Origin of the sequence: Odoribacter sp. AF15-53, from assembly GCF_003479425.1 — a bacterium.
Classification (GTDB): Bacteria; Bacteroidota; Bacteroidia; order Bacteroidales; family Marinifilaceae; genus Butyricimonas.
In genome coordinates, this window is the sequence record NZ_QUHC01000006.1 from 150,743 (window position 1) to 208,413 (window position 57,671).

Below are 57,671 nucleotides of genomic sequence, written 5' to 3' on the forward strand. Positions count from 1 at the left end.
AATTTTTATATTTGTGCAATAATTGAACGTTTTATGCGACAGGGAAATGAGGGTAAATTATAATTCCAGCTTCTCTTTTCAAATTTATAAGACGTTGATTATAAGACATCGAATAAAAAAGATGTACATTTACATACAAATATCAATAAACGTTCAATTATTGCACAAATATAAAAATTTTATTTATATAATTAGATATCTAATATTCAAATTACTATAACGCAAATTCAACTCACAAATGCTACTTTTTTATTCAAGTATACAAACATTTACCCCACTCTTACCCGAAGCATCTATCAATCACCTATCGGTCATCTCTTAATCACGAATCACGATATCACCTCATGATCAATAGGAGCTTCGGAGAACAGTAGGAAAACAATTCGGATTTTAATTTTCCGACTTGTGCTATTTTGTCAGCTAAAACTGCTAAATTTGCAGAAGAGTATTGAGGTTTGGATTCATACCTACATTTTAACTGGAAAATCGAGGAGCATGAACCATAAATCGTAAATCATCATGGAGGAGATCAGAACTATCAAACAACGTTTCGAGATTATCGGAAACGACGTGAAATTAAACCGAGCTATAGAAAAAGCAGTACAAGTTGCGCCCACGGATTTTACGGTACTTATTACCGGAGAGAGCGGTGTGGGAAAAGAAATATTTCCACGGATCATTCATAGCTTCAGCACCCGCAAACATGCACAATACATCGCTGTCAACTGCGGCGGTATCCCGGAAGGCACCATCGACTCCGAGTTATTCGGTCATGAAAAAGGATCATTCACGGGGGCATTATCCGACCGAAAAGGATATTTCGAGGTAAGTGATGGGGGAACTATTTTCCTGGATGAAGTCGGGGAATTACCCCTTTCCACGCAAGCCAAGTTGTTACGCGTACTCGAAGCCGGGGAATTTATCCGGGTAGGATCATCCAAAGTACAAAAAACAAATGTCCGGGTAATTGCCGCCACGAACGTGGACTTACCCACGGCGGTAAAGAACGGGAAATTCCGGGAAGATCTTTATTACCGGATCAACACGATCCCCATCTCCATTCCCCCGCTACGGGAGAGAAAAGATGATATATCGCTCCTGTTCCGCAAATTCGCTGCCGATTTTGCAGAAAAATACCGGATGCCTCCCATTCGATTAACCGAAGATGCCGTGCAGATGCTCGAAAACTATCGGTGGCCGGGAAACGTCCGGGAACTGAAAAACATCACGGAACAGATTTCCATTCTTGAACAGGAAAGAAATGTCGATGCTCTGACGCTAAAAGAATACCTTCCGGCTCAAACCAACAATCTTCCGGCGTTAACTTCGACTCCGGAAAGCGATCACAGTTTTGCCAACGAACGGGAAATCCTGTACAAAATACTTTTCGACATGAAAAAAGACATGAACGATCTGAAACACCTCGTTTATGACATCATGCAAAAAGAACACACGATAAAACCCGAACCGGAACCCTCTACATCTATCGTCCTGCGAAACCTGTATGAAACGCCCCAGTCGGAATACCTGTCACAACCCACGCAGAAAACGTTCTCCGCGAAGAAAGAAGAACCGATCGAGGACACGGAAGCCGTGGTAGAGGAATCGCTTTCCTTAGAAGAGAAGGAAAAAGAGATGATCGTGAAAGCCTTGGAAAAAAATCATGGGAAACGCAAACTGGCAGCCCAGGACTTGGGGATCTCGGAAAGAACATTATACAGGAAATTAAAAGAATACGACATCGAGATATAAATGATTTCGAGATCGACGATTAAATGATTCGGAGATTAATCTAAAATTTTTATACCTTTGTCTGGTATGAAAAGTTTGTGTACCTTCATGATTAAAAACAAATGATAAAAAGAATTATACCAATATTACTATTAGCGGTCACCTTCTCGGGTTGTAAACTGACAGGTGTCACGTATTCCTTCTCGGGCGTGTCATTACAGAACGGTGAAAAAACGTTCTCGGTGGATTACTTCTCGAACAAAACGGCTTTCGCACCAAACCTCGGGGCCGATTTCACGGAAGCCCTAAAAGCCTATTTACGTTCGCGTACGAGCCTGACGGAATTGACCGACAACGACGGGGACATCCGGTTTGAGGGACAAATTACCGGCTTCTCACAAAGTCCGATCGATATCCAACGGGACGAGATTGCCGCCAAGAACCGCCTAACGATCTCGATACGGGTGAAGTACACGAACACGAAAGACGAATCGGGCAAATCAGACTTCGACACCACCTTCTCGCACTATGAGGATTACGGGATTGACGAAAACTACGAGGCCATCGAACCCGATTTGATCAAGAAAATTACAGAAAAAATCATCGAGGATATCTACAATAAAGCCTTGACTAACTGGTAAACTTTGAAACTGGAAGAATTAATTGATATTATCCGTTCGGGAAGAAAAGAGGGCGACGACATCAGGAACATGGAACTTCTGATAGAGCAATTCCCTTATTTCTCGACTGCCCGTACCGTGTATTTGAAGATGTTACACGCTTCGGGACATTCGGCATATCCGGAAAAATTGAAACATAATACCATTTATATTCCCAATCACAAACAATTCTATCGTTTCCTGAACAATTTGTCCCAACCGGATGACGTACAAAATCAAATGTCCGGGAGGATTCCCGTGGTAATCGAGTTACTGGAGGACAAAGAAGAAGAAAAAAGAGTTGTTCCGGCAGTCACGTTTTACCAACTTGAGAAAGAGTTCCCGGAGGAAGAATTCTTACCGATTGATGCCATCGCAAACGAATGGCTGACACGCAAAAAACAGAAGGAAGAACGCGAAGACTCCCTCATCGACAAGTTTATCCAAACGGAGCCATCCATGCCCAAGATCACGGAAAATAACGTGCCATCATCGGATGTCACCACCACCGACACGAGCACGCAACCCGAATTTTTCTCAGAAACACTAGCAAAAATATACGTTCGCCAGCAACTATATGACAAGGCCATTGCAACTTATCTAAAATTAAGTTTGAAATATCCGGAAAAAAGTGTTTACTTTGCGGTTCAGATTGAAAAAATAAAAGAGAAAATTAATAATAATACGAACTAATTATGTACATAGCTGTTTCTATTTTGATCTTTATTGTTTGTGCCTTACTCATATTGATCGTACTGGTACAAAACTCAAAAGGCGGTGGTTTATCTTCTACCTTTGCTTCTTCAAACCAAATCATGGGTGTAAGAAAGACAACCGATTTCTTGGAAAAAGCGACATGGACATTAGCTGGGGCGATGCTTGTTTTATGTATTGTAGCCGCTATGGTTATCCCCAGAGGTGAACAAGCCGGGAAAAAATCCGCTATTCAAGAGCAAGTAAATACATTCACCCCGACACAACAGGCAATTCCTGATTTCGGAACGAATAACAACACGACAACTCCTGCAAGCGAAGACAACAACACGACTTCACAAGAACAAGAATAACGATTCCTTGAATCGAAGCAAAAAAATGTCAGTATGTCAGTCATACTGACATTTTTTTGTTTGGCACGGAATATGCACTTCACCACACGTATTTGAATTTAAAAAGAACAATTTAATTAATAATAAACTTTTAATTTAAGAATTATGGCACTTAAGACAGTTCTTAACAAAATTATCGTAGAGCCGGTAGAGGCAGAAACTAAAACCGCATCAGGAATCATCATCCCTGATTCAGCAAAGGAAAAACCACAAAAAGGTGTCGTGGTTGCAACCGGAAAAGGCAAACATGACGAACCGATGGAGATCAAAGTTGGAGACTCCGTTTTATTCGGTAAATACTCTGGTACAGAAATCAACATTGATGACAAGAAATACTTGGTAATGAACCAATCGGACATTCTGGTTGTACTGTAACAATTAAAAAACAATCCGATTCCGTGATTGATGATTGCGTGATCGAGAGATTAATCACTAAATCTAAAATCACCAAATCACTAAATTTAAAACGTTTATGGCAAAAGAGATAAAATTTAATGTTGAAGCCCGCGATTTATTAAAAAAGGGTGTTGACGAGTTGGCTAATGCGGTAAAAGTAACGCTTGGCCCCAAAGGACGCAACGTAGTAATCGAAAAAAAATTCGGTGCTCCTCATATTACTAAAGATGGTGTTTCCGTGGCAAAAGAGATCGAACTTTCCGATCCGTATGCTAACATCGGTGCACAAATGGTGAAAGAAGTTGCTTCAAAGACAGGTGACGATGCCGGAGACGGTACCACTACTGCCACGATCTTGGCCCAATCAATCATCAATGTGGGATTGAAGAACGTGACTGCCGGAGCAAACCCGATGGATTTGAAGAGAGGTATCGACAAAGCTGTTGCCGAAGTGGTTAAAAGCCTGGAAAGCCAAAAAGAAGCTGTCGGTGAAAACTACGATAAAATTCGTCAGGTAGCCCGTATCTCTGCCAACGGTGATGACAACATCGGAGCATTGATTGCCGAGGCCATGGAAAAAGTGACTAAAGAAGGCGTTATCACGGTAGAAGAAGCTAAAGGAACCGAAACAGAAGTAAAAGTTGTCGAGGGTATGCAATTCGACCGCGGATATATCTCTCCGTATTTCGTAACTGACACGGAGAAAATGAACGCTGAATTCGAGAAACCGTACATCTTGCTTTATGACAAGAAAGTTTCTACGATGAAAGAATTGTTGCCGCTCCTAGAGCCGGTAGCACAAGCAGGACGCTCTCTGGTAATCATCGCTGAAGACGTAGAAAGCGAAGCTTTGGCAACTTTAGTTGTAAACCGTTTGAGAGGTTCATTGAAGATCGCAGCCGTGAAAGCTCCCGGTTTCGGTGACCGCAGAAAAGAAATGTTGGAAGACCTTGCCATATTGACAGGTGGTGTTGTTATCTCTGAAGAGAAAGGTTTGAAATTAGAGACTGCAACCATCGACATGTTAGGATGTGCAGAAAAAGTAACAATTGACAAAGAAAACACGACCATCGTTAACGGTTGTGGTGCGAAAGAAGCTATCGCGGAAAGAGTAAACCAAATCAAGAAATTGATCGAACACTCTACTTCCGATTATGATAAAGAAAAATTACAGGAAAGATTGGCTAAATTAGCCGGAGGTGTTGCCGTACTTTACGTGGGTGCCGCTTCTGAAATCGAAATGAAAGAAAAGAAAGACCGCATTGATGACGCATTGAGCGCTACGCGTGCCGCAATCGAGGAAGGTATCGTTCCCGGAGGTGGTGTAGCTTATATCCGTGCTATTGCAAGTCTTGAAAAACTGAAAGGTGAAAATGAAGACGAAACCACGGGTATCGAAATCATCAAGCGCGCTATCGAAGAACCGCTTCGCCAAATCGCGGCTAACGCTGGAGTTGAAGGAGCCGTTGTGGTTAACAAAGTAAGAGAAGGCGAGAAAGATTTCGGTTACAACGCACGTACCGGAGTTTACGAACACTTGATGAAGACCGGAGTTATCGATCCGAAAAAAGTGGCCCGTGTAGCTTTGGAAAACGCCGCTTCTATCGCCGGAATGTTCTTAACCACCGAATGCGTGTTGGTAGAGGAAAAACAGGAAAATCCTGCACCTGCCATGCCGCCGATGGGTGGAGGAATGCCGGGAATGATGTAATCATCTAGGAATTTAGATAAAAAAAAGCCCCTTTTCGGGGCTTTTTTTATTTACTTTATATACCTTTACCACCGCAAATTCAATTTATTACAATGACTATTTTATGAATTACACGATTCTCGATTTCTTGCAATTGATCGGATCATTGGGTGTGTTCCTCTTCGGAATGAAGATGATGAGTGAAGCCTTGCAAAAAGTAGCAGGTAACAAGATGAGAACCATCCTCGCCGCAATGACATCCAATCGGGTGAAAGGTGTTATCACAGGTTTGTTAATCACCACGATCATCCAAAGTTCTTCAGCCACCACGGTAATGGTTGTCAGTTTCGTAAATGCCGGATTACTAGATCTCGTCGGTTCTATCGGGGTCATCATGGGAGCCAACGTGGGAACCACCTTCACGGCTTGGTTGATCTCTATTCTGGGATTCAAAATCAGCATGGTTAGCCTCTCTCTCCCGCTTATCGGTTTAAGTTTACCTTTACTTTTTTCCGCGAAACGGATGCGAAAGAGCTGGGGGGAATTAATCATAGGTTTCGGACTTTTATTCATCGGACTGAACTTCCTGCAAGAAAACATGCCGAACATCCACGAGAATCCTGAAATTCTGAATTTCTTACATAATTACACCGATCTAGGATACGGTTCCTACATACTATTCATGCTTATCGGAACGGCCCTCACGATCCTGATCCAATCTTCTTCGGCCACGATGGCATTAACGCTGGTCATGTGTGCCAACGGATGGATCGGATTTGATATTGCTGCCTCCATGGTCTTGGGAGAAAACATCGGGACCACGATTACGGCAAACTTGGCAGCCATGGTTGCTAACACGACAGCTAAAAGAGCCGCTTTTGCCCATTTCCTATTTAACTTATTCGGGGTAGCGTGGGTGCTTGCCATATTCCCAATATTCCTAAGATGGGTAGCACAGCTCAGTATCAACTTGGGAATCGGAAACCCGTTCACGGAAGTAGGTTCCGTCCCGGTAGCCTTATCCCTGTTCCACACGTGTTTCAATGTCGCTAACGTATTCTTATTAATATGGTTTACCAAAGTAATCGCCAGACTCGTGACCCGGATCATCAAGTCAAAAGAAACAGCAGACGATGCTTTCACGTTGAAACACATCAAAATCGGATTACTTTCAACCCCGGATGCTTCTCTATTCCAAGCGAAACAAGAAATCTCGCATTACGCGAAAAACACACTGGATATGTATCGTCAGGTAGTTGAATGTTTACATACCCCGAATAAAGATTTTGAAAAAGTATTCAACAAGATCGATAAACTGGAAGACGAGAGTGATGTCGTGGAAGTTGAAATTGCAGACTACCTGACAAAAGTTTCGGAATCAAAATTATCCACGGAAAACTCCCAACGGGTGAGAGCCATGTTCAAAATCGTATCGGAAATCGAGAGCATTGCCGACTCGTCTTTGAACGTTGCCAAAGCCATTGGCCGCCGGAACGAACAGAACGTGGAATTTCCCGAGTTTATTGACGAGAAACTACACCACATGATGGCTATCGTGGATGAAGCCCTTGTCGTCATGTGCGCCAACCTCTCGATTGAATACAAAGAGGTAAAAGCTAAAAAAGCTTACGAGGTAGAACAAACGATCAACGATTACCGGACGATTCTGCAACAGGAACACCTGACGGCGATCGAAGAGAAGAAATATAATTACGCCACGGGTATTATTTACAGCGACATCTTCTTCGAATGTGAAAAGATCGGGGATTATGCCATCAACGTGACGGAAGCAATTAAAGAGATCGGAACTGAAAATTAATTTACGATTTTAGATTTCAGATTTACGATTAAATCCATACACGCAAACTGAATCTAAAATTTAAAATCATAAATCTAAAATTAAAATGGCACAAGAAGACATTTTCAAAAAACTGGTGGCACACTGTAAAGAATACGGGTACGTGTTCCAGTCATCAGAAATATATGACGGCCTTGCAGCGGTATACGATTACGGGCAATATGGTGTTGAACTGAAAAATAATATCAAAAAATACTGGTGGGATTCCATGGTTTTATTACACGAAAATGTGGTAGGACTAGATTCCGCTATCTTCATGCACCCCTCTATTTGGAAGGCTTCCGGACACGTGGATGCTTTCAACGACCCCCTGATTGACAACAAAGATTCGAAAAAAAGATACCGGGCAGATGTCCTGATCGAAGATCACATCGCCAAGTACGAGGATAAAATAGAAAAAGATGTTGCCAAAGCCAAGAAGAAATTCGGGGAGAAATTTGACGAGACTTTATATCGTCAGACCAACCCGCAGGTGCTGGCTAATATCCAGAAGAAAGAAGAACTTACCGCCAGAATGGCAAAAGCGTTAAATGATAACGACCTAGAGGAACTCCGCCAAATCATCATTGACAACAAGATTGTTTGCCCGATTTCTGGCACGTGTAACTGGACGGAAGTACGTCAGTTCAACCTGATGTTCTCGACGGAAATGGGATCGACGGCCGAAGGGGCAAGTAAAATCTACCTGCGCCCGGAAACGGCACAGGGTATTTTCGTGAACTTCCTGAACGTTCAAAAAACAGGACGGATGAAAGTTCCTTTCGGAATCGCCCAAATCGGTAAAGCTTTCCGAAACGAGATCGTGGCCCGTCAATTCATTTTCCGCATGCGCGAATTCGAACAAATGGAAATGCAATTTTTCGTACGTCCCGGTAGTGAACTCGAATGGTTCAAGAAATGGAAAGAAACCCGTATGAGCTGGCACCAGGCCTTAGGCTTCGGAGCAGCCAACTATCGTTTCCACGATCACGAAAAATTAGCGCATTACGCGAATGCCGCCACGGATATCGAATTCCGTTTCCCGTTCGGGTTCAAAGAAGTGGAAGGTATTCACTCCCGCACGGATTTTGATTTAAAACGCCATCAGGAATTTTCCGGAAAGAAAATCCAATATTTCGATCCCGAGTTAAACGAATCATACGTTCCTTACGTGATCGAAACTTCTATCGGTGTAGACCGGATGTTCCTGCAGATCCTTTCTGCCGCCTATAAGGAAGAAGAAATCGTGAAAGAGGACGGTTCAAAAGACTCCCGGGTTGTACTACAATTACCTCCTGCCTTGGCCCCGATCAAGTTGGCCGTCATGCCACTCGTGAAAAAAGACGGACTACCCGAAAAAGCAGAAGAGATCATGAAGTTATTGCGTTTGGATTTCAGATGTCAATACGACGAGAAAGATTCTATTGGTAAACGTTATCGCCGTCAGGATGCCATCGGTACTCCTTTCTGTATCACGATTGATCACCAAACTTTGGAAGATAACGCCGTAACGATCCGTTACCGTGATACCATGGAACAGGAACGCGTGGCAATTGACCAGTTATATGATATATTGAAAAAGAAAACGGATTTACGGGAAATTCTGAAAGAAGTAAAAATATAATCGTTCGAAGATATTAAGATTTGAAGATGTAGAAATGATTTACATTTCTACATCTTTATTTTTCATCAATTCCCTTTCGAGTTCAATCTGCTGAAATTCCGCTTCCATCACGTCTATCTTTTAACTTTTATCTTTCAACTTTTATCTTTCCCCTCCCGTATATAGTGTTACTAAACTAAATTAACTAATTAATTTGTAACGCTATGAGAAAATTGACATTGTTATTGTTGATAGCTATCTCTTGTGGAATGTACACGGGGGCACGAGCGCAAGTCAACGTGGCTTCCGTATCGGCAAAAGATGATGCGGACAACTTTTACAAAATGATGAAAGAAGCCTTTCCGCTATCATTTAACGACCCGGCATCCCCGAGATTCGTCTTTTTCAACAAGAATAAGAACTTCGTTTTCGGTGTTGGAGGATTCGTGCAAGTACAGGGGATTTACGATTTTAACGGAGTTCCCAATGACAATTACTTCGTGACCAACTCGATTTCCCTCAAGGGAGAACAATCCGGGGGAAGGTACGGGATCACTATCGGGCAATCCCGTTTGTTCTTCAAACTAGTCGGGGACACCGATGTAGGCCGGTTGGTAACTTACATGGAAATGGAATTCGAGGGGAATCAGAACACCCCGATTCTAAGACAGGCTTTTATTAAATTCAAAGGCTTCACGATTGGTAAAACCTGGAGTACATTCTGTGATATTACCGCGGGACCTGCCACGGTAGACGAGGAAGGCCCTAGTAGCGAAGTAGCGTTACGTCAACCGCAAATCCGCTACACGCATGACTTCACCGATCACCTGGAGGCATCTCTAGCCCTGGAATACGTTGAACCCTCCTACACGGAAGGCGAATTTACCAAGTACATCAATCAACGTATCCCGGATATACCGATCAACGTGAGATATAGCTTCAAAAACGGGAGTCACCTGCAAGCGGGAGCCGTGTTGAGAAACATGTATTATAAAGACGAGATTAAAGATAAAGACCGGATCGTTACCGGCTGGGGAGCTTCTCTTAGCGGGATCTGGCAATTTGCCAAGAACACATCGCTCTGCTTTCAAGGAGTATACGGTAAAGGAGTTTCCAACTACATTCAAGATATTTCCGGGGCAGGCTTAGACCTGGTTCCGAGTACCACCGCAGAAGGTAAATTGAAAGCATTCTGTGCATGGGGCGGTTACCTCGGTTTCGCTCATAACTGGTGCGAAACGCTCTCCTCGAACATCATGTATAGTTACGCCCGGGTTCTTGATCAATACGGCATGCCCGCCACGTCATACAAATACGCTCAATACGCGGCAGCCAACCTATTCTGGAATTTTAGTGAATACGGTTCCTGTGCCATAGAGTACGTTTTCGGTCGCCGGAACGATTTCAACAAAGATTACGGCAACGCCAGTCGTATCAACACGATGATCCAGTACCGGTTCTAAAAATAGAAAGAAGAGAGTGGCTAAGATTAAACACTCTCTTCAATTCTTGAATTATCACGGAATAATCCTTCCTGTATTGCAGCTATTCCCTTCGACAATCATTGCCAAGCCTCTTCCAACACGATCTTTATTACCGTCTATTTACCCTCATTATTCAGTTATTTGTATTATTTTTGCCATCGACTATTCAAATTACTAGAAATGAAGGTTCACTACGAAGTTGAAAATATAGATATCAAATACCCGGTCGTCACGATTGGAAGTTTTGACGGCGTACACCTGGGGCATGCTTGTGTAATACAACATTTAAAAGAGAAAGCTGCCAGCATAGGCGGGGAGTCCGTTATCATCAGCTTCGAACCCCATCCCAGAGAAGTTCTCTATCCAAGAGAAAAAAAGATCGGGATTTTGACCACGCTTGAGGAAAAGATCGCTATTTTAGAGAAATACGGCGTCGATCATTTAATTATCTTGAAATTCACGCTCGAATTCGCACAGCAATCCTACTTTGATTTCGTGGAAAAAATTCTTGTCGATAAAATAAAGATTAAAGGTCTTGTCGTGGGATATGATCATAGATTCGGGAAAGACCGGGCCGGGAATTTCGAAAACCTGCAAGAGTTATCCCGTAAATACGGATTCTTCTTGGAAAAAGAAGTTGTGTTTGAAGAAGATGACGTGAATGTCAGTTCAACCAAAATACGTAATGCATTAGCCGTTGGTAATATTACCACGGTAAATCGCTTTTTAGGATATCCCTATTCCATTACAGGGAAAGTTGTTAACGGGCATCGTTTAGGCCACACGATTGGTTTTCCTACCGCTAACATTCAAATCTTTGATGATCGCAAACTACTTCCGGCCATAGGGGTTTACGCAGTAAAGGTGCTTATTGGAACCCAAATCTTTAACGGAATGCTCAACATCGGGATTCGTCCCACGGTCAGTGATGACGGGCGAGTTTCCTGTGAAGTTTATATTTTTGATTTCAATCGAAATATATACGGAGAAACCATTTCCATCCATTTCATTACCCGTATTCGGGGTGAAAGAAAATTTAATGATATTGAAGAACTTCGAACGCAATTACAAAAAGATCAAGAGAAAATTTTCAAAATACTGGAATAACAATTAAAGCCTGCTTAAATTTCATTTACCACGGAATTTGTGCGGCACGGTCTTGAAGACTCCCCCTGACTCGCCCTCCCCTACCGTTGCGCTTGAATATCGAGGGTTGCTCGACACGACAATAACGAAACAGGAACCCACGTCATTGTTCGTGTTACGAACTTGATACGCACCTAATACAAACTTGGTCTAGGGAAAGAATAGCCCAACCACAACCAGGATAAAGTGTATCGTGAAGCCTGTTTTGTTACTAAGACCATCGCTTTTTCAGCCTTGTTCCATCGCTTACATCTATTCGTTATCTCTTGGATAAATCTTTCTTATATCTTCGTTCTATAGAAGCCTGTTTTAACGATAGTATAACAAAGAGATAAGGGAAAGACGTAAGCGCAAGTATTATTTTAGTAGAGAGTGTAACCGGTACACTCTCTATTAATCCTAAAAAATTTACTTACGTTTCCTCACCTCTACTTTTCTCGCTTTTTCCGAGTAAATATCTTTCTTGTCTACCGATAAATCCTTTCCCTCCCCAAAAACATTCATTTGGGCAGCGGGGATCCCCTTGCCCACCAGGTAAGTCTTCAAGGCTTCCGCACGTTTCAACGAGAGAGGCAGGTTTACCCGGTCAGGACCCGTGTGATCCGTGTACCCCCGGATATCGACCTTCACATCAGGCATTGATTTTAAGACTTCCACCACGCGGGCAAGTTGTACAGCGTAACGTGCCGTATCTATTATTGAAGAATTACGCTTGAAATGTACCGTCGGCAACAAGGGGAATTCTTTAACTGTCGACTCCACTTTTACCACGTTTTCAACAGGTTGTGATTCCTCTTTCACTCGCATCTCAACGGATGGTTTTTCTTTTACCGCTGGCTTCGCCTCTTCTTGTTTCACCGGGAGAGACGTTGGCGTCACCCGGCGAGACGAGGCGTACATCAGGTTCTCCTTCTTCTTGTTGTTACCAATTTTCCACACCACCCCGACCGAAAGGTTTGCAAGCCAGTTATACTTGCTCGTGCAACAAGTGGCGACCCCGTCAAAGTGGTTGTTTGACACCCATGCCATTCCCGATTTCAATTGCAAGTCCACGTGCTTCCCGGCACGGTAACGCAAGGCAATATCCCCACCTAACCCCAGATTCAAATCGTTATCAAGGGTTGACGAGGTATCGAAACGCTTGTCTCCCGCCTTCGTGTATAATTTCGGGGAAAACTTCTGCAAATAAACTGCCGGACTCAACAAAACCGTCCAACGACGCATTTCCTTGCGTCCGAAGAAGTTGTTCACGTTAAGGTCCCCATGTAAGCCGACCGTGAAATACTTGATTTCACTATACAAGTCATTATAGTACGCGAAGCCCGCCTCCGGGTCTGTCCCGTAATAGGATTCACCGTTCGGGTAGATTTTATATTCTTTTTCCCATTCCTTGGCACTACCTTTCCCTCGTCCAAGGTCGGCTGTTAACGACAACCCGAACGTCGGTGTGAACTGGTAACCCAGTTGCAAACCACCCTGCACGCCGAGGTAGGTCTTGTCGGCCGAAAAAGAGATCATGTCCCCACGGAATGCAGAGATTCCCCCGTTTACCCCCAAGCTCCAGCGGGAAAAATCACGATATACCTCTTGCTTTTGCCCTTGCGCCAGCAAGAGCGAGGCAATCAACAGGAAATAAAAAGACAACACCAATCTCTTCATACTACTTATATTATTATATTAAAACCTCTTAGATCATTAAAACAGGGGGTGCCTGACATCAGACACCCCCCTTCTCCTGGTTGCAATCAATAATGAACTTTAAGTTGCATTATTTTATCGTAATCTTTCCACTATTTTACTGATACAGTTACAATAGTTTCAAGTTTTCTCCACGGGCAATCCATAGAAACTTTCACTTTCAAGTTTACAGCTCCTACTTCACCAGTAGCGTGGAAGGTGATAACACCGGTATTCTCATCGATAGAACACTTACCACCTCTCTTCAACATATCCTGAGCAAATGCTTTTGAAGCATCATCAGCCCAATCAAATTTCGGAGCAGAGATAGCGTAAACGGTACCAGCATTAGCCTTCGTGCCATCAGCATCTACAACAATCTGTTCGAATGCTTTATCTTTGTAAAGGGTTACATCTTTCTTATCCTTCACAACAACGGATTTCATGATATCCAAAGTCTGGTCGATCGTGGTGTTATTCTTATCCAAATTACCACCTGTTGCAACCAAAGACTTCAACGGAGAAATGAAACGTACGGTAAATTTACTTTCTGTTTTTGCATTCAATCCGTCAAGAGTACTAATCGTTCCGGCAGGAGTTACTGCAACACTATTTAGCATCTTCGTCAAATCCAAGTTAAACCAAGTGATCGGTTGAACTTCAATTTCACGATAATCAGCATCTGCAGGTAATTTAGTTACCGAGATTTCTCCTAACCAACCTTCTTTATTAGCGGCAGCAGCATCACCAATTGTAGCATCTTGTTCTGCAGCATTAACAAAAGTATATTGGATATTCGCTCTAGCTCCAACTTTATTATCTTTGTTCCAATCTTCATCCCAAGGATTCTCATCGTAAGGCAAGTTGTAAACGAATGCATCAGCCATTTTACCACCCATCTTGAAGATGTAATTATTTCCCTTGTCAAATACACCATTTACAAGCATGTGGCCACCTTCCCAGAAGTTACCGCCTTGATCAGCATCAGTACGTTTTGCCAAGTATGGTCCAACAGGATATTTAACGTTAACCGTGTAAACAACATATACCGGAGGATAAACCTTATCGTCATTTGACTTGAATACACCCTTCACTTGGTATTTTCCAGCCTTCTTGTAGTTAGGTACATAAGCAGCTAACCATTCTTGTTTATCAGTTCCCGTCTTCTCCGTCATAGCCAATTTGATTTCACTATCAAACGGAGACTCGGTAATTTGCTCGAAGGTTGAGTAAATTGAATGGAATTTATCAGCACCCAAGATATTCAAATGCTCGGCAACGTGACCATACAATTTGTCTAACTGCAAGTATTCGGCACTACCAACATTATCCAATAGATAATCGAATTCTTGAGTATAAGCCGGAATTTCTTTATCAATTTCTTTCTCGGCGATTACAATCTTAGCATATACGGTCTTTACATCTTTACCATGATTAACGTCAGCATCACTCGTCAAAGTAATTTTCACGATAGGAGTTCTACCAATAGAAGAACCTTTTTCGCCTGCAGCCTCGTTGATCGTCAACGTTCCATTCTCTGACAAATTAACATAGCTACCATGATCTTCTGTATTTCCTTGAGCATCTTTAAATTCAAACTTAACTTTCTCGAACTTGTACGTGTGTTCGTCAAAACCATTAGCTGTAAATTCAAATTTATCAGTTCCCAGTAAACCGGTTCTCGTGAAGAATGCTGCAATTTCGTCGGCTAATTTCAAATCACCTTTAGCATCATTATATACTAAAGTAAAGTGTGCTGTAGTCGTCGTTTCTTTAGCTTCCTCTTCGGTAGCAGCCAAAACATCTTTATATTCAGTTTCACCTTCCTCAACAAATTTCTTCTCGATAGTTACATCATTTTGCGAAATATTGTAATCGAAAGCCATCACGTAATCAGAAAGTAATTCTTCTTCCTGACTTTGAACTTTCAAAGCGATAATGTTTAATAACGGATCAATCATATGCGCTCTCTCTTCACCGATCAATACATACGAATCATCATCCGTTACATCCTCCAATTCATTATAAGAGAACAAACCGCTCATAGCTTTACCTCTCAAAGTCAAATACTCGTCTCCCGCGTTCACGTCAGAAACAATGATACCATTATTGGCAGCACGAGCCAAAATTTGTTGTTTTACAAATTCAGGATTTTCTACCGTGGCTCCTTTCGGATTAATCTGATACTTCAAGTTAGCCTTACCTGCATATAAACGCACGTACGCACCATCCTTGTCCACGCCGTAGATCGTCGGGAATAGCAAGCCATTCTCTGCAACGTTCACCAAATAATTAGGAATAGTCAACAAACCTGATAAAGCTGCATTCTTCCATACTTTAACCGGAGTTTCAGGCATGGTTCCGTCTTGATTTGCCACGTAAAACTCCACAAATTTCTCGTGATCAACAGCATAAGAAGCGTTTGACTGTACCCCTAATTGAGCTCCTTCTTGTTTCACCCCGTTTACATGGATAAAACCATCCACAATGGTGATTACAGGATCAGCCACACTTTCATTTACAACTTTTCCTTTATCGACATTGTCAATAAATAAATGGCCATTCTCAACTTTCACCACGCTTCCAACGCCTGCAGAACCGTCTTTACCATTTACGATATCATAGCTCGTTCCATCGTTGAATGCAATCTTGAAACCTCCAGTAATGGGAGTTACACTAGTAATAGCTTTTCCATCATTCACAAGCTTCTTCAAATCCTCAAAACTTTTGTTCAGAGTATTTACTTGTTCTTGCAAACCATCTATATCGTCGTCATAATCCTTACAACCAACGAATGTAGGACCTGCAAGGCCACAAAGCAACACACCTAAAAGTGCAGTTTTTGCAAAATTCCGTTTTTTGTTCATACTTAAATAAAATTATATTGGTAATTAAAAAAATATCAAGTCACTAACACGCAACTTTATTAGTAAAATACGATCCCATAAATTTTGAAATAAACGTTATTTTCTCGTTAATCATACACCTCCTCTTTTAAGGATTACGACTACTCAATAAATGTTCGTTTAATTAAATTTGTAACATAAAGATTATCAAATAATTATGCAGCTAATTTCTTAATAATTCAAAATCTCATTAAATCTTTCAAAACTCTATCAATGAATATATTACATATATAATAATATTCCCCGTTTCGCAAAAAAAGAGTTTGATTCCCTAAGAGATACATATTAAATAAGATCGTGTCGGGTATGATTTCAACGCCAATTTAGCTCTTTACTTCAAGTAAAATGGTAACAACCAAATATTTAATCTGCCATGTTATAATTCATTCATCTAAAATTGATAAAATATCTTCATAACGAGCATTCAATTAGGCAAAATAAAAAAATCGTAACAAATTTCTAGGTGAATTTCGAATAAATACATCTATTATTAATGAAGCAATATCTAAAAATTCTCAATTGCAAATTGTCCGATAGCGTTTTTACGACTCCAAACTCCTTGCTTTATGCCGTTTTGCAAGCGTATTAACTAATAAGTAGCCAAAATATGAAAATTTTTTTGATCTATTCTTTCATGTTTCATAAAAAATTGTACATTTGCATTCAATATATGAACGTTTATTGATATTTCTGCAAAAGAAAATATTATAATTAATTTTAACACACAAGCATTAACAAAGCACAAATCAAACACTGGATTCTTTTGATCAATTTACATATAAAGTCACCCCAATTTACAAGGTGCCTTTATATATAAGTAACAATTTTCTTAAGCTGCCATTAAATCCAAACTTACATTTCCTATCGTCTCTTCACTTCCACTTTTCTCGCTTTTTTCCAAGTAAATATCTTTCTTGTTTACCAATGCCCCCTTTCCCTCCCCGAAAACATTCATCCGGATATAGCACATCACGTACAAGGCAAATCACAAAAAAAGAGAGACATTCAAAACTGAATGCCTCCCTACGATACTTGATAGTTTTTATACTATTACCAAATAATTAACCGCATTTGGATGATCCACAAACTTTACAGATCAAGCAACCCTCCTGATAAATAACTGATTTAGAACCACAATTCTCGCAAACAGAACCGGTTGCTTCTGTTCCGTCCGGAATGAATTTACGCAATGCTCTTTCCACACCGTTTTTCCACGTGTTGATATTTTCATTATCAAACTCCATGGCAGCGACCAAATCCACGATCTGGTTGATTGGCATACCATAACGCAAGACTCCAGAAATCAATTTAGCGTAGTTCCAATACTCTTTATTAAACTTATAAGATAAACCTTCTACCGTTGTCTTAAACCCTCTTTTATTCGAGAATTGGAAGTCATAACGGCTATTTCCCTCCTCATCCGTATTCTTGACAATTTTACCATCGGTAACAGCTTTCGGCAACATGATTCCTTCCTCGTCATCAGCGATACCGGTAAAAATCTCATAAGGACGTCCATCGTAAAGACCGATAAAGGCAATCCATTTCTCTTTATTATTCTGGAAACGCACGATCTCCGCATCCAATTCCTTCGGACGTTTAGCAGGCATCGCTCCTCCCTCGCTCTTCTTATCTTTATTGGATACCAGCACGCCTGAACGGGAACCATCCCGGTAAACCGTACATCCTTTACATCCACTTCTCCACGCCTCTATATAAAGCTGTCCAACCAACTCTTCCGTAACATCAGCAGGTAAATTCACGGTAACGCTGATAGAGTGGTCAACCCATTTTTGCACACGTCCCTGCATGCGTACTTTAGCCACCCAATCAATATCGTTAGACGTTGCCTTATAGTAAGGTGATTTAGCCACCATCTCGTCAATCTCCTCATTCGTGTAGCGTTCGTGAACGGCATACCCGTTTTTCTCCATCCAAACGGCAAATTTATGATGGAATACCACAAATTCCTCGTAAGCATCCCCCATTTCATCCGTGAAATCAACATGCACGTTCTTATCGTTCGGGTTCACTTTTCTTCTTCTCTTGTACACGGGCAAGAAAACAGGCTCGATCCCGGAGGTCGTTTGCGTCATCAGGCTGGTCGTTCCCGTGGGGGCAATTGTCAGACAAGCAATGTTACGACGTCCATGTTTTACCATCTCCTTGTACATTTCAGGAGCCGCTTCTCTTAATCGAGAGATGAATGGATTATTCTTTTCCCGCTCGGCATCAAAGATTTTAAATGCTCCCCGCTCTTTTGCCAACTCTACCGAAGAACCGTAAGCCGCAATAGCCAACTGTTTGTGGATATCCACGGAGAAATCAACCGCCTCATCACTACCGTAACGCATACCCAAGGCTGCCAACATATCTCCTTCTGCGGTAATACCGACACCCGTACGACGTCCTTCTCTGGCTTTTGTTTTAATCTTCTCCCACAAACGAATCTCCACGCCCTTCACTTCCTCATCTTCCGGATCAGACGCAATCTTTTCAAGAATAGCATCAATCTTCTCTAACTCCAGATCAATAATATCATCCATCAGACGTTGAGCGATAGCCACGTGCTTCTTGAACAATTCATAATCAAAATAAGCCTCTTTCGTGAAAGGATTTACCACGTAAGAATATAAATTAATTGCCAACAAACGACATGAATCGTAAGGACACAATGGAATTTCCCCACAAGGATTCGTAGATACCGTTTTGTATCCCAAGTCTGCATAACAGTCCGGCACACTCTCCCGAATAATCGTATCCCAGAACAAAATTCCCGGTTCTGCAGATTTCCAAGCGTTATAAACAATCTTGTTCCACAATTTCACGGCACTGATCTGTTTCACGTTTTTAGGCTCATCAGAATATACCGGATACTTTTGAATGTAATCACGTTCCTCAACAACCGCATTCATGAATTCATCATCAATCTTCACCGAAATATTAGCCCCGGTTACTTTTCCCTCGGTCATTTTAGCGTCAATAAAACTTTCCGAATCCGGGTGATTGATTGAAACACTCAACATCAAAGCTCCCCGACGACCATCTTGGGCGACCTCCCTGGTTGAATTGGAATACCGCTCCATGAAGGGAACAATACCCGTGGAAGTTAACGCCGAGTTTTTAACCGGAGATCCTTTGGGGCGAATGTGCGACAAATCATGTCCGACACCACCTCTTCGCTTCATCAGCTGCACCTGTTCCTGATCAATTTTCATAACACCACCATACGAATCGGATGGCCCTTCATGACCTATCACGAAGCAATTGGATAAAGATGCAATTTGATAGTCGTTGCCGATTCCCGTCATAGGTCCTCCCTGCGGCACGATATATTTAAAATCACGCAATACTTCAAAGATTTCGTCTTCTGTCATCGGATTTTTATATGTTCTCTCGATCCTGGCGATTTCAGAAGCCAAACGATGATGCATATCATCCGGATTCAACTCGAAAATATTCCCGTAAGAATCCTTTAAAGCGTATTTGCTCACCCAAACACGGGCAGCCAATTCATCCCCCTTGAAATAATTCAAGGAACTGCTGTAAGCCTCTTCTTGCGTGTAGACTTTCTTCTGTCCCACAATTTCTTTCTGCTTTTCCACTTTAGTTGTAGTCTGTTCCATTAGTGTATATAATAAATAATATTTTTTGTCCAAAACCAACAAGGCAAAGCTATGGAAAAAAAACTTATTGGAAAAATATTTTTACTAACAATTAGAGAAAGTTTTCCAAAACAACAAGTTAATTTTCTGATAATAAAATACTTATTATTTTTCAAATACACTAAAAATTTTCAAAACATAAAATTGATACAAATTAAAAATATCTCCGGGAAATATTTTGCTTTAATAAAAATTGGATTTTACATGATAAACCTTTCGTTCCGAAACGCCCAATAATACACGCAAGTAGGCGATTATTTTCACCTATTTACACGTTCCATTCTTTAAAAAGGTTTAATAAAGTTCTTTGATTTCTTCAGGAATATTTACATGCATCATTCTTTTATCATGAAGAATTTCCGTCACGTATTCATCCGATACGGGAAGAAGAATTTCCTTAGAAAATATTTTAATAGAGAGTACCACGTTACCCGAATAATTATCCACCTCCATAATCGTACCCGTCTCCCCGGTTGCTTCATCCACCACGGAATAACCGATCAACTCGGAAAGCTCAAAGGGTAGGTTCTCCTCTTCCTCCAACAAGTATTTATCCATCAATAGATCGCATCCTACCAGACGATCTGCCTGCTCTTTCGAGTCTACAAAATCAAATTTGACAATATAAGAAGAATGATTTCTTTCCGTCAAACCATTCTCGGCGATATAAAAGGGAACCGGTGCTCCTTCTAAAAGAATAAACACCGGTTCATCCATGTATTGTTCAAGAAGATCATTATCCGTATAAACAATAAGCGCTCCCTGCAAGTTATGAGTCTTACCGATCTCACCTACCTTTATACAATCTTCTCGCTTGATCATAAAATTACTCAGCTGCCGGAGTTTCTGCGGGAGTTTCCGGAGCCTCTGCTGCAACAGCTTCAGTTGCGGCAGCCTCTACCTCTGCTCTAGCTGCAGCTTCTGCCTCAGCTTTCGCGGCGGCAATCTCTGCTTGCTTTTTAGCCACGATCTCAGCCTTAGCCTCTTTTACCTTAGCCTCAGCCTCGATACGAGCCTTATATTCACTTTCAGATTCGTTAGCCAAACGAGCAATCTTAGCTTGAATCTTAGCGATTTTCTCTTTTCTCCAAGCCTCGAATTTCGTATCAGCAGCAGCCAAATCGAACGCACCTTTTTTCACACCTTCCAACAAGTGTTTTTTCATAAGTACTCCCTCGTAAGAAAGAATTCTTTTCGCCGTGTCGGTCGGTTGTGCTCCAACTTGTAACCAATACAATGCTCTCTCGAAGTTCAAATCAATCGTGGCCGGGTTTGTCATCGGGTTGTAAGAACCAATTCTTTCGATGTACTTTCCGTCACGCGGAGCTCTACTATCTGCTACCACTACATGGTAGAACGGACTGCCTTTACGGCCATGTCTTGCTAATCTAATTTTAGTTGCCATTCTTTTAATTTTTAACTCGTTAACTACTTCCTATTCTCGATAGGCGGCGCAAAGATAGTTATTTAATTGGAAACTTGAAATGTCTCTTCAATTTTTTCTTGATATACAGGATTAGAAACCACTTCTTTATACCTGTTTTGTAACACCTGTCGGGCGTCTTCTGGCAACTCGTTATAATATTGCATCACGAAATTATTCCCCACGTCATCCCGAATCTGTTGATGTAATCCCAACTTATTCAGTTCATCAATATAAGCATTCACGAAATGTTCCGGTTCGGACATCAAATCTGCCAGCTTTTCTCCGAGCAAATTATTCCAATAGGAAACCTCGTAAATCTTGTAACGATACACTTTCTGATAGACATCAATATCATTTTTCGGCAACATTTCATCAAATATATTGAAATGATCAGGTTCCTCACTTTGATCTTCTCGATTTAATAAAGAATGATACATGGGGTAATAAAAGTAAGAAGCAGCCAAAGGAACTTTTACTTGTATCCTGAACAATCGTTCGAATTCCGGGTCACAAGGCGTTTTTTTCACGAACTCGGTAATAACAGCATCATTATACCGTACGATAGAATCCATCATTTGCTTAAAATCTGCCGGTGGCAACACGAACATTTCCTGTGTCGACGGGAACCACTGTTTCTCGTAATAATCCGACATCATCCTGGTCTCCGGATTATCTCCCTTCATTAATCTCACACTTCCATAATTTCCTTCCCGTAGTTTTTGAACATCCATTTCTATTTGAACGGTACTTCCCGGTTTCAAATAAAGAGGCACGGCGGCTTTACCATTTGCCAATCGCACATACCCGGCCTCTTTCAGAGGAATCCGAGCCTCAAAGCGTCCCGTGGAATCCAGAATAGACGCAATCGTCGTATCCTGCCCGCAAATTTCAAAAAATAATTTATTCCCTTTATAATTCAGCAAACTACCCGAAACAGTTACTTCATTATTAGGATTGCACGCCCACAGGCATGCAATCCATAAAAACATACACCACTTCATCTACTATTTCACTTTTGTAAAATGATACCGAACCATGTGAAAATCCATCGGGAACTCGCCTTCTCCAGCGTAATCCGCACAACCTTTATACGTATCATACAAGAAATCGGTAGGTTCATAATCCAACACGGTCACTTCCAACGTCTCGTTATCGTCAAACAATCTAAACCCGACTTGTACCGCCCTTAACTTCTCGTGTGTACCGGAGAAATTCACATTCGCCCGGCTCAATTCCAGCATAGAAGCAGTTACCAAAGGCGGCCGACCAATTCCGGCAGATTCATACAAATACAACTGTTGTTCTCTCAGGAACTTCACATCGCAATCCCTGAAATACATGGCCATATCCCCGGTCGCATGAACTTTCAATTTCATTCCGCCATCCGTGAATTCCAACATATCCGTCGGGAAATTATTCTCCGGCAAATGTTCTACCTCATCCGGCCCTCCATACCAATAATTCTCACGCAGATAGTCGATCGACGTTGCTTCTTTGAAAGCCCACTTTCCAACCAACCGATCCGGGGTTGTCATCCCTTTCACGTAAATCTCAGTCTGATCAATATCTCCCGGTAAGAAACGATCGCTACTCTCCGGCACCAATAAAAACAATGTTGTTTTCCCTTCTTCCCATTTCAGGAACTTAATTTTTATCGTCCCATAACTCTTTTTCGCCGGAATCACGAATTCTTTATTCGGATTATCCACGAATTCATAATGCACGTGTTCTATCGCGGTAGAATTCTCTCCCACGACGAAAGGAATTCTCGTATCCGTGTTTGCCGAAAAATACTTTCCCGTGTTTGCATCTTTTGCATCCATACGAATCTCGACCTCTCCCGGCAACACGTAGTTCTCTTCGGCAAAAGCACAAATTAATTGTCCTTTTGTAAGCACTTCAATCAACGTGAAATTATATTCTCCCAACACATAACCCTCAATCGGACTCAATTCCAATTTTATCGTTTTTCCATCCTCGAAATTATTCTTGGGCGACACGGTTATTCGTGCCGTACTTTCCCCCGCGGGAATGACAAACTCATCAGCCGAAAGTTCATATTCCTCTCCCTGAACAGCAGCTCCCCGCACGTTAAACTTAACTGATGTATTCACCTGTACCGGTTCGGAAACCTGAATCTCCACTTCCAAAGGATTCTCGGCATCCAACGTATAGATCAATTTTGAAAAAGCCAACTGGGGACCTTTTTCTTCGTTATCATCCTTATCACACGCCCAGAAGCATGCGGAAAGAATCAGGCAGGTAAACAATATAATTACATTTTTCATCATATTTCAATTAAATCTTTAGATCATTGAATCGCATTATTATACTCTTCTTTCAACAAACGTATCTCTTCCCGCTCTTCCAAAGTCAAAGGTCGTGCTTTGGGCAATATATAATCCTGACTTTCTGACAAGACACGAGGCGGGACATCATCCGGCTTATCACATCCTCCACAAAAAGTGAATAAAACAAATCCTAAACATCCTAATATCATTTTCTTTTTCATAATTACCTCTCTTTTATAATTTCACATAACCTTCATTTTGAATCATTCCCGGAATCAAATCTATATCCTGGGAAGGAATAGGGGCAGTATACATGAATTGTTGGGTTTCATATTTCAATCCATCCTTGGCACACCAGAATTCCGGACATCCATTTCGTTTCAATTCAAACCAACGGTCACCTTCCATGAATAACTCTTTCCGCCGTTCACAATGTATTGCCCACAACAACGGAGTGAAAGCATTCCCTTCCGCATTTATACGAACCAAGGCATACTCGTCCACTGCCGGCAAATTACCCATCGTGTAAGGCGTGTAACCAGTTATTCGTTTCGAGCGCAACAAATTCAAGTAATCAAGAGCCTCCTTCGTCTGGTTCAAATAAGCATGAGATTCCGCCAAAATCAAGCACATTTCAGCACTCCTGACACAAGCCATCGGTATTTTCAACGCCTCCCGTTTAGCATTAAACGAGAACGCGTAACGAACATCCCTTTCTTTCTCCTCAAATAAATCTATAAATCGCTTACTTACCGGCTTCACGGGTAGATACCCTTTTGCACTATTGTAATTCACGTCTCCACTTGAGCTTGTCAACAAATAAGATCGTAAAAGGACATTGCCTTGTTGAGCATATCTAGCCGAAAGCATATCCGTATACACGGCCCCTTCCACCAACGGGTAGGCATCCAGAATCTCTTTCGCGACAGGGATAGCCTGTTCCCAATTTTGAGTCCAGAAATACAATCTTGCCAAATAAGCTTTCACGACATCCTCGGTATAGCGATAAATTTCCGATTTCGAATGATAAGAAATCGCCTTCTTGAAATCTTCTTCTATAAGAGTGGCGACCTCCTTCAAACTTGAGCGTTTCGGACGGGCCTCCATATCAAAACGAGTCACGATAGAAAGTCCCAACTGCTCTTCTGCCTTCTCTTTATTATAAGGTTCACAGAAAAGACGCATCAGATTATAGTAAGCGACTCCCCTCATCGCGTAAGCCGTGGCATAACATGATTTTGCCAAATCCGTATCACTCTCTTTCATTTCATGAATGACCAGATTACAATTTCTTATCAATGAATACAATCCACGATATTCCATCCTGAATGAATTCAACCGATCCCCGACATATTTAGGAATTGCACCCATCCCGGTTACATTCCTTGTCAGACTATTCTCCACGTTATCCCCGAAACATTCCAATTCAAATTTCTCCATGGGATTTCCCAGTATAGCCTCATCATACCCCTCGTCAATTTCATTCAGATGACTATTCAACAGAGCCCCGAACTCTTCCGCTGTTTTCGGGATCACTTCCCCCTTAGGTTTTACATCCAAGTATTCTTTACAAGAAACACATGCAAAAAATACGATTAATACCAAACTTATATTCTTCATATTCTTCATAATCACGCAAATTAAAAGCCTAAACTAAGTCCAAATGAACAAGAACGAGCCAACGGGTAAGTTGCACCGGGAGTTTCCGGGTCTAACCCGGAATAATTCGTTATCGTGAACAAATTTGTCAGTATAAACGAAAAACTCAAGGAAGAAATACCCATTTTTTTCACCACATCTTGAGGGACCCCGTAAGACAGCGACATGTTTTTCACCCTCAAGAAAGAAATATTCTCCAACATAGATGCACGTGTAATCGTACTCGAAGTTGGATAAATCTGATCAAAATAAAAACGCCCCCCGTATGTATCCATTATCCTGGGATATTTCACCCCCGTTTTCCGGTCCTCGGTCCAACGATTCACGGCATCCTTCCGGACATTCAAGTGATTTACATATAGATCATTTTCACTCGTTGGGATTTTTTCACCGGCAGAACCGCTTCCACTTAAAGTGCTGTAACTTACCGGACATTTAATCTCGTCGACCACCTTGCCTCCTAACGAATACGCTCCTCCAATATTCAACGTGAAAGTCTTGTATGAAAAATTAAAACTAAAACCACCGGTAACAGGAGCGGTCGAAGTTCCCCGATAATATATATAATTATTCACGTCACTCAAATCTTCCGGCTTCAAGATATCGGCATCCGGACGCAATTTATACTTGTAGAGCCCGGTTTCAGGATTTATTCCCGCCGGTTTTCCTGCAAAAATAGCATCCAGGGGATAACCGACAAAATTACTCGTCTGGTATGAAATCGGGGAAGTATATCGCTTCAACACGTTATTATTCCAAGCCACATTCACGGAAGCATTAAACTTGAAATCCTTATACCTGAAAACAAGAGCCTGCAACGTTGCCTCGACACCTTTATTTTCAATCTGTGAAGTATTATATCCTTGTCCATAAAATCCCGTCATGTAAGGAACATCTACCCCCGTGACAAGATCCTTACTCAACCGGTAATATGCCTCGAACAGCCCGTTGATCCGGTTATCAAACAATCCAAAATCCAAAGCGATCTTCATATCCCGCGTCTTCTCCCAGCGCAAACGCGGGTTAGGCGCTTTCCTTACCTCTCCGATCCTGAGACTTTCGATATCCGTTTTTCTATAAGCCGTGGAATAATACATGATCAACTCCGGCTTTTCAGTCTTGTTCACATTCCCGGTATATCCCATGGCCAAGCTCAACTTCAAACGACTCAACACGGGCTTCAAGCTTTCCATGAAAAACTCATCCCCGACATGCCAAGCCAAACCCAAAGACCACGTCGGATTAAATTGCTCGTCACTACCAAAATTATTTGAACCATCCGTCCGGAAAGAAAGGCTCGTAATATACTTATCATACAATATATAATCCAGCGAAGCATAAAACGACGCGAAACGCGACTCTTCTATTGATTGCAGGGTTAACCCGTCAATAAAATTAGACATATCGACCAATCTACCATAATCCACCTGATCACTTTTCTGTTCCGGGGCCGGAGTTGACGCGTTGCCCGTCACCGGATCATAACCATAACGTTTCGCGGTAAGAGTTTTACCCTTGGAACCGCGCAGTTCCGCTCCCGCTAAAACAGACACCCGATGTATGGAATTAAATATATCCGAATAACTGATCTGTCCCCTCGCGCTATAATTCGTATTATTCGATGACATTTGAGTGATAGAACCGTAAGTTCTCCGGCTATTCCAATCGTCCAATTGGCTCGGTTTATCACTAAAAGCCGCATACGTGTCCGGACCATTAATATTCTCCGACTTATTATTAATAAAATTATAGGAAATCATCCCGGAGAAACGGAATTTCGAAGAGATCGTGTAGTTCAAATTTAACATCAGATTAGCAGAAAAATCTTCCGCAACACTGGAAGTTTCATTAATCTCCCGCATAACATTATAGCCATTAGCCGGCAAAATTGCCTCCCTTCCCCCATTAATCTGGTTCAGATTATAATACGTGTAATCCGGGCGATACGATCCGTCCTCGTTATACGGTTTCTCGTAAGGATTAGCGAAATAAGCATATTGGAAAGGATTCACATTCAAAGAGGAACCATCTGATTTCTGTTGTGACAGATCAACGCCGAAATCCACGGACACCCGTTCATGGGGCTTCAAATTCACCTTCGTGGACACGCTATAACGATCGTAAGAAGTTTGTCGTAATATCCCGTTATCCTTTGAATAACCGAAAGAAAGATAATAAGTGGCCATATCAGAACCTCCCGACAAAGAAAGATAATGATTCATAGAAAAAGAGGTCCGGAACAATTCATCAAACCAATTGGTCGTCGTCTTCGACAAATCGGCAATATAAGCATCCTGTTCCGATGCACTCATCGGCTCGAAATCCTCGTCCGTCCAGACCTTCCCGTCTTTCCCCAATTTATTGGCACGCAGCATCCCGACAATGCCAACTACCGGGTAATAAGTTCCGTTCGTAAACCCGTCCGCCGAGAAATCATCCCACAACTCCTGTTCCCAGGCCAACTTTTCTTTCGAATTCATTAAATCTCCATCCCGTTGAGGCTTCATGACCATCGAGAAATTAGCTGAATAACTGATCGCCATTTTCCCGACCTTTCCTCTCTTCGTCGTGACAACAATCACCCCTCCAGCCGCTCTCGACCCGTAAATTGCCGCAGCCGAAGCATCTTTCAGTATAGTTATACTCTCGATATCATTCGGGTTAATCCCCGCGATCCCGTTAGCAAAAATATCATTAAAATCCCCCGCTTTTATTTGTCCTTTTTGTATACTCGGGATATTTCGTTGCAATGGAACCCCGTCAACCACCCACAACGGTTCGGCATCCCCCGAGAGCGTGTTGGTCCCCCGAATTCGAATCTTGGCTGATTCTCCCGGCCGCCCTGATTTTGCCACGATGCTAACACCGGCCACCTGTCCTTGTAACAATTGTTCTATCGAGGTAGGAACCTTGTTCTCGAAAACTTCCTTGCCAACCACGGCCACCGAACCGGTCGTTCTCTTTTGAGTCGTTTGAGAATACCCGGTAGAAACAATCACTTCATCCAGTTGTCCCACAGACATTTTCAGCACCACGTTTACACTCGTTTCCGTCCCCGTCAATTTGACCTCCCGGGTCTCCATCCCGATAAAAGAAAATAACAAAACATGATATTCCTCCGGCATATTCAACGTAAAATTCCCGTTACCATCGGTTGATACCCCGATTGCCGTTCCCTTAATCATCACGGTGACACCCGGTAATGAATTTCCATCCTCATCCTTTACCTGCCCCTTGATCACCTTGAACTTCTGGCTTACCCCCTCCTGCGGAGCCTTCTCCAACAGGATAATCCGATCCTGAATCCGATGTCGTAAACCCGTTCCCTTCAACACCTCTTTCATCGCACTATCCAAAGAAACCTCCTTTACATCAACAGATATCCCCCCGACATCTTTCACAAATTTCTCGTTGTAAATAAAATTGTACCCGGATTGTTTCTTGATTTCTTCAAGCACTTTAACCAGTTTCTCGTTCGTCACCCTTAAGGTAATCTTTTCCGGTGACCCACCTGCCCAAAGAGTGCCCGATGCAAATAACAGCAGCATCAAAAATGCACAACTCTTGTTGAATTTCCTGAAAAAAAACTTTTCTACCATCATTTTTATCTATATTTGTGTGTTATGTCTATGTAACATTTTGCGTTAAAGAGATTAGGATAAGACCAATTAAGCCTAATCTCTTTTCTTTTGTACATAGACTATTTTGCGTTCCACTTTAAATGACACGGAGGTTGATGACTCTATAACCGACAACAGGGATTCCAACGAAACATCACGCGAGAGATCACCCGTGTAATACTCTTCTTCAAACATTTGCTCCCGGATAATCGTCACGTCATAATACCGGGAAACCCGCTTCAATATCTCCGTCAACGAGGCATTCCTGAAACTGAAATTACCCTCTTTCCACGCGGTGTAATGTTCCACATCACATTTCGACACCTGAATTCCGGCCCGCACGTCATGCATATTCACTTTCGCGATATCACCCGGAGTTATAATCCGGGACTCCCCCTTCCCGGCAAAAACCTCCACGAGTCCTTCCACCAGAACCACGTAACTCATTCCCTCATCCTCGTATGTATTTATATCGAACGTTGTCCCCAGCACTTTCACATCCATCCTATCCGTACTCACGATAAAAGGCCGGGCCGTGTCCTTGGATACTTCAAAAAAACCCTCCCCGTGCAGGCTCACCTCACGTTTACCCTTACCAAAAGACACGGGATATTTTATTCTTGAATCAGCATTCAACCAGACCTTTGTCCCGTCAGAAAGGACCAAATGATAAAACGTTCCCTTGGGCACTATCAACTCGTTATACTCCAACTCTCTTTCCCGTAGAGAATCCGCCCGGGTATATTCCAGACGTTTCCCCTCGTAAAGCTTCGCCCCCTGATCCAATTTCACTTTTCCTTTCTGGGGATTCGAGATATCCACCGTCTCCCCGTTCGCCAGCACCAGAGAAACATTATTTTGTTTTCCCTGTTCGGCCAACACGACACGCTCGTCTTCAGACGGTTTTATCCAAAGCCATAACGCACCCGTGATCAACAAACAAACACTCGCCGCAACCGACACGGACATCCTGACACGTCTCTTCTTCCGAGATTGTAAATCCTTGAAATTATTCCACTTCCGGTCAACATCTATTCCCTCGTAACGATTCTCTAATTCGTCTACATTTATATTTTGTAAACTCGAAAAAATACGCTCCCGTTTATCAGATTCACCACGCCACGTATCCAATTGATCACGCTCCGAATCATCTAGCCCGACAACTCGTTCTTTACAGATCAACTTGGCAACAAACAAATATCTACTTATCTCTTTCATCCTATTCTCGTTTCATGAAAAACGATCGAGACAAAAAACAGTATAGGTAAAATTTGATTTTTTTTCAAAATTATTTCACCACGGCAACAAGTAGCAATAAATGTTCTAACGATTTATACAATTCCCTATAGGCAACCGATTTATGAAATTTTACAGTTGTTTCCGTTATTCCCATTTCCTCGGCAATCTCTTTATTTTTCTTTCCTTCCAAGTGCAATTTTATAACGATTTGTACTTGAGGCGTCAAAGTTTTAATCGCCTTATGAATCAAAAAACGACTCTCCTCATCTATAATCGACTGCATCAAATAGTCGTTAGTCTCATGTTCCCCGGAATGTTCACTAGAATAACGTTCTTTTATTTTTTCATGCCGGATGTAATCCAAACACTTGTTTCTAAGCGTCCGGTACATGAATGCTTGCAAGGTGACTTCCGAATCAAAAGTCTTTAAATACTTAGACCACACCACTATAAAAGCCTCTTGCACGATATCCTCCCGCACGTACGGATCATCAATGAAGCGAGAAGTAAAAGCATTAAATTTCGGGAAATTCTCTTTAAAAAAGTGCTCAAACACAAGCACTTTTCCGTCTGAAAATTTAATATATTCTTCTCGCTCTCTTACCATTAAACGATCCTTTTTTGATCTTTTACATTTCAAAGAAGAATGTTAATATTTTGATTGTGAAGAAAAATTAAGTAATTGATAATTAGGTCGAGCTAAAAAGTATTATCTTTGAAATAACAAAGAATTATTTCTTAATTCAAGAGTCAAAAAAGGATCGTTTAATCATTATCAATCAATATTTTCCATATCTACACTATTTAGCCTATCTCCCAAGAGATTTTCAACAAAATAATACCGGATAAGATTCACGTAGTAGGGTGTCCCCAATCCGTGATCCGCCCCGGGAATAATCATCATATCGAAGCGCTTGTTAGCCTTCATCAAGGCATTCGCCAAACGAATCGTGTGAGCCATGTGCACGTTGATATCCATATCCCCGGTAATCAACAACAACCGCCCCTTCAAATTCTTGGCTAATTCAATATTAGTCGGGATCTTGGATTCGAACGAATACTCCTTTTGTTCTTGTTTTCCCGTCTTCTTCTCATGCATCTTCACGCCGTGATAAGTTTCTCCCCACCACTTGGTATATATATTATTATCGTGATTACCGGAAGCCGCAACCGCCACTTTATAAAAATCCGGATAAGTCAAAATCGAGGCCGCAGCCATAAAACCACCCCCCGAATGCCCGTAAATCCCCACCTTATCCAAATCAATAAAAGAATAACGATCTGCCAACTGTTCGATCACGAACTTACAATCCGCCAAAGCGTAATCCCGCAAATTTCCATACCCGAAATCATGAAATTCCCGTCCCCGGTTAAGGCAACTTCCCCGGAACCCCACGTTAATCACGATAAATCCCAACTGAGCCAAAGACTCGTTTCCATTATCATCCAACGTGAAAGACTGAGGCACGTAATTCTCCTGCGGTCCGGGGTACACGTTCACGATAATCGGGTATTTCCGGGTGGTATCCATATCAAACGGCCGGTACATCACCCCGTAGAGATCCGTGATACCATCGGCGGCCTTCACCTTAATCCGCTCCGGTTTTTTCCATCCCATCTCGTACAACAACCGCAAATCGGGACTTTCCAGCGTCATGATCTTTTTACCTCTCGTATCTCTCAACTCGGAAACAGGCTCCAGGTCCACCCGTGAATAATTATCAATCAAATACTTCCCGTTCTTGGCCAGATCAATAGAATGATATCCATCACCCGGGGTCAATAACGTAAAACCGGAACCGTCAAAGTTCACCTTATAAAAAAAACGGTATTCCGGATTTATCCCTTTTTCCCGTCCATACCCTTCAAACACGAAATTACGTCCCACGGTATCCAACATCAAAATCCGGGAAGCGACAAAATTCCCGTCCGTCACTTGATTTTTCAATTTCCCGTCCTTATTATACAAGTAATATTGTCCCCAACCGGAACGCTCCGACCACCACAGGATATCCTCGCCTCCATTCAAGATACGACACTCGAACAACTGCTCCGTGAAATGCGGTTCACAACGTTCGTGAATAATTTCGAACACCTCTCCCGTGCGTGTATCCACCCGGCAAAGATCCATCTCGTCACACGTCCGGCTCTTCCGGGTAAAATAAATATATTCCGGATACTTATTAAAATCAAAAAGCAGCACTTTCACTTCCTGATCCGGGTATTTGGCAATATCGACAACCTGATGCGATTTATTCCCGGCATGAAATAAATGCAAATCATACGTGTAAACATACTTATCACCGGGCATCGGGAATTTATACGTTCTCAATGTCGGACGGGGCTCTGCCAAATGATCTACCAGATATCCCTCCTCCACGTTCCGGCGATCCTGGCGCAAACAATAAAACACCTTAGAGTCACCCGACCAGGTAACTGCCGCCCCCTCCTTTTTCCCCGTATCCTTATCTCTCTGGAAAGAGTAAGAATAATAGCGCTCTCCGTCTGTTGTTAACTGATGAGAAGTCGTGTCCCCTTTTTCCTGCAAATACACGTTATGCTTGTAGGCGTAAACCATATAATTACTATCCGGCGACCAACGTTGCCAATAAGGAGCTCGGTTGAAACTACTTGTCACTTTTTCTCTCGTAAATTCTTTCAACTCCCCGCTCTTCACGTCATACACGAAATCCTTACCGTACTTGGAAAACATCAACCGATAGGGATTATTCCCCTCGAAACGGAATCCTCCCAATTTCAAATCCCTGGCATTCTCAACTTTCCCCGTCAGTTCTGCTAACTTCGCCGCCAACCGTTCTGCTGAAAATAATTCCTGTTTCTTTCCTTTTTTAGCATCCACCAGATAATAAACCGTCCCGTCATTGGTCGTGTAATAATACCAGAAAAACTCAGAATTTCCGATCCACGAGGGATAAATCGACAAACCGTGAACATACTCGGAAAGATTACGTTCGGAATACTTGGCACAAGCCTTAAAATCCGCCTTTTGAGCGAATACACCACTCCCCAGCAAGAGGAGCAGCATACATACAATACTTCTCATCATGTCTAATACATTTTGCGTTCTACATAAGAACGATCTCACGGTAAAGACCAATAAACCATGAAACCGTTTGCCTCAAAAGTAATTATTTTTTTAACAAATCCCCGTTTATACTCGAAAAATAAAAACTATCGCGAGGGAATCTCTCCGGTATCCCGCTGATATATTAATGACACATCAAGACAAAATTACCGACAAGTTGCCGATCTGCCTCGGCAACTTATCGGCAACTTATCGGCAACTTCCAATTCACTTACCAGAAAGACACCCCTGCAAGCCGCCGTGGACAAGGGCTAACCACGATTCAACATATATTTACATTACGAAGAAATGGCGTTGTTTTTGACATATGTCTACAAAAAAGAAGAAAACATTACATATACGATGCTGGGAAAAAAGTCCCATTATCTTGAACTACCGCCCCTGTCCCCTCCTTACACAGGTGGGAAAACCGCTTGGTAATCAACTCTCCCCCTGTGTAAGGGGGAGCCGGAGGGGGTAGTTAAAAGTTAAAACAAAATCGAGTAAAAAGAGCGTTGCCAAGTGCGTGGAAATAACCAGCAACTTGCCAAAGGCAAATGTAACCTACAACCTGTAACTCGCTGCAGGCGACCTCCTACACCTCTTCAAACTCAGGCAAAACCATCGACAACCATTTATCCAGTCGCTCCCTCGTTTTCTCCGATTCGAAATCCTCATCCAAGGGCAAGCCGACAAACAAATTATCGGTCACCGCGGCGGAATCCTGAAACACGTATCCATCCGTCGACGTCTTCCCCACGAGATTTCCCCCAAGTTCAGTAACCAGTTCGGCCATGTATCCCATGCCATCCACGAAATGACTCGGGTAAGTGATATGATCTCCCAATCCCACCAAAGCGACAAAACGATCTTTCAGAGAAATTTTACGCATACTTGGGAAGAACTTCGCCCAACGATCCCGCTGTTCCCGTTCCCACGTGCTACGCCCCAACGAAGAGCATACCAATATCAGATTCTTGTAATCCAACAATTTATCGGCATGAACATCATTCACGCAAAACATATCCACCTTGTCCGCCCCGATCTTCTTTTTCAACATCTTGGCTACCCGGTGGACGCTTCCCCCGGCCGGAGAATAAAAAATTCCCAGCCACTTCATCTCGCTTGTCCGCTCGTCCAGAAGATAATTCCCCTCCAAATCGGCGGTCAATCGTAAAGGCTCCTCATGCTCTTTCACGTTCTTTTTATCCGGATCCGGCTTCACTTGAGCCTTCTGATCCGTCTTATTCTTTCCTGCAATCTTATCCATAAAAATATAGTTTATAGTGATTATAATATTATCATCAACTATAAACTATACGGCAAGAAAGGCGAAAAGTTATAGACGCCTATTTTTTATGAGTGGCAACCGCCAACAAAATTCCCAAAGCGACACCCAACAACGCGGCAAACAAAACACGCACGTCTCCCGGCAACAGGAAAGTTATCGTGTGAGCCGGATACCAGAAAAACGGTATCGTTTTCTTGAACACGAAATTCCATTGCACCCGCCAGTTCAGGTTTGCCATGATCTCTCCCATCTGGATCGGGGTTAAGAACCCGGCTAACGTCCCGCCATGACTCAGGATATGCGTATCCGTAATTTTATGCAACGTCATGAACACCGGGGCAAAAATAGTATTCATCCCCACCGAGATACAGAACGCCACGAACACTTTCGACCAGGACAAAGACTCGCCCATCACCGTGGTTGCATTCTCCATACCCATGCTCTTCAGGAAAGCGGGCACGCCATTCGCGAAAATCGTCATCGCCATGCTGATTCCCATACCGAGAATTCCCCACACGATCGCCCGGGGCAACACCCCGAAGCCCTTCCGGTTATACACCCCGGCACTAATCCGCAACCCGATGCACTCTCCCAAAGTCGACAAAATAGCAAACTTCAGGAAACTCATAATCATTCCATGCTCCGCGTTAAACGTTTTATAGAAAGAATACACGGCATCCGACAGAAAAAAGGGGAGTAAGCACACGATTACACACCCGATAACAATAAAATCACTCTTTTTCATCGTATATATTTTCCACCCTCCGGGAAACCACACCTATCCGGAAAGTCTTACACATTATTTATCACTAGTCTCGTCTGACGTTTCCGTCTTCCCGTTTTCAGGGTCTTGGTTCAACTGAACATCCTTATTCACCTCCTTTTGGGGCGTAGGATAGAAAAAGTCAAATCCTTTTTTCCAATCGCTACTGATCCGACCAAAACTTAGGAGTATTGCCAGCAGCAATACTCCTATTATAATCAACATTCTTCTCTCTTCTTTGGCATAGTTGTTCCAAGCTTTCATGAGAACCCTTATTTTTCAATACGGATACGAGCGTCAACGGCCACCACGTTGTCCTTGTTACCTAACAACGGGTTCAAGTCCATCTCGAAGATTTCCGGGGCTACTTTCACCAAAGCGGAAATTCGCATCACGGCCTCGGCAAACTTATCCTCGTTCACGGGCTCTTGACCGCGAACACCTTGAATGATCTTGTAAGATTTCAATTCTTTAATCATGCTATGAGCCTCGGCCTTAGACATGGGAGCCAACCCGGCTTTCACGTCTTTCAGTACTTCGATAAAGATACCGCCTAACCCGCAAAGTACCATGTGCCCGAACTTATCGTCCCGTTTGGCACCGATAAACACTTGCGTACCGCTCAACTGCTGTGCCAGCATGATCGCGTAAGTATCTTTAATCTGCATCATCCGTTTAAATTCACGGCGTACCGTCTCCTCGTCGCTCACGTTCATCACGACTCCACCCACATCCGATTTGTGGATCGGGCCAACCACCTTCATCACCAGCGGGAAGCCGATCTCTTTGGCCATCCGAACGATCTCTTCCTCGTTGTCGGATACCCCTTCTTTAGCCCTGGCCACACCGGCTGCATCCAGTAAAGCGTGAATCTGCTCCGGTGACAGGTAACCGTTCTCGGCCTGATCCACCACCTCACGGATCTTCTTCACGTCCATATCCGGCATTTCGAAATGTTCCGGTTGAGGAGCCGGAGTCTTGTATATCTTGCATAACGCGTTTCCGAACAATACCTCATCCGGGAAATAAACACGTCCTTTAGAAACGAAATCCGCGATCTCGTCTTTCACGATCTTGGAAGAAGGGAAAATCGGGAAAATCGGCTTCTTACAAGTCTTCATCTTCTCGTCGAGCAAGTTGTACACGTCAAACACGGGGAACAAACCGGGGCTTCCGAAGATAACGGCCATCCCGTCGATATGCTCGAACTCATTGTCACAAGCATCCAGAATATACCCTAACTGCTCTGCCGTACCCGTGGCCAAAAAGTCGATCGGGTTACCAACAGATGACCCGGCAAACAATTTCGATAGCAACTCTTTCGCCTTCTCTCCCTCGATATGCGGAACATCCATTCCACCGTTGGAAAGTGCATCCGTCAACATCACGGCGGGACCACCGGCATGAGTTACCACGGCCATATTCTTACCCTTCATTTCGGGATGCATGAAAATCCCGGCAACGGTCATCAGCTCGTCACGTCCGTTGCAACGCACGATTCCGACTTTACGGAACAATGCTTCCACGGCAACATCCGAGCTGGCTAAAGCTCCCGTGTGAGAAGAAGCGGCCCGACTTCCGGCAGCAGATCCCCCGGATTTGATCGCGGCGATCCGACACCCCTTGCGAATCAATGAAGAAGCATGCTTCAACAATTTCTCCGGTTTCTCGATACTCTCCACGTACAACAATTTCACGCGGGAACTCTTCTCCGGGTCAAACGTCTCGTCCATAAACTCCAACACTTCTTCCACTCCCAGTTGTGCCGAGTTACCCACGGAATACATGCTGTTGAATTTAATACCTTTCTGCATACCGGAGTCCATGATAAACAAAGCCGTGGCACCGGAACCGGAAATCAGGTCCACCCCTTTCGGGTTCAACTCCGGAATCGGGCTCGTGAACACGCCACTATAATGGTTTGTCAACACTCCGATACAGTTCGGTCCGATCAATGAACCACCCACGGAATTAATTGTCTCCACGATCTGACGCTCTAATTTTGCTCCTTCCTCGTTCTCTTCATGGAATCCGGCAGACAAAATAATAAACGCCTTCGTGTTCTTCTGTTTAGCAAGAACCTCCACGGCTGACGGGCAGAATTTCGCGGCGATCGCTAAAATCGCGCAATCCACTTCCGGAAGGTCTTTCACATCCCGGTAAGACTTAATTCCTTGCACCACGTCCATCTTCGGGTTCACCACATAAAGCGAACCTTTGAAATTGCCATCTTGTAAATTCCGTAACACGGTCCCCCCGGGCTTGTGAATATCATCAGAGCCTCCCACGACCACAATACTCTTTGGATCAATTAATTGTTTTGCTATCATATATTATCATTTATTTTTAACTTCCTCTTTAATTTCAAATGGATGATCGCGGTTACAATCATCCATTTGAAGTTTTCGTTTCTAGATATTATTGAAGAATGTCAGAAACTCCTGTACCTTCTGTACCATCTTCCGCGAGCCCGTGTACAACGGCACCCGCTGGTGCAAGGCTTCCGGCTTTATCTCCAGAATCCGTTTCTCCCCGTCCGTGGCCAGTCCCCCGGACTGTTCGGCGATAAACGCCATCGGGTTGCACTCGTACAACAATCTCAATTTCCCGGTCGGGTGTGAACTCGTCTGCGGGTAAAGGAACACCCCACCTTTCAACATATTCCGGTGGAAATCGGCCACCAATGACCCGATATAACGAGAGGTGAACGGGCGATTCGTAGCCTCATCCTTCTCCTGACAATATTTAATGAATTTCTTCACTCCCACGGGGAAATTCACGTAATTCCCCTCGTTGATAGAGTATATCTTACCCATTTCCGGTGTCTGCATATTCGGGTGAGACAAACAGAATTCACCGATAGAAGTATCCAACGTGAACCCGTTTACCCCGTTACCGGAAGTGTACACCAACATGGTTGACGACCCGTAGATCACGTACCCGGCAGCCACTTGCTCCGTTCCCGGCTGGAAGAAATCTTCCATCATAAGCGGTTCCCCGATCGGAGAAATACGTTTATAAATAGAAAATATGGTACCTACAGAAACATTCACGTCAATATTCGACGATCCGTCCAGCGGGTCCATACATATAATGTACTTTCCGTCTTTACTCAACCCTTCCTCGAAAACAACAATATCCTGATTTTCTTCGGTTGCAACCCCACAACACTCGCCACTCGCCCTCAACTCATCCATAAAAGTTTTGTCGGCATAGACATCCAACTTCTGTTGGTCCTCTCCCTGCACGTTAATTGAACCCACTTTGCCAAGTATATCTACCAAACCGGCCTTATTTACTTCCCGGTGAACTTTCTTGGCTGCAATACCAATATGGTGCAAAAGTCGTGAGAATTCTCCCGTAGCTCCGGGAATCTCGGCTTGCCGTTCAATAATAAATTGATTTAAAGTTGTAACTTTATGCGTTATCATGGTTTTGTGTTTTAATTTTTTTGCAAATATAAAGTTATAATCTTTAATTTAAAAGGTTTGCGGGTTTTATTCCACTTCACACTTTCAAATCCTCATGTATTCAAGCCGTGTTTAGGGAGTGATAAGACTCCATAAAGAAATCACAAACACTTCCCCAATAGAGCAAAGACAGTTCCCAAACGGCTATAAACCGTAAATGAAGCGTCTTTGAAACGTCTTTGATGCCTTATCTCTCCCTAAACACTACGGGAATTCACCCCTAACTCTTAAAGAACAGAGATAACATCGTTATGATCCCCGGACATGACGTTTCACCCCGGACAAATAACGACATTTCATGACATTACGTTGATTTAACACAAGAAGTTGCGTCAATAAGCCCGAACTGGCCAAACTGCTGATGGTCCATATTTTGTAGTGAGATTATCACTCGTAATGCTCGATGTAATTCCCACATAATCAACAACTGACTTCTCCATTGAACTCCCATACGCTTTAACTTCCATGTTTAAATTTAATTCCTCTTTATGTAGAGCAATCCATCTAATCTCATCCAATGCCGGAAAATACCACCCTTCACCCAAATCTTTACAAGCTTTAAAAGCAGGATACGCATCAAGAGTTTCGCCATTACTAGCCGCAAAAGTTTCCACAGCCTTCAAATTTATCATCCCATCATATCTACTACTCGCCCCCACTAAAGAATTTTTTCCTTTGGCACTCGACTCGCACCACGCTTTTGAACCTAATGAAACACTTGCCACAACCCGTCCCCGGTAAGCATTGATTCCCGTGATGTCAGTCTTAAAAGAAGAAGTCGTTTCATCATATCCCGTCACTTTCCCCACGACAAAGACCGTTCCGCCCATCCACGCATCCCCCACCTTAGGTATCGTCAAGGTAACCTCGTCGTGATTATTCCCTTTCAACGTTATGTCCGTGAAACAATAAGCGAATTTTTCACCCGTTTCGGTGTAGAAACACGCGCTATCTAATTGTAATGTCCCTCCCTCCACTGTCCGAGGAAAAACAAATTCCATCTGATTATTTGTCACCACAATATTTTTCACCTTACGCACTATTCCTCCTGAAGACATGTACAAATCCGCTTTAGTAATCGCAATCCCCTTGACCACCTTCGTCAACATCACTCTGGCCTTCTCCCCTTTTTCTACAAGAATTTCACCCACCTGCACTTGTTCCCAGTCCTTTATCGAAACCAAGAACAATTCTTTGGTAGGCCCAAGTCCCGGATAATCATTCACTTTCAATGTATATACATACTCTTTTCCCGGCTCAAACGTCATTGAAGGAAGTATCGCTTCACTAGGATTATCATTACCCGTGAATTTAAAAGAAATTATCATATCGTTATCTTGTTTTTCTTGAGGAAAAATAACAACAGACGTGTTGGGGATCGCTTGCATCTGTATATCATCAACCGTCTCTCCATTTGCCAAAACCCCCGTACCCATGTTTAAAATTCCGGTTGTAACCACATTATTCAATTTCACTTCTTCGAGATCACCCAAAATAACTGTTGTAGGAGTTTCCGTGGTGAAATTAATAACCAATTTCGAAAACAAATGATTAAATTCCAATCTGATAGGAGCCACATCCTTCACATAACCGTTTGCCGCCTTAAGATACAAGAAATCCGATTCATTCAAAAATTCCGGGGTAGATTGATCCGCATTCACACTAACAGGTACGCTCACCAAATCTTGCGGGGCCGAATGAGTTTTTTTCCAATAATATCCGTATACATCTATCGGCATATCCGGATAATAATGCTCTTGTCCATCTGCAAACGATAAACTCCCAGCATCACCACAAACCATTTCACACAAATCTTCACTTGCCGGAAACATTGCCACATCTTCCTCGGTTCGTTCCACTATGTAAAGATGCACGCCGCCCCCCTTATCAAAACTAGCCCGACCCATATTAACAACCTGTGTCTCTTGAATATTAGAACGAAAGGAAATCTTTTGTTCATTCACGTCTTCTGATAATGCTCGATTACACCCCCAGAATAGAATTATCATCAATAATACATTTATACACCTCATAATCATTGAATTAATATTCATTACTAATTATACAACCACGAACATTTGCAAGACAAAAATGAGATCCTCCTTTCCAGATTTATTTATTAAACACCAAACACTTAACAGTGCACACACTTAAAATAAAAAATATTATCTAACGATCCTTTTATTGTATCCATAAATTTACTCTCTGGACAACAAACCCCATTTTTCATTTCTCGTTAATTATTAAACACTTACGTGATTTGATAATTTTATCATGAGCATTTATATTGACTAATCAAAAAAGGATCGTTTATTGGAGTTTAAATTTAGACAATTAAATCAAAAAAATCAATGAAAAAGCTACATTATTATCTTTATCGCCCCAAGAAAACCTATTTTACTCATTTCTCCTTGACAATAAATATCCTATAAAACAAAAACTCCCGCTTTGGTGGGAGTTTTTTTATATCTTACAATTGCTAATCCTTTACAAGGAGTCAATATCTTCTCGTGTTATCCCGGTAAGTTCCATGATATCTGCCATAGACATTCCCTTTAATTTCAATTTTCGAGCGATATCTAATGCCTTTTCTTTTTCTCCTTCAGCCTTCCCCTCTATCATTCCTTCCATTTTTCCTTCAGCTTTTCCTTCAGCTTTCCCCTCAGCTTTCCCCTCAAGTAATCCTTCTAATTTAGCCGTACTTAACACATCATTCTGAATCATAATCGCATCTACATGACGGTCATAGGCTTCACGCTCGGCTGTGTCCATGTTATAATAGACCAACTTTTGGCGAGCCTCGCTCAACCCAGGGGCTTTCGTGTCAGGACGGATATGACCATTCTTCAGGTAATCAATCCACTCTTCCAACGGGGTCATGGCCACTTTATCAAATTCATTTACGCGAATCAAGAAATATTCGGGAAAAATCTCGGACGGAAGTCTACGCACGATGACATCCTTCTCCTTGGCCGTCACCTGCAAAAAATCACCCGTGTGAACCCCAACAAAAGAGTTCTGCCCGTGATACAAATAATCATCACCTTTGCCAATATCAAAATACAAGATACTGATAGAGTAGATTTTTTTTACCTCGGAATAAATATGTCCCAATTCGATATGCTCCGTGATAGCTTTCGCTACTCCATATAGAATCCGTTCAAGATAATACAATTCACGAGTAATCTGTATTTCGACGATAATGATTTCATCATCACTATCACGGGCCTTGACATCCACGCGATTGAACTTATCATTCTCATCTTGTTGGTTACCCTCGCTTTCAAGAATGTCAATAATACGAATCTTCCTGCCAAGCAACACAGTGAGAAGCCCTTCCAGTACTCCAAAATTTGCCTTATTTCTTAGCAGGCGCTTAATCGCCCAGTCGAAACGAATATATCTATCTTTGATGTCCATAAGTGGAATATTTTAATACACTTCTTACAAAGGTAGAATTATTTTTCCACTTTCTAATTCCTTTCGTCATTTCATTTCAGTATTAACATGCTAAAACGCATTAACCTTGAACGATCACTCATCTTATTTTGTATTTTACAATTTAAGATATACTTTTGTTTTGTGTTACTCGTTAATAAGAACTTACATGAAAGTATTCAAATTCGGAGGCGCTTCCGTGAAAGACGCCGCGGGAGTGAAAAACCTCTCTTCTATCGTACACCATCAACACGGGCAGTTGGTCGTGGTCGTTTCCGCCATGGGCAAAACCACGAATTTACTGGAAACGCTATGTAACGCTTATTTCCACAAAGACCCGAAAGTCGCTTCTATCATGAAGGAACTAAAAAGCTTTCATTTGGCGATTGTCGATTCGTTATTCCCGTTAAATGATGAAGTCTACAAGCACCTGGAGGAGTTATTCACAAATCTGGAAAACATTCTATCAAGTGAATCCTCACTATGCTACGATTATGAATACGATCGTATCATCTGTTTCGGAGAATTAATTTCCACGACAATCATTTCCGATTACTTGAAAATGGAAGGTATCGACAATCAATTCATTGACATCCGGAAATACTTGAAAACCGATCAGAATTACCGGAATGCCAACATTGACCTGGAACTCTCCGGACAGCTCTGCCGGGAAGCCTTTGACTTCAACACGGCTCCCGTATTCGTAACCCAAGGTTTCATCGCCGGAACCCGCACCAACCAAACCACCACTCTGGGACGCGAGGGATCGGATTACACGGCAGCCCTTCTGGCTAACCTGTTAAATGCCGAGGATGTAACCATTTGGAAAGACGTACCCGGCGTGATGAACGCGGACCCGAAAGAATACGACAAAGCACAAGTGATCAGCCGAATGTCATACAAGGAAGCCATCGAGCTATCCCATTTCGGGGCGAAGGTTATTCACCCGAAAACGATAAAACCGATCCAGAACAAACAGATTCCTCTCTACGTGAGATCATTCTTACATCCGGAATCCACGGGAACCGTGATTCAAGAGATCGACGAACATCTGAAATTACCCCCGATCTATATCAACAAAGCAAACCAATGCCTGTTGACTCTCACGCCAAGAGATTTTTCCTTTATCGCGGAAGAAAAATTAAGTCATATTTTTGCCATTCTGGCACAATATAAATTGAAATTGAACCTGATGCAAAATTCTGCTATCAGCTTCTCGTTTTGCATCGACTGCAACAGTGCTGTCTTCAACACATTTCTGGAACAACTCCAGGAAGAATTCGAAGTCCGATACAACCAGAACGTGAAATTAATCACGATTCGCCATTATAACGACGAGATCATCCGGGAGATCATTGGCGACTCCCCCACACTGGTAGAACAACGCAGCCGGACAACGGCCCAATTCGTGTTAAGAAACCATATTTAGTAATCAATCTTCCCCGACCATGGAGCAAGAAATACTGTTAACCGTACTGATGCCCTGTCTTAACGAGGCAGAAACATTAGCAACCTGCATCACGAAAGCCCAAAAAAGCATCGCCGAGTTACAAATTTCAGGGGAAGTGTTGATTGCCGACAACGGAAGCACGGACGGCTCTCAACAGATAGCCCGAGAACACGGTGCCCGCGTCGTGGACATTCCCGAAAAAGGATACGGGAGCGCGTTGATCGGGGGAATTCATGCTGCAAAAGGAAAGTACATCATCATGGGGGATGCTGACGACAGTTATGATTTCCTGTCGCTCAGGCCTTTTGTCGAGAAACTGGAAGAAGGTTACGAGCTTGTCATGGGGAATCGCTTCAAAGGAGGTATCGCCAAAGGCGCCATGCCCCCGTTGCACCGATATCTCGGCAACCCGGTTTTATCGGGCATCGGGCGGATACTGTACAGAAGCGACATCGGGGATTTCCACTGTGGCTTACGAGGTTTCCGCAAGGAAAGCATCGAATCCTTGCACCTCATCACCACGGGAATGGAATTCGCCAGCGAAATGGTCGTGAAATCCACGATAAACCATTTACGCATCACGGAAGTCCCGACCACCCTTTCCCCGGACGGGCGTAACCGGGCTCCCCATTTACGCAGTTGGCATGACGGTTGGAGACACCTGAAATTTTTACTTATCTATTGCCCGAAATGGTTATTCCTCTACCCGGGGATTTTCCTGACAATCCTCGGCCTGATCATACTCTGCACACTCTCTATCGGGCCGATCCATATTCATGATATCACGCTGGACATTCATACCATGCTGTACGGGGCCATGTTCACGATCCTCGGCGTACAGATCATCGCGACCGCACTCTTCACCCAAACTTACGCCACGAATTCGGGAATGATGCCGGCAGAAAACAACAAGAGTAAAATTCTCAGTAAATTTACCCTGGAAAAAGGATTAGTTATTGGTTCCATCATGATCGCATTAGGAATCATCGGTTCAATATTAGCCGTAAGAGTATGGGGTACACACGCTTTCGGCCCGCTAATCCCGTCCCAGACCATGCGGCTCACCATCCCGTCGGTCACCTTGCTAATACTCGGATTACAATTCATATTTTCCAGTTTTTTCCTGCATATTCTCAACATCAAGCACAAATAAAATATACCCATAAATTACCGGCACATGAGTACAAATACATTCTACACGAAATATTTGAATAACAAGAACCTTACATATCTATGCCTGGCAATTATCATTTGTTCTTTCATCATTAATTATTTGAATATATTTGATTTCAAACCGGACTTGAACGGGGACAACGTCTATTATTACGCTCTCGGCAGAGCCCTAGCCGCAGGAAAAGGCTACACGGATATCATATTTTTTGAAGAGACTCCCCACTCCCATTTCCCCCCGGGATATCCCCTGTTTAACGCGGGAATCATGCTTTTCACCCATTCCTACTCGGCTTTAAAAATCGCGAACGGCGTGTTATTCGGGTTATCCATTTTACTTCTTTTCTTCCTCACGAAGAAGCTTTCCGGCAATTTATTACTCGCTTTGTCAACCTGCTTGTTGTGCTGTATGCAACAGGCTCTATTACGTTACTCCACGATCGTGATGAGCGAAATGTTATTCACGTTTCTCACGATCGGGGTTCTGTACCTGATCTCGCTTATCAATACGGATCACCTGTTCGACAAGCATCGCCCCCGCTCTCAAATCATTTACTTTATTTTAATGATTATCGGCTTGAATTACATCTATTTCGTCCGGACCATGGGTACCTCTATCATTCTTGCTGTTATTATTTACTTCGGAATTATTTGCATAAAAAAAAGTATCACCTTTTTTAAAAGTAAACGCACGCATGCAGATCTTTCCCAACAGATAAAAAACAAACAGGCTCTATTCAGTCACCTGATCATTTTAGGCATTGTCATCGTGTCCTTCGCCGGGGCAAAAACCGCATGGGATATGCGCAACAAAAGTATCGGTGTCACCGGAAGCGACTACCTTAAAGACTTCAAAAAGAAGCCTAAAGGCGAAACCATGACCACATTCTCGGACTGGACCGAACGCGTTGAAAACAACTTAACCAGTTACGTGGGCAAATGGATTCCCTCGGCAATCGTGTCTGATAACCCGGAATTAGAACAATCCGTGACCCGTTCCGGCATTATCCAAGGGATCTGCATCTTGGCCATCGTTCTTCTCGGGTTAATCACGCTGAAAAAACTGCAACTCCTTTTATTCCTGTACATCGGTATCACCATGGCGGTACTTATGGTCTGGCCGGAACAATACGGGGGACATCGCTATTTCATCGGAATTATCCCCCTGTTCATTTTCCTGTTCTTGAACGGTTGCCTCGAACTTATAAATTTCATCACGAAAAAAATGCCTCTCGCCAAGTACCAACAACTCATTCCTGCGGGAGGCCTGATCCTGCTTCTTGTTTTTTTCATGTTCCCGCACTACTCGAAAGCCTTGAAGCCCCAACAGAACTTCGCAACATTCAGGCAATGGAACGAAAGAATTGCGGATCCCGCTTTCATCGAATACATTTATGCCATTGACTGGTGTAAGAAAAATCTACCCGAAGATGCTCGTATCGCTTGCCGGAAGCCGGAGCTTTTCTATCTCTTCTCCGGGGGCCGGAAGTCTACTTCTTTCCCCCAGTATGCAAAGCCGGAAGAACTTTTCGAACGATTCAAGAAACAACAAATTTCCCACGTGATCATCGACCGATGGTTCCGTCACGGGTATGTCACCGTTTATCCCATGGTCAAACAATACCCGGATCATTTCAGGCCACTTATCCAAGTTGGTAAAAACACGGCCAAACAACTCCCGACACTCGTGTTTCAATTTTTCCCGAACGCGGAAAAGAAATAATGCTCCTATTTTATAAGTTATCCAAAGGTAATAATAGGGTAATAATATCCCTCTCTCGTAGCACCCCCGAAGCTTCCCCGAAGCTCCATCATCTGGCGGTGGAGAAGCTTTGAGGATGCTTCGAGGAAGCTACGAAGGAGGGGTAGGATTACCCTAGTTACACGAGAGGATTACTATTGAATTACCATAAATCCCCCCCTGCCTCCTTTGAAAAATCCCGCACATACAACTTAAAATCACTTGATGTAAATTCAATTCTATCAATAGATAGAAATGAGAAAAAAATGGTATATTTGCAACTTGATTTTAAAAACGTGCAAATTAGTAATCTTAAAGTAAGAGTCACGATGGACAAAAAATTCCAAGAGTACAAAGGTTTGGATCTCTCTCAGGTAAATAAAGAAGTTCTGAAGGAGTGGGAAACAAACAACACATTCGAGCAAAGCTTGAAGATTCGAGAGGGGCATCCCTCGTTTGTCTTTTTCGAAGGTCCCCCTTCGGCAAACGGAATGCCGGGTATTCACCACGTAATGGCTAGAACTATTAAGGATATTATTTGCAGATACAAGACTTTACAAGGATTTCTCGTAGAACGGAAAGCGGGATGGGATACCCACGGGTTACCCGTTGAATTAGGTGTGGAAAAGAAACTCGGTATCACGAAAGAAAATATCGGGAAAACTATATCCGTGGCCGATTATAACAAAGAATGCCGCGCAGACGTGATGAAGTTCACCCAAGAATGGGAAGATTTAACGAACAAAATGGGATACTGGGTAGACATGAGCAACCCGTATATCACGTATGACAATCGTTATATCGAAACCCTTTGGTACTTGTTAAAACAATTATACAACAAAGGTTTCCTCTACAAAGGATACACGATACAACCCTATTCTCCCGCCGCGGGAACAGGCTTGAGCACCCACGAGTTGAACCAGCCGGGATGTTACCGGGATGTGAAAGACACGACTTGCGTGGCTCAATTCAAAGTCGTTCGGGATGAAAAATCCGAGAAATTATTCGCTCACAGTGATGAAGTTTACTTCACCGCGTGGACGACTACCCCGTGGACATTACCATCCAACACGGCATTGGCTGTCGGGCCGAATATCACGTACCTGGAAGTGAAGACATACAACCCTTACACGTTCCGTCCGGTAACCCTGATTCTGGCCAAAGACCGTTTCAGCGCTTATTTTAATAAAAAAGCGGAAGATATCGCCTTGGCAGATTACAAGGAAGGTGATAAACTAATCCCCTATCAGGTGATTGCCGAATACAAAGGGACCGAACTGGAGGGTATGCGCTACGAGCAACTTTTACCCTGGATGAAGCCCGTGGGCGACGCGTTCCGGGTAATTCTCGGTGATTACGTGAGCACGGAAGACGGTACCGGAATCGTGCATATCGCGCCGACCTTCGGGGCGGATGACGACCGGGTAGCCAAAGTTGCGGGGATCGCCCCCATGCTACTTCTTGATAAAGAAGGAAATAAACAACCCATGGTCGACAAACGCGGACGGTTGTTCCTGCCGGACGATATCGACCCAGAATTCCTGAAAAACAATGTCAACATGGACTTGTACTGTGAATTCGCCGGACGTTTCGTGAAGAATGCTTACGATCCGACCCTGACGGAAAATGACACGACACTCGATATTGACCTGAGCATCCTGTTAAAACGGGAAAACAAAGCGTTTAAGGTTGAAAAACACGAACATAATTACCCGCATTGCTGGAGAACCGATAAACCGGTACTTTACTACCCGTTGGATTCCTGGTTTATCAAAACAACTGCCGTACGGGACCGCATGATCGAGTTGAACAAAACGATCAACTGGAAACCAGCCAGCACGGGTGAAGGCCGTTTTGGTAAATGGCTGGAGAATCTGGTAGACTGGAACCTTTCGCGTTCTCGTTACTGGGGTACACCCCTCCCGATATGGGTCAGCGAGGACGGTTTGGAGAAAAAATGTATCGGTTCGGTACAGGAATTAGTGGAAGAAGTCGAAAAAGCCATAGAGGCAGGCGTGATGACCGAAAACCCGTTCAAGGATTTCAAGGTAGGCGATTACTCTAAAGAAAACTACGAGAAAATCGACCTGCATCGCCCGTATGTGGATAATATTATACTGGTATCCCCCACGGGACAACGGATGATTCGCGAAAAAGACCTGATCGACGTCTGGTTTGACTCGGGAGCTATGCCTTACGCTCAAGTACACTACCCGTTCGAGAATAAAGAACTGATCGACAACCGGACCCATTTCCCGGCCGATTTCATCGCCGAGGGAGTGGATCAAACCCGCGGTTGGTTCTTCACGTTGCATGCTATCGCCACGATGGTATTCGACTCCGTGGCCTTCAAAAATATTATTTCCAACGGATTGGTTCTTGATGCCAAAGGAAACAAGATGTCCAAACGTTGGGGAAATGCCGTTGATCCTTTCGACACGATCGAGAAACAAGGTTCCGACCCGCTACGCTGGTACATGATCACGAACTCTCAACCGTGGGATAACCTGAAATTCGATATCACCGGGGTGGAAGAAGTAAAACGTAAATTCTTCGGAACGTTATATAACACGTACGGATTCTTTGCCTTGTACGCCAATATTGATAAATTCTCGTACGCGGAACCGGAAGTTCCGTTTAACGAAAGACCGGAAATCGACCGCTGGATTCTTTCCCTGCTCAACAGCTTGATCAAGGAAGTAACCGAGGCTTACGAGAAATTCGAACCGACACGTGCAGGACGGGCAATACAGGAGTTCGTGATCGAGAACTTGTCGAACTGGTACGTGCGTCTTTCCCGTAAACGTTACTGGGGAGGCGAACAAACGAAAGACAAGCTGTCGGCTTACCAGACGTTATATACCTGTTTGGAAACCGTGGCCATATTGTCGTCCCCGATCGCCCCGTTCTACATGGATCGCTTGTTCAAAGATCTGAATAACGTGACTGGACGCTACACCGTGGACGTGCATTTGGTGAATTTCCCGGTTGCCAACGAATCCATGATCGACAAGCAATTGGAAGAGCGCATGAACATGGCTCAACAAATATCTTCCATGGTACTTGGCCTGAGACGTAAGGTTCAAATCCGTGTAAGACAACCGTTGTGCAAACTGTTGATCCCGATCTTGAACGAAGATATGACCATCCAATTGGATGCCGTGAAAAACATCATCCTGTCGGAGGTGAACGTGAAAGAGATCGAGTATATCACCGATACCGCAGGTATATTGATCAAGAAGATCAAACCGAACTTCAAGACATTAGGCCCAAAATACGGTAAATACATGAAACAGATTTCCGCTCTCGTGGCCGAAATGAACCAAAATGATATTTACAATTTCGAAAAACAAGGAACTTATTCTTTGCAGATTGGAACGGAAACTTTGGAATTGACACTGGAAGACGTGGAAATACTCTCGGAAGACATACCGGGTTGGCTCGTGGCTAACGAAGGACGTCTTACCGTGGCTCTGGATATCAATATCACGAAAGAATTGCGTGAAGAAGGTATCGCCAGGGAGTTGATCAACCGGATTCAAAACCTGAGAAAAGAAAGTAATTTTAACGTGACGGACAAAATTGATCTCCGCATCGGAAAACACAAAGAGATCAACGAGGCTGTCGAGAACTTTAAGGCATATATCGCCAGTCAGGTTCTGGCAGAGAGCGTTACGCTAGTAGATAAAGCCGAGGGCGATGTCCAGAACATCGAAATCGACGATATACAAACGTTTATTAAAATCCAAAGAATGTAACTTCTATCCCCTGTTACAAGTAAAAGTGGATATTTCCACACAGGAAAGGTTACAAAACGGATTTTTTTATTAACTTAGACAAAAACTTTACAACTATGTCAGAGAAGACGAGATATTCGGACGAAGAGTTACAGGAATTCAAAGAATTGATTCTGGAGAAACTCGAAAAAGCGAAAAGAGATTACGAGGTGCTGAAAGCTTCGATCTCCGGTAGCGACGGGAATGACATTGCCGACACGTCTCCTACTTTCAAAGTATTGGAAGAAGGAGCATCTGTTCTTTCCAAAGAAGAAGCCGGTCGGCTAGCTCAAAGGCAGGCAAAATTTATTGCCCATTTGGAAGCTGCATTAGTTAGAATAGAAAATAAAACTTACGGGATTTGCCGGGTTACCGGGAAACTGATCTCTAAGGAAAGATTACGCGCCGTGCCTCATGCAACATTGAGTATGGACGCGAAAATGGGACAAGACTCTTAATCGCGATGCGATTAAGAGTCCCTTTTAAATTTTAAATATACAGGATGAGCACGCGAAACAAGCTTATTATTTTTATCATCGTTCTTTTGGTTATTGATCAGGTAGTAAAAATCTGGATCAAAACTCACATGATGATCGGCGACGAATTCAATGTTTTGGGAGATTGGTTCAAAATTCATTTTATTGAAAACAACGGAATGGCTTTCGGCATGGAACTGGGAGGCGGCAAGTGGGGCAAGACGGTTTTAAGCGTGTTCCGGTTATTCGCAGTCGTAGGTATAGCCTGGTACCTGGGACGTCTCATCAAACAAAAAGCCCCGAAAGGAGTTATTATCTCTTTCGCGCTAATCTTCTGTGGAGCCATTGGTAATATCATTGACAGTGCATTTTATGGGATGATATTCAGTGATAGTTATTCACAAGTAGCTACCATGTTCCCTAAAGGTGGCGGGTATTCTTCTTTCTTACACGGGAAAGTGGTTGACATGCTTTATTTCCCTCTTTATGAAGGATTTTTACCCAAATGGATTCCTATCTGGGGAGGAGATTTCTTCGTATTTTTCCGCCCGGTATTCAACTTGGCCGATTCTTACATCACGATAGGCGTGTTTATTCTATTACTTTTCTATCGGAAGTTCTTTGCAACGAAGAAATAGATATCTTAAAATAAAGTTAAACAAAGGGATGAATCTGCTGAAGATTCATCCCTTTGTCATAAATATAAGTTAATCTGACTTTGACGGTTAACAAGGTTTAAATATGTTTTCTAAATTGCCAAACAATTTACAAAACCCATTTTTAACTGTATTTATGAAAAAAGTTATTATTCTTATTGCCGCCATAGCATTCAGTATCACGGCATTTTGTCAAGGAGGTGTGAATTTCGAACACCTGACATTTGATGAAGCCCTAGCCAAAGCAAAGGCCGAAAACAAGCTTGTATTCATGGATTGTTACACTTCTTGGTGCGGCCCCTGCAAATACATGGCAGAAACTATTTTCCCGCAAGAAAAAGCAGGAGAATTTTTCAACCCTAAATTTATTTCCGTGAAATTCGACATGGAAAAAGGAGAAGGACCGGAATTGGCTAAAAAATTCGGGGTAAGAGCATACCCGACATTCTTTATCATTCGCCCGGACGGAACCGTACAACATACCATTGTCGGTGGTGGAGATTTGGAAGGGTTTATCGCCCGCGTTGAAAGAGGATTGAACGAAAAAACATCCTTGGATTACCTGAACAAGGCGTATGAAAAAGGCAAAATGAATAAAAAACAACTCATGAATTATTCCATCGCCCTACAAGACGCATACGACGAAGCAAAAAGTAAAAAAATTAACACGGAATTAAACGCTGTATTAAAGGATAAAGACAAACTTAAAAAAGATTTCTGGCCGATTTTGGAAAACGACGGTTACGGATCAGAAAATTTCAAATTTGTGGTCAAAAATCTTCCCGCTTTCAGAAAGAATATCGGTAAAGAAAAAGTAGATGCCTATTTGTTCGGAAACTATAGTATGGCTATCGACAACTCAAATCGTGGCCCGGAACCTGCCAAAACACTAGAGCAGATTCGTCAGGATTTATCGACCATCAATTTAGAGAAGAACGACGAACTGATGAGCAAAATAGAATTGGCCCAAGCTATTGCCGATCAAGATGTAGCAAAAATCATCTCTTTCGCAGAACAAGCTGCACAATCCGGAAGTAAAGAAGTTTGGCCCGTTATGAACGCTCTCAATTCGATCAAGAACAAAGCTTCAAAGGAAGAATTAGGTCATATCGCAGAATTAGGCGATAAGTTCATCGCCAACGCTCCCGCACAAGGGAAAGATTACATGGAAAACTTCTTCGAAAGTTTCAAGATTGCCGCTTATACCGGGGTATATTTTCAGGATTTGACTTTCGAACAAGCCTTGGAAAAAGCAAAAAAACTACGTAAAAAAATATTCATCGACTGTTACACTTCTTGGTGTGGTCCTTGCAAATACATGGCGAATACAGTTTTCAAACAAGAAAACGTGGGTGATTTCCTGAACAAGAATTTCATTTGCTTGAAATATGACATGGAAAAAGGCGAAGGACCCGAATTAATGAAAAAATTTGGTGTACGCGCATTCCCGACATTCGTGATTCTTAACCCGGACGGAACAGTTCGTCATAAACTTGTAGGCGGAGGAGAAGGTGAACAATTTATTGAACGCGTGAAAGAAAGTTTCGACGATAATAAAGCTCTAAGCACGTTAACTACAAAATACGAGAACGGAGACCGGGATAAAGCTTTCTTGTTGCAATACACGAAAACATTGAACAGCCTTTATGATGCAACCGCAAAGGATGTTGCCGCCGAATTAATGAATATAGCAACGGATGAAGAAAAATTATCCCCGGATTACTCTTTTATCTTCCTGAGCAGTTCTTTAAGCCCGAAAGATTCGGAAGCTGAAAAATTCTTGTTGGCCAACCGGGAGAAATTCAACACGACCATCGGTAAAGAAAAAGTGGACGGCCGTTTAAGCGAAGGTCTATACAGCGAACTGATGCGTTCTATCGCATCTAAAGGCGAGAATATTGATGCAAAAAGATTGGACGCCATCGGCAAAGAGATTAAAACTTTAAAACTATCGAATGAAAAATCTCTTCTGGCCCTTCAAACTATCGCTAAAGCGGTGAAAGCCGGAAACATCGACCGCTTGTTATCCACTTGCGAAAAGGAACTTTCAAAAATCGATAACAACCAATACGTGGTTTACTACCTCAGTGGTGCTTTCGAGAAAGCCACTAGCGCACAAAAAACTCGCTGGCAGAAAATCATGCAAGGCCAGTCAAAATAATCTGGATAAAACATACAGATAAGACAATCTAAAATAAGACGAGATTCACAATGAATCTCGTCTTATTTATTTTCCACGGGAAAATAATAACTTTAAATACGGAATAAATATAGAATATATAACCATCTTAAAAGATCGTGTGAAGTAAAAAGACAATATTATTTTAAAATGAATTTTATTATTTATATTTGTCTATTGCCCTAAATAAATAGCTTATGAGAAATTTAGATAACGAGATATGTACTCTTTTGAAGCAACATAATGTAGAAGGATTAAAGTTGCTTTTTAGCGTGTATTATCGTCCGTTAGTGCTTTGGGCGGATACCTATTTAAATAATATCGGACACGCGGAAGATGTTGTACAAGAGTTTTTCGTGAAATTATGGGAGAAAAAATTCGGGGATAGATTATCGGCACTCACGTTAAAATCTTATCTTTTTACGGCTGTAAAAAATCAAGCATTGAATGTTCTGGAAAAATTTGACCCGCTAAAAGAGACTTGCGATGTGGCTCTCGTAAATCATTTTCAGGTAGAATACGACGATTTGACGGAAGAATTATTATCCCGCGTAAAGGCTGAAATCAAAAAATTGTCACCCCGGAGCCAAGAAGTGGTAAACGGAGTATACTTGGAAGGTTTGCATTACAAAGAGGTTGCTCAAAAATTAGGAATATCGGTATCAACCGTAAAAACGTTACTTGTCAACGCATTGAAACAATTGAGAACGTCGTGCGAACATATAAATGAAATTTTAACATTCATTTTGTACAAAAAAATCACGATTTGATTCAACCGTTTTTCAATTTTTCCTGTATTATAGGTGCAAAGATGAAAGGAGATGTTATTTAATGATCATTTTATTATATTCATAAATTTGCTTTCCCATCTATAATTTCATTTTCAACATATCGCTAGTTATTAGCTATTTGCACATTCCGATGATCTGATCTTGATCCTTTATATTGACCTATCAATAAAGGATCGTTTTATGATAGACCAAGATGACATCAATTTATTAGACTATATTAGCGGAGAACTTCGTGAGGAAGAGAGAGAAGAGGTCTTGAAATGGATCGAATCGAGTATAGAGAATCGGGTCTATTTTGAACAATTCCGGCAGAATTATTTAAGCATGAGATGGGGTACGAGAAGTTCGCTCGTAAAAGGAGAGTTCCCCCAGATCAAACAACGACTCCAACGGCATAAAATCATGCGTTATATTGCAAGATGTGCTGTTGCAGTGGTCATTCTTTCCGTGGGAGGTCTAGGTGTTCATTCGCTCCGTCAGGAAAGAGAAATTACAACTGTTCAGCAACCCATATCTTCCATCTCCCCGGGTAGTTCACGAGCGTATTTACAATTATCTTCCGGTGAGATTGTTCCCGTTTCAACCGAAGAAAAGATATTGAAAGAAAAAGGAGGAACTTCCATCACGATCAGTAGTGCCGGAGAAGTCCTTTATCATGTCCGAGATAGCCTCGTGGAGGTTGCGGACGAAGTGTTCAATAAATTGATTGTTCCTAGGGGAGGTGAATTTGTCGTGACATTGGACGACGGGACAAGAGTATGGTTAAATTCCGGCACGGAATTTCGCTACCCGACAAATTTCGTCACGGAACAAAGAGAAGTTTATTTAAAAGGGGAAGCCTATTTTGACGTGAAACGCGATACGACTCGTCCTTTTGTCGTCATAGTGAATGATTGCGCGGTCAAAGTGTACGGGACACAATTTAACATCAACACGCATAAAGAAGGAGTAATACAAACCGTACTCGTGTCGGGCAATGTGGCATTTAGGAAAGGAGACGAAGAATTCAGGTTACAGCCCGGAGAAAAAGCCGAATACTGGAAACACGAGGGGAAGGTGGAAGTAAATCAAGTTGACGTGTCTTCTTATATCGCTTGGAAAGATGGGACTTTTATCTTCGAGAACGAGTCACTGGAAGATATCATGAATACGCTTTCCCGATGGTACGACGTGGATGTGTTCTACACGAGTCCGGAAGCAAAGCGAGTTTACCTGACCGGAAAAATGAAGCGTTATAAAGATATTCAGGAGCTCTTGTACTTCTTTGAACGCATCTCCGATGTGAAATTTACAATAAAAGGAAAAGTTATAACAGTGAGTGAAAAATAAGGGATAAAGATGGTGACACATCTTCATCCCCCGAGATCAAAACGAACAGATGGCCATGGAAAAGTCTCTGTTCTAATGTTTAATCCTTAAATGCAAAATTATGAAATCGAAGTGGATTTTTGCCTCGTTGGGGTTTAAAAAATCGAAAATTCTTAGGGTTATGAAATTATTCCCGATCTTCATGTTTCTTCTTGTGTTCGGAGCGACAGCGAAAAGCTTCTCGCAGGAACAACTGGTGTCGCTGAATTTACACCAGTGTGATGTAAGTATGTTGTTTAAAGAGATTTGCAAACAAATCGACCTTCGTTTCGTGTATAACGAAGAACACGTGAAACAATTAGGACGTTTTGACGTGAAGGTTTCCGGTGAAAGCGTTCAGGAAATCCTTCAAAAACTCTTTAAATCAACAAATTTAGAATGTCGTTTTGAAAGCGACGTGATATTTATTACCCCTCGTTCAAAAGCCAGCCTTCCGGTCGATTCGTTGAAAAATGAAGTCCTCCGGGGAAAAGTCTCGGATGAGAAAGGAGGAGGTTTACCGGGCGTAACCGTAATCATGAAGGGAACCACAACTGGTACGGCAACCGATCCGGACGGCCGCTTTACATTGATGCTACCCCGCGATACCGTCACCTTGATGTTTTCATTTATCGGAATGGAAACCAAATTCGTCAAGATTGCCAAATTAAAACCCGGAGAACAACGAAAAGAATTGAGCGTGGTGATGAAAGAAGACAAAGTGGCTTTGGAGGATGTGGTCGTAACCGGAATTTTTACTCGTAAGAAAGAAAGCTTTACCGGTTCCGCATCCACTTACACGGCGACGGAACTAAAAACAATGGGTACGCAAAACATTTTACAGAGCTTGAAAACACTTGACCCGGCTTTCGCAATTCTGGAAGACAATCAGTTCGGATCGGACCCCAATCGACTGCCGAACATGGAAATTCGAGGGAAGTCCAGCATGCTGGGGTTGCGGGATGAACTGGATGCAGACCCCAATCAACCGTTGTTCATCCTCGACGGGTTCGAATCAACATTAGCCGCAATTAATGATCTGGACATCAACCGGGTTGCCTCGATAACCATATTGAAAGACGCAGCATCCACGGCGATCTATGGTTCTAAAGCGGCAAATGGGGTTGTTGTCGTGGAGACAGTAAAACCGGAAGCGGGTAAATTACAGGTAAGCTATAACGGAAACATGAACATTTCCATGCCGGATTTGTCCAGCTACAACCTAATGAACTCAAAAGAAAAGTTGGAATTCGAAAAGTTAGCAGGAAGATACACCCCCTCTTCCTCCACGTCCACGCCGGGAGAAATCGAATTAAATCGTTTATACAACGAAAAACTGAAAATCATCGAGAGCGGCGTGGATACTTACTGGCTGGCAGAACCGTTGCGTACGGGCGTGAATCAGAAGCATTCCTTGTACGTGCAGGGAGGTGAAGGCAACTTCCTTTTTGGTTTGGGTGCCGGGTACAACGGTATCTCCGGTGTGATGAAAAAATCTACCCGGGAAGTGATCAGCGGGAATATTGATTTGATATACCGGATGGAGAAATTCCAGTTCTCCAATAAGTTCTCCATGAGTTCAACACATTTCAAAAACCCGATTGTTTCTTTCCAGACCTATGCAGAAGCGAATCCATACTACAAGAAATATAACGAGTCGGGCATCATTGAAAAATGGCTGGAAAAGAATGATTTCTTCGAAGCCCCGAATCCTTTGTGGAATGACACTCAAAATAGCCGGGACGAGGGGAAAAGTCTTTCTTTGAGCAATTATTTTATTGCCGAATATTTCCCCACGACCGAATGGCGGGTACGGACCCGCATCGGGATCACGTACGGGAATGACGATACGGAGAAATTTTACTCTCCGAATGATACGCGTTATGAAGAGGTCGAAACGATC

At 42.7% G+C, this 57,671-nt stretch carries 41 protein-coding genes (1 of these 41 cut by a window edge); 20 read left to right on the plus strand and 21 right to left on the minus strand.

Features of this window, described 5'->3' with window-relative positions; all coding sequences use genetic code 11:
- The first annotated feature begins 519 nt into the window (after positions 1 to 519).
- The 10 genes from DWW52_RS13775 (at position 520) to DWW52_RS13820 (ending at position 11,613) form a co-directional block, all read left to right on the plus strand.
- Positions 520 to 1,752, plus strand: a complete 1,233-nt coding sequence (locus DWW52_RS13775) for a sigma-54-dependent Fis family transcriptional regulator (RefSeq protein ID WP_118716085.1) — start codon at positions 520 to 522, stop codon at positions 1,750 to 1,752.
- Positions 1,753 to 1,853: 101 nt separating this feature from the next.
- Complete coding sequence (locus DWW52_RS13780; RefSeq protein WP_118716086.1) at positions 1,854 to 2,372, plus strand: LptE family protein; 519 nt, start codon at positions 1,854 to 1,856, stop codon at positions 2,370 to 2,372.
- Between the two features lie 3 nt (positions 2,373 to 2,375).
- Positions 2,376 to 3,083, plus strand: a complete 708-nt coding sequence (locus DWW52_RS13785; RefSeq protein ID WP_118716087.1) for a hypothetical protein — start codon at positions 2,376 to 2,378, stop codon at positions 3,081 to 3,083.
- Between the two features lie 2 nt (positions 3,084 to 3,085).
- On the plus strand, positions 3,086 to 3,457 hold the full coding sequence (gene secG / locus DWW52_RS13790; RefSeq protein WP_118716088.1) for a preprotein translocase subunit SecG: 372 nt from the start codon (positions 3,086 to 3,088) through the stop codon (positions 3,455 to 3,457).
- A gap of 144 nt (positions 3,458 to 3,601) precedes the next feature.
- Positions 3,602 to 3,871: a co-chaperone GroES gene (gene groES, locus DWW52_RS13795; protein ID WP_118716089.1), complete on the plus strand. Its 270-nt coding sequence runs from the start codon at positions 3,602 to 3,604 to the stop codon at positions 3,869 to 3,871.
- Positions 3,872 to 3,968: 97 nt separating this feature from the next.
- The gene (groL, locus tag DWW52_RS13800) at positions 3,969 to 5,603 is read left to right on the plus strand and encodes a chaperonin GroEL (protein ID WP_118716090.1); all 1,635 of its coding nucleotides are present in this window, start codon (positions 3,969 to 3,971) and stop codon (positions 5,601 to 5,603) included.
- Between the two features lie 103 nt (positions 5,604 to 5,706).
- Complete coding sequence (locus DWW52_RS13805) at positions 5,707 to 7,401, plus strand: Na/Pi cotransporter family protein (RefSeq protein ID WP_118716091.1); 1,695 nt, start codon at positions 5,707 to 5,709, stop codon at positions 7,399 to 7,401.
- 85 nt (positions 7,402 to 7,486) lie between these two features.
- On the plus strand, positions 7,487 to 9,043 hold the full coding sequence (locus DWW52_RS13810; RefSeq protein ID WP_118716092.1) for a glycine--tRNA ligase: 1,557 nt from the start codon (positions 7,487 to 7,489) through the stop codon (positions 9,041 to 9,043).
- A 203-nt stretch (positions 9,044 to 9,246) separates the two neighbouring features.
- The gene (locus DWW52_RS13815; protein ID WP_199691999.1) at positions 9,247 to 10,485 is read left to right on the plus strand and encodes a DcaP family trimeric outer membrane transporter; all 1,239 of its coding nucleotides are present in this window, start codon (positions 9,247 to 9,249) and stop codon (positions 10,483 to 10,485) included.
- A gap of 201 nt (positions 10,486 to 10,686) precedes the next feature.
- A complete protein-coding gene (locus DWW52_RS13820) occupies positions 10,687 to 11,613 on the plus strand; it encodes a bifunctional riboflavin kinase/FAD synthetase (protein ID WP_118716093.1) in 927 nt (308 codons plus the stop codon).
- 447 nt (positions 11,614 to 12,060) lie between these two features.
- Here the strand turns inward: DWW52_RS13820 and DWW52_RS13825 are convergent, their stop codons facing one another.
- From DWW52_RS13825 to DWW52_RS13925, 21 genes are all read right to left on the minus strand, one after another.
- Positions 12,061 to 13,311 carry an OmpA family protein gene (locus DWW52_RS13825; RefSeq protein WP_118716094.1) on the minus strand — a complete coding sequence of 417 codons (1,251 nt, stop codon included), beginning with the start codon at positions 13,309 to 13,311 and terminating at the stop codon, positions 12,061 to 12,063.
- A gap of 131 nt (positions 13,312 to 13,442) precedes the next feature.
- On the minus strand, positions 13,443 to 16,196 hold the full coding sequence (locus DWW52_RS13830) for a PL29 family lyase N-terminal domain-containing protein (RefSeq protein ID WP_118716095.1): 2,754 nt from the start codon (positions 16,194 to 16,196) through the stop codon (positions 13,443 to 13,445).
- Between the two features lie 868 nt (positions 16,197 to 17,064).
- Entirely contained in the window at positions 17,065 to 17,208 is a 144-nt protein-coding gene (locus tag DWW52_RS21025) for a hypothetical protein (protein ID WP_158582602.1), read from the minus strand.
- Positions 17,209 to 17,296: 88 nt separating this feature from the next.
- On the minus strand, positions 17,297 to 19,861 hold the full coding sequence (locus tag DWW52_RS13835; protein ID WP_118716096.1) for an adenosylcobalamin-dependent ribonucleoside-diphosphate reductase: 2,565 nt from the start codon (positions 19,859 to 19,861) through the stop codon (positions 17,297 to 17,299).
- A 333-nt stretch (positions 19,862 to 20,194) separates the two neighbouring features.
- Complete coding sequence (gene rimM / locus DWW52_RS13845; protein ID WP_118716098.1) at positions 20,195 to 20,722, minus strand: ribosome maturation factor RimM; 528 nt, start codon at positions 20,720 to 20,722, stop codon at positions 20,195 to 20,197.
- A gap of 4 nt (positions 20,723 to 20,726) precedes the next feature.
- Positions 20,727 to 21,305, minus strand: a complete 579-nt coding sequence (locus tag DWW52_RS13850; protein ID WP_118716099.1) for a 30S ribosomal protein S16 — start codon at positions 21,303 to 21,305, stop codon at positions 20,727 to 20,729.
- Between the two features lie 62 nt (positions 21,306 to 21,367).
- On the minus strand, positions 21,368 to 22,327 hold the full coding sequence (locus DWW52_RS13855) for a hypothetical protein (protein WP_148315373.1): 960 nt from the start codon (positions 22,325 to 22,327) through the stop codon (positions 21,368 to 21,370).
- A gap of 3 nt (positions 22,328 to 22,330) precedes the next feature.
- A complete protein-coding gene (locus tag DWW52_RS13860) occupies positions 22,331 to 23,614 on the minus strand; it encodes a hypothetical protein (protein WP_158582603.1) in 1,284 nt (427 codons plus the stop codon).
- Between the two features lie 23 nt (positions 23,615 to 23,637).
- Positions 23,638 to 23,838 (minus strand): hypothetical protein, encoded by a 201-nt coding sequence (locus DWW52_RS13865; protein ID WP_118716102.1) that lies wholly within the window; start codon positions 23,836 to 23,838, stop codon positions 23,638 to 23,640.
- A 13-nt stretch (positions 23,839 to 23,851) separates the two neighbouring features.
- Complete coding sequence (locus DWW52_RS13870; RefSeq protein WP_233556913.1) at positions 23,852 to 25,246, minus strand: RagB/SusD family nutrient uptake outer membrane protein; 1,395 nt, start codon at positions 25,244 to 25,246, stop codon at positions 23,852 to 23,854.
- 11 nt (positions 25,247 to 25,257) lie between these two features.
- Entirely contained in the window at positions 25,258 to 28,878 is a 3,621-nt protein-coding gene (locus DWW52_RS13875; RefSeq protein ID WP_118716103.1) for a SusC/RagA family TonB-linked outer membrane protein, read from the minus strand.
- Between the two features lie 72 nt (positions 28,879 to 28,950).
- Positions 28,951 to 30,114, minus strand: coding sequence for a FecR family protein (locus DWW52_RS13880; protein WP_118716104.1), 1,164 nt, complete (start codon positions 30,112 to 30,114; stop codon positions 28,951 to 28,953).
- Between the two features lie 70 nt (positions 30,115 to 30,184).
- The gene (locus tag DWW52_RS13885; protein ID WP_118716105.1) at positions 30,185 to 30,742 is read right to left on the minus strand and encodes an RNA polymerase sigma-70 factor; all 558 of its coding nucleotides are present in this window, start codon (positions 30,740 to 30,742) and stop codon (positions 30,185 to 30,187) included.
- Between the two features lie 168 nt (positions 30,743 to 30,910).
- Complete coding sequence (locus DWW52_RS13890; RefSeq protein WP_118716106.1) at positions 30,911 to 33,202, minus strand: DPP IV N-terminal domain-containing protein; 2,292 nt, start codon at positions 33,200 to 33,202, stop codon at positions 30,911 to 30,913.
- A 613-nt stretch (positions 33,203 to 33,815) separates the two neighbouring features.
- A complete protein-coding gene (locus DWW52_RS13895; RefSeq protein ID WP_118716107.1) occupies positions 33,816 to 34,490 on the minus strand; it encodes a flavodoxin domain-containing protein in 675 nt (224 codons plus the stop codon).
- 79 nt (positions 34,491 to 34,569) lie between these two features.
- The gene (locus tag DWW52_RS13900) at positions 34,570 to 35,256 is read right to left on the minus strand and encodes a hypothetical protein (protein WP_118716108.1); all 687 of its coding nucleotides are present in this window, start codon (positions 35,254 to 35,256) and stop codon (positions 34,570 to 34,572) included.
- 54 nt (positions 35,257 to 35,310) lie between these two features.
- Entirely contained in the window at positions 35,311 to 35,538 is a 228-nt protein-coding gene (locus DWW52_RS13905; RefSeq protein WP_118716109.1) for a hypothetical protein, read from the minus strand.
- 8 nt (positions 35,539 to 35,546) lie between these two features.
- Entirely contained in the window at positions 35,547 to 37,604 is a 2,058-nt protein-coding gene (locus tag DWW52_RS13910; protein ID WP_118716110.1) for an acetate--CoA ligase family protein, read from the minus strand.
- A gap of 81 nt (positions 37,605 to 37,685) precedes the next feature.
- Positions 37,686 to 38,705 carry a class 1 fructose-bisphosphatase gene (fbp, locus tag DWW52_RS13915; RefSeq protein ID WP_118716111.1) on the minus strand — a complete coding sequence of 340 codons (1,020 nt, stop codon included), beginning with the start codon at positions 38,703 to 38,705 and terminating at the stop codon, positions 37,686 to 37,688.
- 371 nt (positions 38,706 to 39,076) lie between these two features.
- The gene (locus DWW52_RS13920) at positions 39,077 to 40,777 is read right to left on the minus strand and encodes a fimbrillin family protein (RefSeq protein ID WP_158582604.1); all 1,701 of its coding nucleotides are present in this window, start codon (positions 40,775 to 40,777) and stop codon (positions 39,077 to 39,079) included.
- A gap of 454 nt (positions 40,778 to 41,231) precedes the next feature.
- Positions 41,232 to 42,164: an Rpn family recombination-promoting nuclease/putative transposase gene (locus tag DWW52_RS13925; protein WP_118716113.1), complete on the minus strand. Its 933-nt coding sequence runs from the start codon at positions 42,162 to 42,164 to the stop codon at positions 41,232 to 41,234.
- A 187-nt stretch (positions 42,165 to 42,351) separates the two neighbouring features.
- Here DWW52_RS13925 and DWW52_RS13930 point away from each other — a divergent pair, with 187 nt between their 5' ends.
- The 10 genes from DWW52_RS13930 to DWW52_RS13975 all read left to right on the plus strand — a co-directional run.
- A complete protein-coding gene (locus DWW52_RS13930) occupies positions 42,352 to 43,611 on the plus strand; it encodes an aspartate kinase (protein ID WP_118716114.1) in 1,260 nt (419 codons plus the stop codon).
- Positions 43,612 to 43,630: 19 nt separating this feature from the next.
- Positions 43,631 to 44,785 carry a glycosyltransferase family 2 protein gene (locus DWW52_RS13935; protein WP_118716115.1) on the plus strand — a complete coding sequence of 385 codons (1,155 nt, stop codon included), beginning with the start codon at positions 43,631 to 43,633 and terminating at the stop codon, positions 44,783 to 44,785.
- Positions 44,786 to 44,809: 24 nt separating this feature from the next.
- On the plus strand, positions 44,810 to 46,525 hold the full coding sequence (locus DWW52_RS13940) for a hypothetical protein (protein WP_118716116.1): 1,716 nt from the start codon (positions 44,810 to 44,812) through the stop codon (positions 46,523 to 46,525).
- A gap of 347 nt (positions 46,526 to 46,872) precedes the next feature.
- A complete protein-coding gene (ileS, locus tag DWW52_RS13945) occupies positions 46,873 to 50,301 on the plus strand; it encodes an isoleucine--tRNA ligase (RefSeq protein ID WP_118716174.1) in 3,429 nt (1,142 codons plus the stop codon).
- A gap of 95 nt (positions 50,302 to 50,396) precedes the next feature.
- Positions 50,397 to 50,777, plus strand: coding sequence for a TraR/DksA C4-type zinc finger protein (locus DWW52_RS13950; protein ID WP_018338122.1), 381 nt, complete (start codon positions 50,397 to 50,399; stop codon positions 50,775 to 50,777).
- Positions 50,778 to 50,821: 44 nt separating this feature from the next.
- Positions 50,822 to 51,433 (plus strand): lipoprotein signal peptidase, encoded by a 612-nt coding sequence (locus DWW52_RS13955; RefSeq protein WP_118716117.1) that lies wholly within the window; start codon positions 50,822 to 50,824, stop codon positions 51,431 to 51,433.
- Between the two features lie 154 nt (positions 51,434 to 51,587).
- Positions 51,588 to 53,612 (plus strand): thioredoxin family protein, encoded by a 2,025-nt coding sequence (locus DWW52_RS13960; protein ID WP_233556915.1) that lies wholly within the window; start codon positions 51,588 to 51,590, stop codon positions 53,610 to 53,612.
- A 215-nt stretch (positions 53,613 to 53,827) separates the two neighbouring features.
- Positions 53,828 to 54,400, plus strand: a complete 573-nt coding sequence (locus tag DWW52_RS13965; protein WP_118716118.1) for an RNA polymerase sigma factor — start codon at positions 53,828 to 53,830, stop codon at positions 54,398 to 54,400.
- Between the two features lie 201 nt (positions 54,401 to 54,601).
- Entirely contained in the window at positions 54,602 to 55,750 is a 1,149-nt protein-coding gene (locus DWW52_RS13970) for a FecR family protein (RefSeq protein ID WP_118716119.1), read from the plus strand.
- A 100-nt stretch (positions 55,751 to 55,850) separates the two neighbouring features.
- Positions 55,851 to 57,671, plus strand: partial view of a SusC/RagA family TonB-linked outer membrane protein gene (locus tag DWW52_RS13975; RefSeq protein WP_233556917.1) — the 5' portion only. 1,533 nt of this gene lie beyond the right edge of the window; only the first 1,821 of its 3,354 coding nucleotides appear in the window; its start codon is at positions 55,851 to 55,853; the stop codon falls past the right edge of the window.

What these genes read in the sequence shown, in the direction of transcription:
- DWW52_RS13930 (WP_118716114.1), top strand. Translation starts at nt 42,352, where the DNA reads ATGAAAGTATTCAAATTCGGAGGCGCTTCCGTGAAAGACGCCGCGGGA.
- DWW52_RS13970 (WP_118716119.1), top strand. Translation starts at nt 54,602, where the DNA reads ATGATAGACCAAGATGACATCAATTTATTAGACTATATTAGCGGAGAA.
- DWW52_RS13950 (WP_018338122.1), top strand. Translation starts at nt 50,397, where the DNA reads ATGTCAGAGAAGACGAGATATTCGGACGAAGAGTTACAGGAATTCAAA.
- DWW52_RS13940 (WP_118716116.1), top strand. Translation starts at nt 44,810, where the DNA reads ATGAGTACAAATACATTCTACACGAAATATTTGAATAACAAGAACCTT.
- DWW52_RS13810 (WP_118716092.1), top strand. Translation starts at nt 7,487, where the DNA reads ATGGCACAAGAAGACATTTTCAAAAAACTGGTGGCACACTGTAAAGAA.
- DWW52_RS13935 (WP_118716115.1), top strand. Translation starts at nt 43,631, where the DNA reads ATGGAGCAAGAAATACTGTTAACCGTACTGATGCCCTGTCTTAACGAG.
- DWW52_RS13805 (WP_118716091.1), top strand. Translation starts at nt 5,707, where the DNA reads ATGAATTACACGATTCTCGATTTCTTGCAATTGATCGGATCATTGGGT.
- DWW52_RS13875 (WP_118716103.1), bottom strand. Translation starts at nt 28,878, where the DNA reads ATGATGGTAGAAAAGTTTTTTTTCAGGAAATTCAACAAGAGTTGTGCA.
- DWW52_RS13885 (WP_118716105.1), bottom strand. Translation starts at nt 30,742, where the DNA reads ATGGTAAGAGAGCGAGAAGAATATATTAAATTTTCAGACGGAAAAGTG.
- DWW52_RS13865 (WP_118716102.1), bottom strand. Translation starts at nt 23,838, where the DNA reads ATGAAAAAGAAAATGATATTAGGATGTTTAGGATTTGTTTTATTCACT.
- DWW52_RS13900 (WP_118716108.1), bottom strand. Translation starts at nt 35,256, where the DNA reads ATGAAAAAGAGTGATTTTATTGTTATCGGGTGTGTAATCGTGTGCTTA.
- DWW52_RS13835 (WP_118716096.1), bottom strand. Translation starts at nt 19,861, where the DNA reads ATGGAACAGACTACAACTAAAGTGGAAAAGCAGAAAGAAATTGTGGGA.
- DWW52_RS13780 (WP_118716086.1), top strand. Translation starts at nt 1,854, where the DNA reads ATGATAAAAAGAATTATACCAATATTACTATTAGCGGTCACCTTCTCG.
- DWW52_RS13905 (WP_118716109.1), bottom strand. Translation starts at nt 35,538, where the DNA reads ATGAAAGCTTGGAACAACTATGCCAAAGAAGAGAGAAGAATGTTGATT.
- DWW52_RS13955 (WP_118716117.1), top strand. Translation starts at nt 50,822, where the DNA reads ATGAGCACGCGAAACAAGCTTATTATTTTTATCATCGTTCTTTTGGTT.
- ileS (WP_118716174.1), top strand. Translation starts at nt 46,873, where the DNA reads ATGGACAAAAAATTCCAAGAGTACAAAGGTTTGGATCTCTCTCAGGTA.
- fbp (WP_118716111.1), bottom strand. Translation starts at nt 38,705, where the DNA reads ATGATAACGCATAAAGTTACAACTTTAAATCAATTTATTATTGAACGG.
- DWW52_RS13890 (WP_118716106.1), bottom strand. Translation starts at nt 33,202, where the DNA reads ATGATGAGAAGTATTGTATGTATGCTGCTCCTCTTGCTGGGGAGTGGT.
- secG (WP_118716088.1), top strand. Translation starts at nt 3,086, where the DNA reads ATGTACATAGCTGTTTCTATTTTGATCTTTATTGTTTGTGCCTTACTC.
- DWW52_RS13870 (WP_233556913.1), bottom strand. Translation starts at nt 25,246, where the DNA reads ATGAAGAATATGAAGAATATAAGTTTGGTATTAATCGTATTTTTTGCA.
- DWW52_RS13895 (WP_118716107.1), bottom strand. Translation starts at nt 34,490, where the DNA reads ATGGATAAGATTGCAGGAAAGAATAAGACGGATCAGAAGGCTCAAGTG.
- DWW52_RS13965 (WP_118716118.1), top strand. Translation starts at nt 53,828, where the DNA reads ATGAGAAATTTAGATAACGAGATATGTACTCTTTTGAAGCAACATAAT.
- DWW52_RS13860 (WP_158582603.1), bottom strand. Translation starts at nt 23,614, where the DNA reads ATGAAAAATGTAATTATATTGTTTACCTGCCTGATTCTTTCCGCATGC.
- DWW52_RS13920 (WP_158582604.1), bottom strand. Translation starts at nt 40,777, where the DNA reads ATGAGGTGTATAAATGTATTATTGATGATAATTCTATTCTGGGGGTGT.
- DWW52_RS13855 (WP_148315373.1), bottom strand. Translation starts at nt 22,327, where the DNA reads ATGAAGTGGTGTATGTTTTTATGGATTGCATGCCTGTGGGCGTGCAAT.
- DWW52_RS13910 (WP_118716110.1), bottom strand. Translation starts at nt 37,604, where the DNA reads ATGATAGCAAAACAATTAATTGATCCAAAGAGTATTGTGGTCGTGGGA.
- DWW52_RS13925 (WP_118716113.1), bottom strand. Translation starts at nt 42,164, where the DNA reads ATGGACATCAAAGATAGATATATTCGTTTCGACTGGGCGATTAAGCGC.
- DWW52_RS13880 (WP_118716104.1), bottom strand. Translation starts at nt 30,114, where the DNA reads ATGAAAGAGATAAGTAGATATTTGTTTGTTGCCAAGTTGATCTGTAAA.
- DWW52_RS13820 (WP_118716093.1), top strand. Translation starts at nt 10,687, where the DNA reads ATGAAGGTTCACTACGAAGTTGAAAATATAGATATCAAATACCCGGTC.
- rimM (WP_118716098.1), bottom strand. Translation starts at nt 20,722, where the DNA reads ATGATCAAGCGAGAAGATTGTATAAAGGTAGGTGAGATCGGTAAGACT.
- DWW52_RS13815 (WP_199691999.1), top strand. Translation starts at nt 9,247, where the DNA reads ATGAGAAAATTGACATTGTTATTGTTGATAGCTATCTCTTGTGGAATG.
- DWW52_RS13825 (WP_118716094.1), bottom strand. Translation starts at nt 13,311, where the DNA reads ATGAAGAGATTGGTGTTGTCTTTTTATTTCCTGTTGATTGCCTCGCTC.
- DWW52_RS13850 (WP_118716099.1), bottom strand. Translation starts at nt 21,305, where the DNA reads ATGGCAACTAAAATTAGATTAGCAAGACATGGCCGTAAAGGCAGTCCG.
- groES (WP_118716089.1), top strand. Translation starts at nt 3,602, where the DNA reads ATGGCACTTAAGACAGTTCTTAACAAAATTATCGTAGAGCCGGTAGAG.
- DWW52_RS13960 (WP_233556915.1), top strand. Translation starts at nt 51,588, where the DNA reads ATGAAAAAAGTTATTATTCTTATTGCCGCCATAGCATTCAGTATCACG.
- groL (WP_118716090.1), top strand. Translation starts at nt 3,969, where the DNA reads ATGGCAAAAGAGATAAAATTTAATGTTGAAGCCCGCGATTTATTAAAA.
- DWW52_RS13830 (WP_118716095.1), bottom strand. Translation starts at nt 16,196, where the DNA reads ATGAACAAAAAACGGAATTTTGCAAAAACTGCACTTTTAGGTGTGTTG.
- DWW52_RS13775 (WP_118716085.1), top strand. Translation starts at nt 520, where the DNA reads ATGGAGGAGATCAGAACTATCAAACAACGTTTCGAGATTATCGGAAAC.